The sequence below is a fragment of the Massilia sp. DJPM01 genome (assembly GCF_030348125.1).
In the GTDB taxonomy this organism is placed as follows: domain Bacteria; phylum Pseudomonadota; class Gammaproteobacteria; order Burkholderiales; family Burkholderiaceae_D; genus Telluria_A; species Telluria_A frigida.
In genome coordinates this window covers 1-57,485 of the sequence record NZ_JAQOZV010000043.1, presented here as the reverse complement: position 1 = coordinate 57,485, position 57,485 = coordinate 1, and the positions used below count along the sequence as shown (strand labels likewise).

The window sequence follows — 57,485 nt, the reverse complement described above, 5'->3', positions numbered from 1 at the left end:
ATCGCCGCGCAGGAATTGGGCGCGCGCGGCGAAGGCGCGACCTATGGCGGCGCCAATGCCGGCGCGCAGGCGCTGGCAGGAGCAATCCGCGCGCTGGCCGCCGGCGCCGTCGACGTGGCACTGGTGGTTGGCTACGACAGCCTGGTCGAGCCGGAAACACTGGTCGAGTTGGCCGCACGCGGTTCCGCTGTATCGAATGCGCTGGCGGCGCCGTACGACATGGCTGCACAGGGTTTTGTACCCGGCGAAGCTGCCGCCGCCCTGGTATTGCAGGGAAGTGGCACCGCGCGCGCATTCATCCAGGCGCTTGACGGCGCCGATGGCGAAAAGGGGGAGCCCCAGCCAGCGCTGTTCGGCCGTCTCGTGGGTGCAATTGCTCGTCCCGGCGATGCGGTCGATGGCTGCGGCCTGGCACTGCCAAGCTTCGATGCGGCAGAGCGCCGCGTGGTGGCCGATATCACCGGCGTCGATGCGCCCCTGTGTTGTATCATGAGCGCCATGGGACAAATCGGCGCCGCCACTTCAGTTGTTCAAGCCATCGCGCTGGCCGAGCTGCTGCAACGCCAGTGCATGCCGCCGCTGGCCGGCCTGCGCGAGGCCGCGCCCGGACCACTGCGCCCGATCTTGCGGGCCGAGGCTACGACCCATCGTTCCGCCATCGGCCTGTCCGCCAGCGCGCCTGGCCTGGCCGGCATCGTCCGCGTGGAGCTGCCATGAAAACCGCACTCGTTACCGGCGGCTCGCGCGGCATCGGCGCGGCCATTGTGCTCGAACTGGCGCGCAAGGGCTTTACCGTCATCCTCAATTACCGCAGCGACGATGCGGCGGCCGCTGGCGTCGCCGAACAGGTTGCCGCATTTGGCGGCGAATGCGTGCTCGCGCGCGCCGACGTTTCAAGCCCTGCACAGGTCGATGCCCTGTTTGCCGACATCGACAGCAAATTCGGCCAACTCGATGTCCTCGTCTGCAACGCCGGGGTGCTGCGCGATACGCTGCTTGGCGCCAGCGAGCCGGCCGACTTTGACGATATTTTTTCGGTGAATATTTCGGGCGTCGTCAATTGCTGCCGACAGGCCTCGCGGCGCATGGTGTCGCGCCGGTGCGGCGTGATCGTCAACATGTCGTCGGTGGCTGCCACGCGTCCCGGCCGGGGGCAGAGCAATTATGCCGCGTCCAAAGGCGCGGTCGAAGCGTTTACCAAGGCGCTCGCGGTCGAATTGGCGCCGCGCGGCATTCGCGTCAACGCGGTGGCGCCGGGCGTGATCGACACCGATATGACGCGCGACATCCGCGCATTGGCGCCAGAAGAACTGAACAAGCGCATCCTGCTCAAACGTGTCGGCAGTGCGCGCGAAGTGGCCGCCGTGGTGGCCTTCCTGTGCAGCGACGACGCCAGCTACGTCACCGCGCAGGTGTGGAACGTCGATGGAGGATTCAAGGCGGAATGAACGAACAGACTACCCTGGACTGGTTTCTCTCGCGGCGCAGTACGCGCGAATTCACCGACCGCCCGGTCGAGCGCGAAACGATCGAGCGCCTGCTGCTGGCCGCGACCAGTGCGCCATCGGCCAGCAACCGCCAGCCGTGGCAATTTGCGGTGGTGCGCTCGCGCAGCCTGCGCGCCAGCATCGCCGATGCGGTGTGCGAGCGCGCCGACGACATGAAGGCGGTGATCGCGCGCGGCCACCACGCCGAGGACTATGGCAGCTACGGCGATTTTTTCCACGAACCGTTGATGAGCGCCGCCGTGATCATCATTCCGCAGTACCGCGAATTCCCCGACCTGATCGCCAACCTGCTCGCCTCGGGCGGCGCCGACCCGTCCGCCTACCACACGGCTGGCGCCATGCAGGCCGAACTGTGCTCCACCAGCGCCGCCGTCATGAACCTGCTGCTGCAAGCGCACGCCAGCGGCCTTGGCGGATGCTGGATGGCGGGGCCGATGATCGCGCGCGACCGCATTTGTGCATTGCTCGGCATCGCCGCGCCCTGGCAGATGGTCGGCGCGATTGCGCTGGGCTACCCGGCCGGCCCCGTACCCGAACAAAAAACCCGCAAACCGCTGGGCCGCGTGGCCCGCTGGTTTGACGACGAACATACCGACGAGGACTCCCATTAAATGACCACCACAACTCCCCAGGAAATTGAAGACACCGTGCGCGCCATCGTGGCCGAGTCGCTGGCCATTCCCGCCAGCGACGTGCCGCCGACGGTCAGCCTGATTGGCGAACTCGGTGCCGAGTCGCTCGATTTTCTCGATATTGTGTTCAAGCTGGAACGCACCTACGGCATCCAGGTCACGCGCGGCGAATTGGAACGGGCTGCGCGCGGCGACATGTCCGACGACGAATTCGCACCCGGCGGCGTGATCTCGGATGCGGGCCTGGCGCGCCTGCGCGAGCTGATGCCCGAAGTGGCCGACCAGATCAAACCGGGCCTGCATCCGGGCCAGATTCTCAGCCTGTTCACCGTGCAGACCTTCGTCCACCTGGTCGTCGGCAAACTCGAACAGCGCAGCAGCAACGTCGCCTGACGCGATGACACGCTGGATCGGCGGCCCGCTGTTCGATGCCTGCTTCTTTTTCGGCAGTGGCGTCGTCGCGCTGTTGGCGGGCTTGCTGATGCTGGCCGCGCCCGTCACCGTGCTGCCCATGTGGTTCGCCTGGATCTGGCTGGTGGAAGGCCCGCATCTGCTGGCCACGTGGCAGCGCACTTATCTCGATGCCGGCTTCCGGCGCGAGCGTGGCCGCCTGCTGTGGACCAGCCTTGCCTGGCTGCTGCCCGGCCCCGTTTTGCTGGGCGTATCGTGGATCAGCGGCCGCCCCGAGCCTTTTTTGCTGTTCCTCGGCGCTGTGGCGCTGTGGTCCTTCCATCACGGGGTGCGCCAGCACCACGGCATCTTGTCGGTATACCAGCGCCTTGGCGACGCCGATGCCGCCGCCCGCAAGGCCGACAAGCTTCTGCTGCACAGTATCCTGTGGGTGGCCTTCGGCCTGCTCGCGCTGGTGCATCCGGCCAATGTCGACCTGGCGGCGCGTGTATCGTGGGGTGCGCACGCCATTACTGCGCTGGCCATGCTGCTGGCGATGGCCGTGGTGTGGTGGGCGGCGCTGCTGGTGCGGCGCTGGCGCAGCGGCAGCGCCGTCCTGCCAGGAATATTCGGCCTTGTGGTGGCTGTGGGAACAACCCTGTTCTCGCTGTTTGCGGTCGGCCTGCGCGAGCCGCTGCTGGCCAATCCGCTCACGACCGAACAGGTGTTCATGGCCGCGACCATCGTCGGTGGAACGCTGCATGGCTTGCAGTACATCGGCATTGTCATCGCCACCGAGCGCCGGCGCGCGCGCTCCGGCATGGCGGCGCGATGGGTGTACGCCATCATGCTGGCCGCCTCGCTGCTGTACGTCGCCTTGAACCTGGCGCGCGGCGGGGCGCCGGTGGGTGCGGCGCCCGGATCGGCATCCGCACAGGTGTTCCTGGCGCTGTACTGGGGCCTGTTCTGCCACCACTTCTGGCTGGATCAAAAAATCTGGCGGCCCTCGTCGGATGCGCGCCTGCGCGCCGAACTCGGACTGGAAACCGCATGAAGCAGAGCGAACACCCGGTCTCGCAAACGTACGCGAAGTACATCAATCCATCCTTCATCCAGTTGCTGGGCGTGCTCGGTTACGGGCGCGTGTTCACGCGCGCCAGCGATGTCTGGCTGTGGGACAGCGAGGGACGGCGCTACCTGGACTGCCTGGCCGGTTTCGGGTCGGTGAACCTGGGCCACAATCACCCGGCGCTGATCGCGCGCCTGCACCAGTTGCTGGACGAACAGGTGCTGCACTTCTGCCACACCGGGCCGGCCGCCGGTGCGGCCGCGCTGGCCGAGGCGCTCGCGAAGCGGCTCGCCGCACCGCTGGAAATGAGCCTGTTCGCCAGCAGCGGGGCCGAGGCGGTGGAAGCGGGGCTCAAGCTGGCGCGCGCCGCCACCGGGCGCAGCGACTTCGTTTCGTGCGACGGCGGCTTTCATGGCACCACGCTCGGCACCTTGTCGGTGATGGGCGCCGAGCGCCTGCGCCAGCCCTTCGAGCCGCTGCTGGCCGGCTGCCACCGTATCCCTTTCGGCGACCTGGAAGCGCTGGAGCGCATTCTCAAGACGCACAAACCGGCCGCGTTCCTGGTCGAGCCGCTACAGGCGGAAGGTGGCGTAATCCTGCCGCCGCCCGGCTATCTGCGCGCCGCGCAGGACCTGTGCCGCGCGCGCGGCACGCTGCTCGTCCTCGACGAAATCCAGACCGGCCTTGGCCGCACCGGCACCTTGTTCGCGCATCAGGCGGAAGATGTCGTGCCCGATGTGCTATGCCTCGCCAAGGCGTTGTCGGGCGGGCTGGCCGCCATTTCGGTGGCCGTGACATCGCGCGCGCTGTTCGACAAGGCGTATGGTGGCGCGGGGCGCTTCGATCTGCACAGTTCCACCTACCAGGGCAACGCGCTGGCCTGCGCCGCTGCCCTGAAGACGCTGGAGCTGATCGACGACGAGGATCTCGTCGCACGCAGTGCCCTGCGCGGCGCGCGCCTGCTGGACGGGCTGCGCGAGCGCCTGCGCGGGCACCCGCTGGTCAAGGAAATTCGCGGGCGTGGCCTGCTGGTCGGGATCGAGTTCGGCCCCACCGGCAGCTCCTGGCTCGACAAGCTGGCGCCGTCGCTGGTGGACAAGGTCTCCGAAGGCATGTTTGGCCAGTGGGTCGCGGTCAGGCTGCTGGAAGCGGGCATCCTGGCGCAGCCCGCGTCATCGCGCTGGAACGTGCTGCGGCTCGAACCACCGCTGACCATCGGCGACGAAGAAATCGATTCGGTGGTGGAGGCGGTCGGCACGATCCTCGACGACTATCGCGGCATCGCGCCCATCGTGGCGGACGTCACGCGCCGGGCTGGCGCGCAATGGAGGGGTGGATGGCAATTCTGAAAGGACCGGGCCTCGTCGCACGCACCAGCCGCGACCTGCGCTTCATGGGTGGCATCCTGCGCAAGCAGCCGTTCCAGGTTCTGGTGCAGGTCACCAATCGTTGCAATATGCGCTGCTCGTTCTGCGGCTTCTGGCCGAACGGTGTCGCCCCGCGCCTCGAATTGACGGTCGCCGACTACCAGCGCGTGGCGGCCGAACTGGCGCGGATCGGCACCTTCCTGGTGTCGGTCGAAGGCGGCGAGCCGCTGCTGCGGCCGGACATCATCGAGATCGTGCGCGCTTTTGGCGAGCGCCATGCGCCGGTCCTGTATACCAATGGCTGGTTTGTCGACGACGCCAAGGCGGCGGGACTGTTCGCGGCCGGCGTGGCGCAGGTCGGCGTATCGATCGACTTTGCAGACGCGGCGCGCCACGACCAGAAACGAAGGCTGGATGGCGCTTTCGACCAGGCCTGGCGCGCCGTGGACACCCTGCTGGCGCATGCACCCCATGGCGGCAAGCAGGTGCATGTGATGACGATCCTGATGAAGGAAAACCAGGATGACGTTGAAAAGCTGCTGCAAATGAGCGCGGCGCGCGGCGTCGGCCACTGCGTCACCTTGCTCTCGACCGACGGCTTCAGGCGCGGCAAGAGCGAGGAGGACCAGCTCCCGGACGCCTCGCTCAGCGCCAAAATGCTCGACCTGTGGCAGCGCTATCCGCATCTGCGCACCTTCCGCGACTACCTCGAACGCATGGATGCCTTCGTCGAACGCGGCCCCATGCCAGCCTGCCACGCCGGCGAGCAGTCTTTTAACATCGACCATCTCGGCAACGTATCGCCCTGCATCGAACGCATCGACTCGGTGGTCGGCAACGTGCGCGACGAACCGCTGGCGCAGATTGTCACCCGCATGCGGGGGCTCGATTCGGTAGCGCGCTGCCAGGATTGCTGGACCCTGTGCCGCGGCTTCACGCAGGCGTTGGGGCAAGGCTCGACTCTGCGCTCGCTGACGGACCTCTCCACGCGCATGCGCTCCCAATGAACCATGAAACGGACCATCCTGTGATTGACTCCGATACGTCCGCGCCGCCCTTGCGGCTGGCGGGAAAACGCTGCCTCGTGACCGGCGGCTCGCGCAACCTTGGCCGCGCCATCTGCCTGGCCTTCGCCGCCGCCGGCGCGCGCGTGGCGTTCACCTATGTCAAGGACGACGAACAGGTCGAAGTCACGCGCGCCATGTTGCGCGAACTGGGTGTCGAACCGTTGGTGTTCAAGGGATCGGTCACCGATGCGGCGCATGCCAGGAGCACCGTCAACGCCATCGTCGCCGAATGGGAAGGGCTGGACATCCTCGTCAACAACGCCGGCGTGATGCAGGTACTGCCAATCGCCTTGCTGGAAGAGGATGACTGGGACCTGGTGCTCGATACCTGCCTCAAAGGTGCGTACATCTTCTCGCGCGCCGCGCTGCGGCCGATGCTGAGGGCAAAGAAGGGGCACATCCTCAATATCGGGTCGATTGCCGGCGAGCGGATCGTCGAGTCGCCCGTGCATTACGCGGCGGCCAAGGCCGGGCTGCAAGGCTTTACCCGTGCGCTGGCCAAGGAAGTAGGGCGCTACGGGATCGCTGTCAATGACCTGTCGGCCGGCCTGCTTGAAGCGGGCATGGGCCAGCAGGCGCCCCAGTACCGGCTGGACGACTACACCACGCACTGCCCGCTGGGGCGTACCGCCACGCTCGACGAAACCGCCGCCTTTGTCACCTGGCTGGTGTCGGACGAGAACAGCTTCATGAGCGGCGCGCGCCTGACCTTCGATGGAGGATTGTGATGGACGCGCTGCTGCATCGGGGCTACGATGATTTCCGCGCCTTCGTCAATCCGCTCGTCTCGATGCGCGCGACATTGAGCAGCGAGCCTTACCTGCTCGAACGGGTGGAGCAGGGGCGCCTGATCGATGCCGACGGCAAGCACTACACCGACCTGCTGGCCGGTTGGGGTACGCAAGCCTTCGGGCATCGTCCGCCGGCCATCGAGGCGGCGTTGATGGCGTTCCTGAACGGCAGCGCGCCCTCGTTCTACCCGTCCGGCATCAGCCCGTATGCGGGATTGCTGGCCAGCCGCCTGCATCAGCAAACCGGATACGATGCGGCGTTTTTCGCCAGCGGCGGCACCGAGGCGGTGGAAGCGGCGCTCAAGCTGGTGCGCGGCGCCACTGGCAGGCCGCGCATCGCCTGCATCCAGGGCGCTTACCACGGCTGCACCTTCGGCAGCGTGGCGATGATGCAGGCGGGCCCGTACCGCGACATCTTCGGGCCGCACCTGCCGATGGTCGATGCGCTGCCGTTCGGCGACATCGACGCGCTGGAAAAAGCCCTGGCCGATCCGTCGCTGGCCGCCATCGTGCTCGAACCGATCCAGGTCGAAGCGGGCGTGCGCCTGCCCGATGCGGCTTGGCTGGCGCGCTTGTGCCATGGCACGGGCGAGCGGGGCGTGCTGCTGGTGGCCGACGAAATCCAGACCGGTCTTGGACGCCCCGGCCGCTTTTTGTCGAGCGAGGACTGGCCGCGCCGGCCCGACGTGGTCACGCTCGGCAAGGCGCTGGGCGGCGGCCTGATGCCGCTGTCGGTGATGCTCACGCGCCGTGCGATTTTTGATGGCGTGTACGGCAAGTTCGCGCTGGCCGAGGCGCACGCATCCACCTTCAGCGGCAATGCACTGGCCTGCGTGGCGGGGCTGGCGGTGCTCGACCTGCTGGATGACGCGATGCTGGCCGAGGTGCGGCGCAAGGGCCGCCTGCTGCGCGACGCGCTCGACGAATGGGTGGCGCCGTCGCCATTGGTCAAGGCGATCCGTGGCGAAGGCCTGATGCTGGGCATCGAACTCGACGCCCCGGATCATCCGTGCTACCAGTTCGACTACCTTGGCGTGCCCGAACTGGCCTCGCAGCCGGCCATCGGCATGCTGCTGGTGCACCGGCTGTACAAGGCCGGCTTCATTGCGCAGATCTGCGGCCACGCATGGCAGGTGCTGCGCGTGCAGCCATCTTTTACGATATCCGACGACGAACTGCTGGCATGCGTGCATGCGCTGCGCGACGCGCTCGACTTCCTGTGGGACCTTCAATGAAGCGCGTACTTGTACTGGGCGGCAGCGGCGCCCTGGGTTCGGCCCTGCTGCGCGAGTTCAAGCGCAGCGGCGCCGACGTGGTGTTCACGTACTGCGGCAACGCGCAGGCTGCCGCCGCCATCGGCGAGGAGCTCGGTTTCCCGGCCTACGCCGCCGATTTCGCGCAGGCCGACGCCATTGAAGCGCTGTTCGATGCGCTCGCGCGCGACGCCCGCCTGCCCGACGTGGTGGTCCACTGCGCCGGCGTGGCGCCGCTTGCGCTGGTCGGCGCCGTGACGGCGGCTGCCTGGGACGCGGTGCATGCCGTGCATGGGCGCGCCGCTCTGCTATGCGCCCAGCAGATGGAGCAGCGCGGCCTGCGTGGCGCACTGGTACTGGTGGCCGCCCTCGACGGCTTGCAGCCGGTGCCCGCGCCCGCGCATTACGCGGCCAGCCAGGCGGCCCTGTGGGGCCTGACCATGGCGCTGGCCAAGGAACTCGGCCCCAAGGGCATCCTGGTCAATCTCGCGGTGGTGGGCGTGCTCGATGGCGGCATCGCGGCGGCGCTCGACCCCAAGCTGCGCGAATCGTACCGGCGCTACTCGGCGCTGGGGCGCACCGGCACCTGCATCGAGGCCGCGCGCGGCCTGCGCTGGCTCGCCCTGGAAAACACCTACTTGAACGGCGCCCAGTTTCCGCTCACGGGCGGGCTGGGATGAACCGTGCCGGCGGCGTCTGCTTGCTGCTGTTGCTGGCGATCCTGGCGCTGCAGAAGACGCAGGAGGGGCTCGCGCCCGAACTGCTGTGGATGTGCCACGTCACCAGCGCGATGCTGGCGCTCGGCCTGGTCGCCAATCTCGCGCCGCTGATCGTCACCGGTTTCCTGTGCCAGGCGGCCATCGCCTTGCCGGCCTACGTGCTGCATGTGGCGACCAGCGGCCACACATCGGTCGCCTCGTTCATGCTGCATGTGTGCGCGCCGGCGCTCGGTGCGATGGCGTGGTGGGGCAAGCGCGTGCCGGCCGCGATTCCATGGGTCGCGCTGGCGGCTTACCAGTTGCTGATCGCGTTCAGCCAGGCATTCACGCCCGAGAGCCTGAATGTCAATCTCGCTTTCCGCCCGTGGGACCCGTTGGTAACGTTCATCCCGTGGGGCTGGCCGGTGCGGGCGCTGAACCTGGCGCTGATGCTCGCGCAGCTGGTCGCGGCGCGCTGGCTGTGGAATCGCTACCTGGCGAAAACGGCTAGCTGAACACCTTGGGCAGCTTCCATGCGCCGGCACGGTGGAATTCGCGCGCCAGCACCGCCGCGCCGGGCACGGCCACCAGATACCAGCACAGGACCCGCAAGGTCACGCTCACCGCCATGCCCTGGGGTGTCAAGGCCGGATCGAGCATGTAGCTGGTTGCCACTTCGGCCACGCCGATTGCGCCCGGTACCGGCGCCAGGTAGGCGACCATCAGGCTGGTCGAAAAGATCGTCAGCGCTTGCAGCCAGTTCAGACTGAAGCCGAAATGGGTGGCCAGCAGCCAGCCGATGGTCACGTAGGTGAGCAGGAAAACGACTGACGCAAGGTGGCACACCAGATGCTGCACGTCGGTCGACTTGCCGATGGCGGAAATCGCGTGCGCGCTCTGGCCGATACCGAGCAGGATTTTCTGCCACAGGCTGCCGTCCTTCATCGTGCTGGCGCGCCGTCCGGTCCAGCGCATCACCGGCCCGGGGAAGAACGCCATCAGCGCGAGCAGCAGGGCAATGCCCAGCAGCGGCGCGGTCAGCAGCGGCAAGCCCACCTGCAAGGCGGCCGGCAGCGGGATGGCGTGGCCGAAGGTCAGGGTGACGCACGACACCAGGCAAATCCACAAGGTCATGTAAATGCTTTTGCTGACTGACGCCGCCAGCGCCTGCGGCATCGGCACGCCCTGGCGGGTAAGCATGAACATCATGGCCGGCGTATGCAGTTCGGCGCTGGGCGTGAGGCTGGTGACGAAGTAGCTGACGCACGTCAGCTTCAGGCCCTGCGCGAAACGCAGCGGATGGCCGAGCACCGCGAGCATGCTGCGCAGGCGTATCCAGTCAAGCATGTAGAACAGGCAGGTCAGCGCCGCGAGGCCCAGCCAGAGGGGCAGGGGAATGGTGAAGATCAGGGCCAGCACGCCACCCAGGCTGGCGCCGCTGGCATGCGAAAAGAAGCGTGCGGTCAGGTAGACGGTCAGCGCGAACAGGAGGGCGAACAGGATTTTTTTCAAGAGGGACGTGTCGCTTCGAGAAACTGCAGGTAGACCGCCGCCAGGTGGCCGGCGGCAGTGGGGATGATCTGTTCCGCCTGGGCAGCGAACTCGGTGCGCGTCAGCGAGCGGCGCAGGCCCACGCGCTTGAGCAGGCGCCCCCAGTGATGGTTGGTGCGGTCCGGCGTGAAGCGGCGCGTGAATGCGGCCAGGCCGGCGGCGGCGCCGCGCACGCTGCCGTACTGGCGCGGCACGTCGAACGGCAGCGCCGCCAGGTGCGGGGCGTTGGCCTCGACGTACCACTCGTAGCCGTCGGTCAGGTGCGCCACACGGCTGGCGTGGACCGGGCAGGCCATGTCGATTACCAGGTGCGAGGCCATCCCCAATTGTACGAAGGCGCGCGCGTGCTGGCCGTTGCGCCACGCCGCCACGGCGCGGTCGAAACAGGCCTGTGCCTTTGCCGGCGCGCTGGCGGTCAAGAACGGGATAAAGCCGCCACCGAGATAGCGGCCGGAGAAGTGGCTCAGCGACCAGTGTTCCCATATTTTTTTGCGGCGCGGCAGGTAGACCACGTCTTCACGGATCGCGCCCAGCACCAGCGCATCGCGGAAGCGGTTAAACATCGGGTCGTCCAGCTTGCGCACGGCAAGGCCGATCACCAGTTGCAGACCGTTGTATCTCATCGCTCCTCTGTCGCCGCGGCCTGGTAGCGCGCCAGCAGGGCAAGCAGTTCGCCGTAGTGGCGCTGGCCGCCGTGGTCGATGCAGAACTGCGCGGCGTGCGCGAGGAAGCGGGGAATGGCTTCCTGCGGCAGGTCGAGCGCGCGCAGGATGTCCTGTTCGTCGCTCATGCCACGCTCAACCTGCCGCTGCCCAGCGTGGCGACCGGCGCGCCCGGAGCCACGGAAAAGCGGGTGTCGCGGTCGCGGTAAAGGATGTTGTAGGCGCACGAGGGGACGTTGCGCCCGTCCGGTTCGCGGATACCCACGCAACACTGGCGAATGCGGTCGGTGTCGAAGGTTTCTTCGTCCATGTGCGAATGGACGTAGATCGCCTTGGAGCTTTGCTCGCCGATGCGCATGCGCTGTTCGGTCGACAGGCCGGGGCCGAACATGCGCGCCAGCAGGCCCTTGAGCGTGGCCAGCACCAGGTCACTGTCGGGGCAATCGATCTCGCCGGCCCACAGGCGCGTGATCACGTCTTGCAGCCGCAGTTCCACCTGCGGCGTCGGTTCCAGGTACAGTGTGCCGGTCAGCAGCGCGCGCAGGTCGGCGCGCTCCATGAAGCGGGTGAAGGGCAGCCAGCGCCCGTCGTCCAGGCGCAGCATGTAGGTGATCAGGTAGCACATCGGATGGCTCGACGGCGAGGGCACGAAGTCGCTGATGCGCAGCGCGCCGTCGGTCTGCTGTTCGAGGTCGGCCAGCACGTCGTAGGTGGTGTAGCGCCCGCGCCGGTCGAAGCGCGATCCGCCCTGGCCGGTGAAGGTCATCGTGTGCAGTTCGACGCTGCGGATGAAGTCCTTTTCCAGCGCGAGCTTCACGAAGGCGCCCACTTCATGGTCGTTGCTGCCGCGCGCGAGCACCGGCAGCAGGGTGGTATCGACCTTGTATTTTTCGAGCAGGGCCAGTACCCGCATCTTCGCCTGGTAGAAATTCCCGCCCAACATGTCGATATTGGTCCCCGGCGTGAACGAGTCGAACGACAGCACGATGCGTGCGTCCAGCGCGGCCAGGCGTTCGAGCAGCCATTCGTCCTTGAGAAAGCGCAGGCCGTGGGTCGAGATGGTGATGCGGTTGATGCCTTCGGCGTGGCACAGTTCCACCAGCCGTTCAAAGTCCGGGTGCTGGGTCGGCTCGCCGCCGGTCAGGTTGATCATGCGGTTGCTCGGATCGGCGCGCCGCATGTGCCCGAGGATGGCGCGCAGCTGGTCCTGCGACATGTGGAACGCGCCTTCGTTGCGGTTATGCGTGTAGCAAATCGGGCAATCGAGGTTGCAGGCCGAGGTAATCGGCACGATCGGCAGCAGCACCTGCTGTTCGTGGCTGGTGCAGGGGCCGCAGTCGAACGGGCAGCCCTGGCTGGCTGGCGCCGCACCGGCGGGCGGGGTGAGGACCGGCGGTTCGTCCATCATGGCGTCGTACCAGGCCGCGTTGGACGAGACGATGACTTCTTCGGCGCCGTGCTGCGGGCAGCGCTTGCGCATGACGATGCGCCCCGCGCTGCGCCAGATGGTGGCGTCGATGCTGCGTTTGCAGGTCGAACACAGGCTTGTCGTTCCTCGTACCAGTTCGTCGCTCATTGAGATCCACTTGGCAAATGCCGGACCAGTCCGGGTGTGCCGTGATTGTAATGGCAACGCCGCAAATCGCAAAGCCGCGCATGGCGGCGCAGTTCATGCCTTGGGCGCCTTCTTGCGCGCCAGCGCGCGGCTCTCCTGCTTCAGCTCTTGCGAGACCGGGCAGACCGCCTGCATGAACGAGGCCAGGGTATTGGCCAGGTTGTCGCCCTGCAGGCGGTAGAACACGAATTGCCCGCGCTTGTCGCTGGCGATCAGGCCCGCCGTTTCGAGAATGCGCAGGTGCTTCGACAGGGACGGCTTGGTCATCTCGAAGCGCGACGCGATGTCGCCGGCCGTCAGCTCCGTTTCGGAGAGGTAGGCCAGGATTTTGCGGCGCGGCGTGGAGGCCAGGGCGGCGAAGATTTGATCCATGATGTGCTGCTCGCTTGCTGGAGGATGAGGCGCCATGATACACCACGATTTCCTAATTAGATAATTAGATATTTAGCCAGTTAGCTAAATATGGTGCATAATCGCCGCACCGACCAACTTTGCGATTGCGAGATCACCATGCAAGCTCCCGAGCCGCCGGCATCCGAGCCGGCTGTCGTCTACTACAACAGCGCCTGCCCGGTGTGCGATGCCGGCGTGCGCGGCCAGCGCGAACGCATGCGGGGCTGCGCCATCGAGTGGCGCGATGTGCACGCCGAACCCGAACTGGCGGCGCAGTTGGGCATCGATATCGAGCAGTTGCGCGAGCGCCTCCATGTGCGCGACGCCAGCGGGCGCATGCTCTCCGGCGACCGGGCCTTTGCCGCGCTGTGGGCCGCCACGCCCGGGCAGCGCTGGCTGGCGCCTCTGGTGCGGTCCATGCACTGGCTGGCAGGCCCGCTGTACAAGCTGCTCGCGCGCCTGCTGTACCGCTGGAACCGCCGGCGCGGGCACTGGTAATCCCTTTCTACTTACTTGACGGATCACGATCATGTACATACCAACTTCCGAGCTTCATCCGAACGCCGACCCGGCCGAACTGGCGCGCTTCAACAAGCTGGCCGCGCGCTGGTGGGACGAACAGTCCGAGTTCAAGCCGCTGCACCGCATCAATCCGCACCGGCTGGCATGGATCGATTCCCTGTGCCGCCTGGCGGGCAAGCAGGTGCTCGACGTCGGCTGCGGCGGCGGCATCCTGGCCGAATCGATGGCGCGCCATGGCGCCGAGGTCACCGGCATCGACCTGGCGGACAAGCCCTTGCAGATCGCGCGCTGGCACGCGCAGGGCCGGGAGGTCGATGTGCGCTATGCCTACAGCAGCGCCGAGGCCTGGGCGACCGGTCACGCAGGGCAGTACGACGTCGTCACCTGCATGGAGATGCTGGAACACGTGCCGCAGCCGTCGGCCGTGATCGACGCTTGCGCGGCACTGGTCAAGCCGGGCGGCTGGGTGTTTTTTTCGACGATCAACCGCAACCCGCTCAGTTATCTGCTGGCGATCGTGGGTGTGGAATACGTGCTGCGTATTCTGCCGGTTGGCACGCACCAGTACAGGCGCCTGATCAAGCCGGCGGAACTGGCCGGCATGGCGCGCGACGCTGGCCTCGTGCAGACGGACCAGCGCGGCCTGGGCTACAACCCGCTGACGCAGCGCTTTCGCCTGCATGGTTTTCTCGGCGTCGGCTATTTGCTGGCGATGCAAAAAGCGGCGTGAGGACAAGCTTCATTCGCCGGATGGCAGCAGCGGCGCCGCCATGACCGCCCAGCCGTCCTGCCAGCAGCATGCGTGGCCGAAACCGGGAACCACCGTCACGCGCGGCCTGGCGCCGGCCGGAAAGCGTGCCGCGTACGACGCCAGCACGGCGGGCGGTACGATGTCGTCATCGGCGCCTACCCAGTGCTGCTGCGGCACGCGCGCCAGTTGCGCGGCGTAGTCGGCCGGATTGAGCGAGGCGGCCAGCGGCGACAGGTGCTGGATGCGCGCCCAGGCGGCCGTGTCCAGGTTGGCGGCCACTGTCAGCAGCAGGGCCACGTCGGCACGCCGCGCGGCCAGCAGCGCGGCCACGGCGCCGCCACCGGAATACCCCACCAGGACCAGGCGCTGTGCGCCGGCCCGCTGCATCAGCTGGTCGAGCGCGGCGTTCATGCTGTCGATGACTTGTGGGCTGTAGCGCGCATCGGTCCACACCGCGCTGCGGCATGCGGCGGGCAGGGCGCCCGCCTGGAACTGGCATGGCCGCGCCAGATACGCCACCGCGCCGCCGGGATGGCGCAGCGCCAGGTGCAGGGCCACCGGCTGCACCGGCGTCGGATCGGGCGAGACGGTGCTCGCGCCCAGCCACGCCAGGCCGTCGCCCTCCACGTACACCGTCAGCGTCGCTGCGCGCTGCGGCGCCGGGCTCCAGCTGGCGAGGGCAAAAGCGCCTGCCGGGAGCGTGCTGCGTTCCCAGCCTGCCGCGCGCGCCAGTGCGTCGGCTTGCTGAAGGCGCAGCGAGGGATCGATGGCGCCACAGCCGGTCAGCAGACCGACCAGCAGCATGCCTGTCCGCCTGCGGTCAATGATATGATCGAATAGCATTGGGTCGCCATGTTTGAATACTTGATGGTCGATTATTGTCGGAACAGGACCGCATTGCCAAGTTTTAAATGTGCCGTTTCAGGGATTGATCGGGCCGGCCTGCCACCATGAATGAGCGAGTATGACGACTCCAGAGAATCCCTACACACCGCCAGCATCGATGCCGGCCCGCCGCGTTTCCTCGCGCATGCGCCAGTGTGGGTATGCGCTGGGACTGCTGGTTGCGGCGCACCTGCTGGCGGCGATCATGTACGGCAGCGACTACGTGGCGCTGGCGTCTACCGGTGCGGTATCGAGCATCAATCTGTTTGCGAGTACGGCGGCAGGCCTTTGCCTGTATATCGGTACCCTGCGGCTGCTGCGGCTGCTGCGGGAGGGTGGGGGTGGCCGGTTTTTTTTCATCGTTGCCGTGGGAGGATTCGTGATGTCGCTGCGCGGCTGGTGGGCGTTCGGCGACGCCTCCATGCTTGTCATCAGCGGCATCGGACTGGCGGCCGCCGGCGCCTGGCTTGCTCACCTTTCGCAGCAACAGCTGCGCGACGCGGAACTGCGCTGACCGGCATCGGTCAGGGCTGTTCGTGCACGAGTTTGCGCAGGTCTTCCAGCGCGTCGAAGCGGCACTCGGCGGCAATGTGCGGCGGCAGGCGGTGCCATTCCTGTAGTTTTTCGACTGCACGCCGGCGGCAAATGGCGCACGGGTTGGTGCGGTAGACCCATTCGGCAACGCCGGCCAGTGCGGGTGAATCGGCACTGTTGCAGACGTCAATGGCGCAGGTCCCGAGATAGTGCGCCTCGTCTCCATCGACCGTCTGCCGTTCCAGCGCGGCCAGGATCAGCGTTTCGTCACCGGGCTGATAATTGTTCTTGAATAGGTCGAGTTCTTCGGCGTAGTCGCTCGAAAAGCCCGGGGCGCCGACGCGTTCAAGCGCCAGTTCGCGTACGCGCGGGTCGCTTGTGTGGGACAGTGCCACGGCTGCCGCGTTGCGTACATCGGCCGCACTGTGGCAGGCCAGTGCCCAGACGCATTCGTCCAGGCGCGGCAGTTGCCTTCGTCTGAACGCGCATAACAATTTTTCACACGCTTCCGGCTCGCTCTCGATGCGCAGACGGTCGAGGATGCGGTTCAGGTCATCTTCGCTTGCCCAGCGGCCAAACTGCATGAATCGTCCTCGTCCGCCCGACTTGCTTGTAGCGGCGGCCAGGATCGTGTCGAGCGGATTGTCTTGCATGAACGCGTCGCCGCGCCGCCTTGCGCTTGCGGCCGGGTCTTCCTTCGACCAGTCAGGTCGATTGCTGCTGGCGATCCTTTCCGCTTCCTCCTTGGCAACATAGGCGGCAACCGCCTCATCGCCTGCCGCGATCCGCTTGAGTTCGGCAAAAACCTCGTCGAACGGGAATGGATCATCAACCAGGTAATCCAGGGGATCGACCCACGCCTCGGGATCTTGCTGGAGGACTTTGCCCAGGCGTCGCGCGATCTCGACGATGGCGGGAAGCCCGTCGAGGTTTCTGATGGGCCCGGCACCGAGCACGCGGTCGGCCGAGAACGTCTGTCCCCACACGTGCGCGCGCAGGGCGGTGGCGGCCTCAAGGTCGCCATCGCGTGCCATCAGGCTGGCCAGCGCGCGTTGTTGATCGCCATCGACGTCATCGGTACTGGATATCATGGCCGTCAGGATCGGCGCGGCGAAGCGGGGATATGCTGGCGTCCCCTTGTACAGGCTGTACAACCAGGCGGCGCGGCTGCCCTCGCACTGGCTGTCGTAGGTCTGGTTTTCGAGACAGGCGGCCAGCACCAGGTCTTCCACGCCGTCCAGGCCGTGCTCTTGTACATGCATGGCCGCGGTGCCACGGCCATGCCGCAGGGCGACGGCAAGCGCGTCGCGGCTGAGTTTTGTCGGTTGAATAGGGCGCTCCGGGAAGTTGGCAGGCGGGCTGCATGCATCGGCCATTGTAGGTGATGCGTCCCCGCGAGCGCCGATGTGAATGCGGCGTGGTGTGCCGGGGCGTCCGCCGCACGGTCGGGGAAGCGTGCTTCCCGTCGCCTGTAACGGACGCGTTGCTACCTCCTTGGCTTATTTGGGGGCCGGGCAGGAGCCATAGTTGACCGACTGCTTCGACGGATAGGCCGCAACAGGACCGATTCCATTGGTCACATCACTGATGGTGATGTTAGTCCAGCTCACGCTTTCCAGCACCAGTGACATCGAGTCCGGGCATGGGTTTTTGGCCGGTTTTGGCACTTTGAGCGTGATGCAGGCGGATACCTCGCCGTGCTTGCCGGGCGCGTACGTGGCCGACGTGGCAACGGTTTGCTTGACGACCGTATCCTTGCCCGGAGGGCAGTTGCCGCCGTGATTGCGGCAGGCGTAGGATGCCACCACCGATGCCTTGGCGGTGTAGGTGACGGCTTTGTTTTTCAGGTTAATTTCTTTGAAGCAGACTTTCACGTCGCCGTTTTTCGGATCGATCGACGAGGTGACCTTCCCCGAGAACTGAGGTTTGGGCTGAGGCTGGGGATAGGGATTGGCTTGCGCCGTTCCGAACGCGCAGACGAGCGTTCCGCATACGGCCAGCGTGCGTGCGTAATGATTGACGATGAAATCCATGGTGTTGTTCCCTTAAAAGTCCAGGTGTGAATGCCGCTTGACGGCTACCGCGCGCACACGTTTCCCTCGCTCAATCGAGCTGCCAGACCGCCAGTGCGCGCTTTCAGGGTAGGCCGCTGGAGCGGCAGAACGTTGTCCGGTCGCAGACCATGGGGTTGACGGCGGCGGCATGCCGCCATGCTGGAATTGCCGCGCCTGCTTGATGTACACCCCGCCGCACACGACCACGTCTTCGTACGGTTGGCAATACATGGCCTTGGGTTCGGTCTTCTTGCTCAGGGGATTGGTGAACTTGTACTCTTGCCAGAACGGCGCATTTTTCTTGGCCAACTCGATGCGTGCACGCACGAATTCCTTGCCATCGAGATCCTGGCTTTCCATGAGATTGCGGGTGAGCATGTTGAGATTGGCGCCGTGTGCGCGCACCACGCCGTTGCTGCCGTACACGGTGATGTAGAGGTCGCGGTCGGTGAAGGGACCATCCTTGCGGTTGATCCCGATGTGTTTTTTTTCCTGCCGATGGTCTTGATGTAGGCAACGGTCTTCTTCACCATCGCCTCCGCCTCCGCCTTGGTGACGAGCGGGTCGGCGGCAGCGGGCAGTGCAAAGGTCTTGCAGAAGATTAGCGGCAACAAGGTGCGCACGCACAAGGCTGGAAGGATGGACATGTCGACTTCCTGGAAAATGCGCCCCGGCGGCGTAAGGTTCACGCTGGCAGCCATGTGGCTGCGGCGGTACACTCGGCACTGCTAGTGGCCACACATCGCTCCCGCCGCGCCCGGGGACATCGACTCACGCCTTGTCGCTGAAAACGCACGACGCGGCGGAATCGGATCACCTTCCGGAATGTTTCCTTTCTTTCATGACATGAAAATGATACTCTTCGCTATTATGCGAAAAACATCATTTCGACTGCCGCCAGTCACCATCGACACACTATGAACAAGAAAAAGTTGGGAATCATCGCCGCCGGCCTGGCCGTGTGCGTGGCCGCCGTGGCCGGTTACGCCATGTTTGGCTGGAAACGCCTGCACCATGGCCAGGGCCTGCACCTGGACCTGTCGCAGCCCGATGCGCTGATCGTGACCAGGAGCCTGTCGTCGCTGCCGCGCGACCTGCTCGCCATCCCGCTGGCGCGCGACGTGCTGCGCGAAGACTTCGTGTTTTATTATGAGCAGAACGGCGACAAGCTGGGCCTGCAAGGCACCTTGCGCCGCATCGCCTACGAACATGAACTGGGCTGGGGCGACCAGATGATCCGCATGGTGCTCGACGAGCCGGCCGACGTGGCCCTGTGGCGCGAGGAAGACGGTTCGCTCAAATACTTCGCCATCGCCGTCTCGCGCAACAGCATGACGCGCATGCTCGAACAGGCCGGCAAGGTCGCGCTCAAGGACACGCAGATGAAGCTGGCCGGCGAGATCCGGGTCGATGGCGACAAGGTGCCGGTGTATGCGCTCAATTACGCCCACCAGCGCACCTTGCTGATCGCCGCGCGCGGCACGCGCATGGTGATCCTGTCCGATCCGGGCATGCTGTTCGGCGCCGACGGCAAGGCGGACGGCAAGGCCGAAACGACGCTGGCCGGCCTGCTCGCCGCCGATCCGAAGAAGCAGCAAGTGTTGCGCCAGCAGTTCCATCTCGACGCCCAGCCTGGCGATGGGCACAGCGTGGCGGTCAAGGCCGACGTGCTGGCGTTCGGCTATCAGCCTTTCTTCGGTGCGCTGGACGCGCTGCGCTTCGATTTCAGCAAAGGCCAGTGGCAGACGCGCGCGCTGGTCGATGCCGGCAAGCTGGCCGCCGGTGGCTACGACAACCGCGCCCTGTGGCCGGTCCTGCCGCACAATCCTGCCGCCTGCTTCGCCTTGCCAGCCAACTGGGCAGAAATGAAGCCGGTGCTGGGTGACGTCGACGCTTCCGCGCTGACCGAACAACTGAGCGGCCCGGCCGCGGTCTGCTGGTATGGCAGCTCGCGCCTGTACACGCCGCTGGTGGTAGCGACCCGCAAGCCTGGCGGCAGCGATGAACCCTACGGCGCGCTGTTCAAGGCTGCCATCGGCAACAAGAAAAGCGGCGCGGTGGAGAAGTCGGCCGGCCCGAATGGCGCCACCCTGTGGCAGCGCGAAGTCGCCACCGGCATTGGCGCGCAGCATCCGACGCTGGCGGTCAGCGGCCAGACCGTGCTGTTTTCGCCCGACCGCAAGCTGGTCGAGCAGGCGCTGGCGGTGAGCCGCAAGCAGGCGCCGGCGATTGGCGACCGCCTGAACGACCCATCGCGCACGGTAGGCCTGATCGCGCCCGCGTCGCTGGCGGAATTGATCCGCAAGGAAGCCTTCGATGCACTGCCGTCCGCGCGCGAGCCGGTACTGCGCGCCGCCGCCGACGCGCACCTGGTGCCGCGCCTGAACGCGCTCAAGAAATATCCGCCGTACCGGCTGGTGCTCAAGTCGCTGCCCGCCAGCGGCATGGGCTGGCAACCGGTCGAATGGCAGGCGCTGGAGAAGTGATGTCGCCGACTCGCCGCCACCTGCTTGCCCTTGCCGCCGGCAGCGCCGTACTGCCCTGGGCGCGCGCGCTCACCGGCGCGCCGGCGCCCGATATGCCGGCGCGACTGTCGAAGGCGCAGAGCCGCGCCTTCCAGGCCTGGATGCTGCGCATCGTGAACGCCCAGATGGAGCAGGGCCCGTCGCCGCGCTGGCAGCACCGCGACTGCGCGGGCCTGGTGCGCTTTGCCGTGAACGAAGCGCTGACCGTGCACGACGCCAAATGGATGCGCGCCAACGGCATCGGCAGCGATGGCCAGCTGCCGCCCGAACTCGAACTCACGCCGGCCCAGCAAGCCTTGCGCAACCGCTGGGTGCAGACCGGCGGCACGGTCGGGCACTACGTCTCGGCCATCGGCCTGGTTCAAAACAACAGTCGCTTCATCGGACGCGACCTGAATCAGGCGCAGCCGGGCGACCTGCTGTTCTTCGACCAGGGCGACGAGCACCACCTGATGGTGTGGATGGGAGCGCGCATCGCCTACCACACCGGCACTGTCACACCGAACGACAACGGACTGCGTACCGTTGATGTCCCACAACTCAAAACCTGGAAGGACACGCGGTGGCAACCAGCGGTCGACAATCCCAACTTTGCCGGCATGTTCCGGCTGGCGTTTTTAACATGAACAATCCAATCACACGCGCCCTGGCGCTGCTGGTGCTGGTGTGCGGCCTGCTGCCCGCGCTCGCGCCGGCCCAGGAAACCGACGCGGCCGATACCGCAGCCAAGCCGGCCGGCGACAGCGCCGCGCCAGGGGGGAGCAACTACAGCACCTTCAAGGGCGAGCCATTTTTCCTGCTGTCCGACGCGGCCTATGGCAGCGGCGACGTGGCCAAGGTGCGCCTGGAAGTGCCGGGGCGCGACTACGCGCGCTCGAACCTGGAGCAGTACGGCGGCGTCGACGTGCTGTTGTACCGCGTGCCCGAACCGCTCGAATTCCTGAAAAAGCAGCGCAACCTGCACCGCGTGCAGGTCAATGGCAATTACAAGGGCGAGGGCTTGCTCAATACCCTGAGCATGCTGTGGGACCGCTGGTGGAAGCAGTCGCGCATGGCTTGGCGCAAGCTGTTCTCGAACGACGCGCGCACCGCCGTCACCAGCGCCCAGCCCAAGCTGGCCACCAGCGACGCGATCACGCGCCCGGTGGCGTTCCGCCAGCAGCCGCAGTACGAGCCGCTCAAGGGCTACGACCTGGTCGACCGCTTCCGCTATCCGGTCTGGAAGGCGCAGATCATCACGCCGCCGGCCGGCTTGAAGATGGAAGGTTCGAGCAGCGAGTTCACCACCAGCAGCGCCGGCAATGTGATGATCCCGATCGGCCAGCGCAAGCCCGGCCTGTACCTGGTCGAGGCGATCATCGGCGAACATCGCGCCACCACGCTGGTGTTCGTGTCCGACACGATGGCGATCACCAAGGTGTCGGCCAGCCAGATGCTGGTGTGGGCCGCGCGCCGCGATAACGGCGCGGCGGTCGCCGACGTCGACGTCACCTGGACCGACGGCAGCGGCGTGCTGCAATCGGGCCGCACGGGCGCCAACGGCGTCGTCTCGCTCGATCGCGGCAGCCCCGAACACACGTATGTGATGGGCGAAGACCGCAGCGGCGGCGTGTTCGTGTCCGAGAATTTTTACTACGACAGCGAAATCTACAACACCAAGGTGTACGCCGTCACCGATCGCCCGCTGTACCGGCCGGGCGATGAAGTGAACGTCAAGTTCATCGGCCGCGAATTCACGGGAGCGCGCGCGTCGCAGGCAGCGGCCAGCGCGCCGCTGTCGCTCACGGTGTTCGATCCGAACGGCACGCCGCTGCTCACGCAGGCGCTGCAACTGAGTGGCGAGACCGGCAGCGACACCCGCTTCCGCCTGCCGGACAACGCCGGTGCCGGCGGCTACGAGCTGCGTTTCACTTACCGCGACACCCAGTACGGCGCGGCCTTCCGCGTGGCCGACTACGTCAAGCCGCACTTCGAGATCAACCTGGTTCCGGCCAAGGCCGACTTCAAGACCGGCGAGGACGTCAAGGGCCGCATCGAGCTGCGCTATCCGGACGGCACGCCGGTCGCCAAGGCCAGCCTGTCGCTGACCCTGCGCGCCCAGAAAAACGCCATGGTCGAAGGCGAATTGCGCTACAGCGGCGCGTTCCCGGTCGAACTGAAAACCCAGGAACTGGTCAGCGACGGCAAGGGCAATGTCGACTTCGTGCTGCCGCAGGCCAAGGACCCGTCGCGCTACATCCTCACCGTGCTGGCGTCGGACGGCGCTGCCTACCGCGTCAGGAGTACGACCGAACTGATGATCGAACGCTCTGCGAGCCAGTACACGCTCAAGGCGCAGCGCCGCTTTTCAAGCCCTGGCGAGACGGTGCGCTTCGACGTGGCGGCGGACGGCAGCGCCGGCGCCAAGCCGGTACGCTGGGAGATGATCCAGCTCGAAAGGCAGACCAGGACGGAAGGCAGCTTCGACGCCTCCAAGCCGACCTGGGACGTCAACTTCCCCGCATCCGGCTCGTATCAACTGAGCCTGCGCGACGCCCAGAACAAGCTGGTGGGCGGTACCAGCCACTGGGTCAGCGGCCAGGGCCTGGCCGCCACGCCGGGCAGCATCGAGATCGTGCTTGACCATGAACGCTACCGCGCCGGCGACACCGCCGAAGCGCTGATCACCTTTGCCGACCCGGTCGAGCAGGCCTTGCTGACGCTGGAGCGCGACAAGGTCGAACAGGTCGGTCTATTGAGCGCCGGCGCCGACTGGATCAAGCCGGTGCGCGTGGCGCCGAACCAGTGGCGCGTGCGCATTCCGGTCAAGGACGACTACGGCCCGAACATCACGTTCTCGGTGGCGTACACGCGCAAGGGCGACTTCGTGTTCCAGAACGCCGGCATCCAGATCGTCGAACCGCGCATCGCGCTGCAGTTCAAGACCGACAAGGAAGTCTATCAACCGGGCGAGAAGGTCACCATCGACGTTACCGCGCAGATGGACGGCAAGCCGGTATCGACGCTGGTCACGCTCGGCGTGGTCGATGAAATGATCTATGTGCTGCAACCGGAAATCGCACCCGACATCGGTGACTTCTTCTATCACCCGCGCCGCAACAACGTGCGCACCACGGCCAGCCTGTCGTTCATCAGCTACGACCTGGCGGCCGGCCGCAGCGCCGGCGCTCCCGCGCGCCACAACTATAACGAGCGTGGCGTCAAAGTGCTGGAACGCCCGCGCCGCGACAACGTCGATACGGCCCTGTGGGCGCCCGCGCTCAAGACCGATGCGGAAGGGCGCGCGCGCGTCACCTTCACCATGCCCGACGCGCTGACGCGCTGGCGCATCACCGGCCGCGCGATGGATGCGCAGGGCCGGGTTGGCCAGCGCACTGCCTACCTGCGCTCGGACAAGAGCTTCTTCGCCAAATGGACCGCGCCTGACTGGATGCGGACCGGCGACGCGCCGCAGGCGTCCGTGGCGGTGTTCAACCAGACCGCCAGCGAACAGGCCATCGAAGTGACGCTCACCGCCGGCACGGTGGTCAAGACCGAGAAAATCACCGCCCGGCGCGGCGTGAACTACGTCCAGTTCCCGCTGGCGGCGAGCACTGGCCCGATGCGCCTGGAAGTCAAACAGGGCGGCAAGGTGGTCGACGCACTCGACACCGACGTGCAGGCGCTGCCTGCCGCGTGGAGCAGCCCGCGTACCCTGAGCGTGCCGCTGACCGGCGCCACGGTGCCGCTCAGCCTGCCGGCGGACGCGCGCAATATCCGCGTGTCGTTCGCCAGCGGCGCGGCCAGCCACTTCGCGCGCATCGCCGATGACCTGATCGAGTACCCGTACGGCTGCGTCGAGCAGACGTCGAGCCGCCTGATTCCGCTGGCGCTGGGATTGCAGAACCTCGGCCCCGAAGCCGGCCAGGTCCAGCTGCGTCTTCTGAACACCCTGCAGGCGCAGCGCCTGCGGCTGGTGTCGATGGCCGGTCCCGAAGCCCAATTCGGCTGGTGGGGCAACGCCACGGCCGGCAATTCGCTGATGACGGCGTACGCCTACTACGCCGACTGGTACGCCGCGCGCGCGCTGCGCATCGAGATGCCGCCCGAGCACTGGCAAGGCTTGCTGGCCATGTACGGCAAGGAAGGCCTGAAAGAGCCGGTGCTGCACCGCGCGCTGACCCTGTGGCTGGCGCAGGAAATGGGCTTGCCGGTCAAGACCCTCGCTTCCGGCCTGGCCGACGAACTGGCCAAGACGAAGCTCGACGCCAAGGCGGCCGCGCTGGCCCCGACCAGCAGCATGCTGTTGACGGCGGAAAGCGGCAATTCGCAGGCGCTGACGCTGGCGCTGCTGTCGGTCGTCGCCACCAACGACGGGGTGGCCATGCCGCCCGAATTGCAGGAGCGGATCGGCGCCGCCTGGACCACGCTGCGCGCCAATCCGGCGCCGCTGGCGCAAGCCTTGCTGATGCTGGGCGGGCAACTGCCGGCCAGCCAGGCCGACGCGGTGCTGGGCGCGGTGAGCGCCGACATGGCGACCCTGGACCGTGCACTGACCTTGGTATGGGTGCAGAAGAAGCTGGGCGGCCCGCCGGCGGCGAAGGATGCCGGCGTGGCCTTGAGCGGCACCTGGCAAAAGAGCGCCAGCCCGCTCGGCCAGGCGCTGTTCCGCTGGCAGCCGGCCAAGGGCGCACCAAACCAGCTGCAATTGGCCGAGGCGCCGCCGGCCAACACCGTCGCCATCATCCAGTACGAAAGCCGCGCCGCCGAAGCGCATACGCTGCCGGTGAAGATCGAACGGCGTCTGATGCGCATGGAGCAGAAAGACAAGGACTTCACGCCGGTGCCGGTCAAGAACGGCGAAGCCCTGCGCACCGACGCGCTGTACATGGATGAAATCACGCTCACCCCCGCCGCCGGCGCCAAATACCGTTACGGTTTGCTGGAAGTGGCGCTGCCGCCCGGGGCCTCGGTCGAAGCGACCACCTGGGGCATGACGCTCGCCGGCGAAAAGAAGACAGCGCTGGAAGCTGCGCGCCACGAGTCGCGGCGCGAAGGCTATGTGGTGCCGGTCGAACCGCTGGCCGAACCGCTCAAGGTGCGCCACCTGCTGCGCTTCGCGCAAAAAGGCAGTTACGTGCTGCCGCCGGCGCGCTACTACCGCATGTACCAGCCCGAGAACAAGGCGCTGGAAGGCGAGGGCAAGACCATGCGCACGCTGCAGGTCGAGTAATGCTGTCACGCGGCCTGGCTCTGGTGCTCGCGATGTCGGTGCCGCTGGTGCAGGCGGCCACGCTCGACGTGGCGTGGTGGCGCGACGGCCAGCTCACCGCGCTTCAGCTGGACGAGCATGGCGCGAGCCGCCGTGCCGCCTTCGACGGCGCGCGCCAGGTTCCGCTGGGCAGCCTGTGGAAGCTGTTTGTGTATGTGTACGCGATCGACAAAAAGGTAGCGACGCCCGACTACACCTGCGGCGGTCAAAAGAACGAGGAAGTGTATTGCTGCGCCGCCGGCAAAAGCATCGGGCGCGACCTGGCGCTGGCGCAGTCGTGCGGCCTGTTCTTTTCGCCGGCGCGGCTGATGCTCACGCGCCGCCCGTGGCAGCAATACTGGAGCGAGGTGCTGGGACGCGCCCCTGCCGGAGAATACGCCTGGCTCGCCGATCCCGCGCAACTGGCACCGGAACGCCTGGTCAGCCTGCGCAGCCTGATGGTGGCGCTGGCAGCCATTCCGGCCGCCAGCCGGGCCGAGGCCGAGTCGGCGCTGCTGCACGTGGTGCTGGGTGCGCGCGGCGTCAACACGGCCAGCTGGTTCGGCAGCCGCCTGCGCGTGAAGACCTACTCGTGGCACCATCCGCAGCGCGCCAGCGAGCGGCTGGGCGGCGCGGGCGGCTGGCTGGCCGACGGCACGCCGCTCTGGTTCGGCGGCGCCGACACCAGTAGCCGCATCCTGGAAAAATGGGCGCCGCGCCTGGCCAATACCTTGCCGGCGGCGGCACCGCGCGCCGATGCGGGCTGCGTGGTAATCGACTATTTTGCGCGCTATCCGATCAAAAGCGTGGCGGCCGGGCGGACCGCCGCCGTGCCGGGACTGTTGAACGGACCTTACCAGGTGCGTTTCGAGAACGGCCGCAGCCTGGCGTTTTTCAGCCAGAACGACATGCTGCTGGCGCGCGACGCGCAGGGCCGCACGCGCCTGACGGGGCGCTTCGGCGTCAACGATTACGTGGCGCGCGTGATCGACCGCGAGGGCGGCACCGGCGCGCCGGAGGCGGCCAAGGCGCTGGCCGTGGCGGCGCGCACCTACCTGCAACAGAACGCGCAGTGGGCCGAGGGCTGCCAGCGCATTGCCGACAGTAGCGCGACGCAGCGCGTCAGTCCGCAGCCGGCCAGCGTGGAGGCGCGCGCCATCGCCAACTGGACCGACCAGCTGGTGCTGTCCGGGGTGAACGTGCGCTATCACGCCGATACGGCCTCGCAAGACACGATGGCGTGGAGCCAGGTCGTGGCGCAGGCGGGGCAGGGCCTGCGTTTCGACCAGATCCTGGCGTCGGCCTATCCGCGCGCCGACCTGACCACGCTCTCGGGCGGCGACTCGCAGCAGTGCGTGCGCCTGGCCGGTGCCGAAGCGTGGCTGGCGCGCGAACTACCGCAGTGGGAGCGCGTACTGCGCAAGGAAGCGGGCTACGAAAAGCCGTCTGCGCTGCCGGCGGTGTGCCAGCTGGCGCGCGGTACACCGTATTCGGAGCAGTCGCGCAACCGGATTTATGTGCGTGGCCTGGCCAGCCGCGAAGACCGCATCACCCTGGCGCACGAGTTCCTGCATCTGGGTCTGCGCAATCACCCGCGCGGGCAGGATGAAGCGCTGGTCGAACAGCTGGCGCGGCGCCTTGTCGATACTCGCCTCGAAATGAGTCAATGAATACTACGAAGCTGATCATGAAACTATTGCTGATACCCGCACTGCTGCTGTCCAGCGCCGCCCTGGCACAGGTAAACATCGACTCGCCCAACAGCGGCTGGCGTAATTCCAAGGGCGCCAAGGAAGCGTACACGCAGGACGTGAACTATCCGGCGGCGTCGGTCAGCGTGCAGGCGGGGCAAAGCCCGACGGCCGAAATCCGCGGCCGCATCGCCGGCAAGGCCAAGGACAAGCCGGCCACGCTGGTCGTCAACGGCGTGGCGATGCCGATGGCGGTCCAGGAAGACGGCAGCTTCGCGCGGCCGTATGCTTTCGGGCGCGGCTCGAACAGCGTAGAGGTGCGCTCGCCCGACGGCAAGGCGCGCAGCCGCAGCCAGTTCCTCGACTCGTACGCCGGCAAGACCCAGTCGCGCCTGCGTGTGGTGCTGTCGTGGGACAGTCCCGGCACCGACGTCGACCTGCACGTGGTCGCGCCGGACGGCGGACATTCCTGGTACGGCAACCGCGTGATGCCCAACGGCGGTGCGCTCGATGTCGACGTCACCACCGGCTACGGGCCGGAGATTTTTTCGAGCGCCGCGCCGCCGAAAGGGAACTACCACGTCTACGTGAACTACTACGGGGCCGGCCAGGACACCGGCATCCTGACGGTCGCGCAGGTGGCCATCATCACCAACGAAAATTCGCCGAACGAGCGCCAGGAAGTGGTCCGCGTGCCGTTGCGCGCGCCGGGGGAGCTGACATTGGTCAAGTCATTCGTGTTTCCGTGACCCGCCGCCAAGCTCTGAAAACAACGCCCCGCATCGACGCTTTGACAGTTTTTGAACGGCATGTAAAACTGTCGGCAGGAAATATGATCCTGGCTGCGCATGGACCGCGATGGCCATTCTGACGAAACGGGAGTGCAAGTGAGTACTGCAGCATGGATCTACGATGCCAGCATCGTTATCAGGAACGCCAGGCAGCCGGCGGCGTTCAACGCGATTCGCACATCGTTCGAAGGTTGCGACTCCTTTTTCGCCGAGCGCGCACGCGCCGAACGCGATTTCCCGGCATTCCTTGAATCGATCGGCTTCACCAGCCAGCGCCAGGAAGGCGCGCTGCTGATCGATGGCGGCGACATCGACATCATTACCAACTGGCTCATTCGCCTGTTCGACACGCTCGGGCCGTTCGTCGAAGCCGGCGGTGTGCTGGAAATCCGCGATGAAGAGGGCGAGCAGATGACATTTTGCTACGACGGCAAGCAGATGGACATCGAATTCAGCGAGTAAGGTGGCGCGGCGGCGCGCCGCTTCATGCTACATTGGCACTCCCAAAACCATGCAGGAGTGCCGCCCCATGCATCCCAATCCCAGCATCGCCTCGATCCGCGCCCGCCTGTTAGGCGAGATGGCTGCCTACATGCGGCGCTGCGCCGAAGACCCGGCTAGCGAAGCACCGTACACCCAGGCCGAGATCGACGAATGCGCCAGCATTCTCGACACCTACGCCGCCGCCGTGGAAAAGCTCCCCAAACCCGCCGCCCCGGCCGCGATCATGAAAGAAGTCGAACGCGTCGTCCTGGCCCTCAATGCGCTCGATGAACGCGCCAGCATGATCGAGACCGAAGAGCGCGAAAGCCTGTGCGACATCATCTTCCTGATCGCCAAGGACGCCGGCCTGGAAGCCGACGAGGACATCACCGAGCAATGGCGCGATTGGTAAGTCCCCGCCCGATACGCACAACCTTGCATTTTATATAGTCCAGACCTATACTTCGCCGGTAGTCAAGCTTCTGGTTCTGGCAAACGATCGTTTGCCGGATTAAATGGGAAGCCGGTGCGATCCTCCAAAGGAGGCAAAGCCGGCGCTGCCCCCGCAACGGTAAGCGAGTCAAGGATGTGCATGATGCCACTGTGCTTAGCATGGGAAGGCGCATATCCGGGAAGAGGGCGTTTGCCCCACCACTCGCCAGCCCGGAAACCAGCCGAAGCGGTAAGTCGTTTGTATCGCGGAGGGCGATCCAGGTGGATCGCTGCGTTCCGCATCCCATCTTATGTTCCTTCTCCCCGTACAAGCCCCCGGTTGCCGGCCATGGCAAGACGCGCGCGTCTGCATTGGCCAGGCTCTATGCGCAGTGCTTTAGGAAGGAATGCCATGTCGTCGATCCGCAGCGTCATCACCACCGCCGATGAACAAGTCCCGTTTGCCGCCATCAAGGAGCGCATCGTGCAAGCCATGTGCGCTGCCAGCCTTGGCGCCGTGCTGCTGTTCGGCGCCGGCTTCGCCTCGATGGAAGCGCTGCACAACGCCGCGCACGACAGCCGCCACTCGGCCGGCTTCCCATGCCACTGATTCGTACCGCGCCCGCAGCAGGCCTGGGAACCTTCAACCGCATTCTCGCCAGCGCAGCGGCGGCCGGCGTCCTGGCCGGCCTGCTGCTGACCGGCGTTCAGCAACTGCAAGTGGCGCCCATCATCCTGCAGGCGGAGGTGTTCGAGAGCGCCGCGCCGAAGCCATTGGAGGTGGCCGCACCGCACAGCCACGCCGACGCCACCCCGCACGAGCACGCGCAAGAGGGCGCCCATGAACATGGCGGCTGGCAGCCGGACGACGGCTTGGAGCGCACCTTCTACACGGCGGTAGCCAATATCAGCGCGGGCGTCGGCTTCGCGCTGCTGCTGGCGGCTGCCATCAGCCTGCATGGCGGCGCGAGCGGCTGGCGCGCGGGCCTGCTGTGGGGCGCGGCCGGCTACACGGCGTTCTTCGTGGCGCCTTCGGTCGGCTTGCCGCCCGAGCTGCCCGGCACCGTCGCGGCGCCCCTGCTGGCGCGCCAGATGTGGTGGACCGCTACCGTCATGGCCAGCGCCGGCGGGCTGGCGCTGCTGGTCTTCGCCAGGAACTGGCCGCTCAGGATCGCTGGCGCGCTGCTGCTGTTCGTGCCGCACCTGGTCGGATCGCCCCAGCCCGCAGTCCATTCGAGCAGTGCACCGCCCGACCTGGCGCGCAGCTTCCTGTACGCGACCTTGCTGGCCAACGCCGCCTTCTGGCTGGCCATGGGCGCGCTGGCTGGCTACTGCTACAAGAAATTCGGCTGACCGATGCGTACCCATGACCGGCACGTTTTCATGTGCGTGGGCCCGCGCTGCACCGAAAACGGCGTGCAGGCGCAGGCCGTTTTCGAGCACATGGGGCGCGAGATCGACGCGCATCCGGAGCTGTGCGTCAAGCGCACCCGCACGCATTGCATGGTCGCGTGCCGCAATGAAGGGCCGATCGTGGTGGTGTATCCGGAAGGTGTGTGGTACCGCCGCGTCGACGAAGCGGCGGCCGGGCGCATCGTGGCCGAGCACCTGATCGGCGGCGCCGAAGTGGCGGACCTGATTTTCCATCGCATCTGCGAAGGCGACACACTCGTGGCGGACAATGACATCATCTGATTTTCCTCAAGGCCCGGCGCACATCGCGCTGCTTACCCATGCATCGAACGACCTGGCTGTCCTGCACCACGCAACAGGCCAGCTGCCGCCGGAATTCGGCGCGGTGGCGGGCGTGAGCCTGCAGGGGCTCGATGCCGACGGCGGCGCCACGGCGCTGCTCGCGCGCGAGGTGCAGGGCGCGCGCATCATCATCCTGCGCGTGCTCGGGCGGCTTGGCAGCGTGCCCGGGTTTACCGACCTGGTCAGCCACGCGCGCCGCCACGGCCAGCACCTGATTGCAATCAGCGGCACCGGCGAGCCCGATCCCGAGCTGGCTGCGGTATCGACCGTCGCCCCCGACGTGCTGCAACAGACCCTGAATTACTTCCATTGCGGCGGCAGCGGCAACCTGGCGCAGTTGCTGCGCTACCTGTCCGACCATCTGCTGCTGACTGGCTTTGGCTTTGAAACCGCGCTGCCGCTGCCGGAACACGGCATCTATCACCCGGACCTGGCGCAAGGCGCCGGCATCGACGACTGGCTGGCGCTGCGCAAGTCCGGTGCGCCGAGTGCCGGCATCGTGTTCTACCGCGCGCACTGGATGAGCGGGAACACGCGCTTCATCGACGCGCTGCTGGACGCGCTGGAAAAGCGTGGCATGAACGTGCTGCCGGTGTTCACGTCCTCCTTGCGCAGCGGCGCCGGCGCTGGCGGGACACTGCCCGACGCGCTGCGCTACTTCAGCGACGCGCGCGGCGTGCATATCGATGTGCTGATCAACACCACCTCGTTTGCGATGGGCGAGATCACGCCCGGCGGCCCCACGCCTGCCGGATGGTCGGTCGGCGTGCTGGAAGCGCTGAACGTGCCGGTGCTGCAAGCCATCACCAGCGGCATGACCCTGCCGCAATGGGAGCAGTCCGCGCGCGGCCTCAATCCGCTCGATACTGCCATGAACGTGGTGCTGCCCGAATTCGACGGGCGCATCATCACCGCGCCAGTGTCGTTCAAGTCGCGCGCCGCCGGCTTGCAGGGCGACGCGGTCGAATACGAACCGGTGCCGGACCGGGTGGCGCGCGTGGCCGGCGTCGCCGCGCGCTTTGCACGCCTCAAGCAGGTACCGAACGCCGAGAAGCGCGTTGCCTTCATGTTCACCAATTCGAGCAGCAAGGCTTCGCAGATCGGCAATGCGGTCGGACTGGACGCGCCGGCCTCGCTGATGCGCATTCTCGACGCCATGCGCGCCGCCGGCTACGATGTCGGCCAGCCGCCTGCCGACGGCACCACCCTGATTCACGACCTGGTGGCACGCTGTTCGTACGACCAGATTTACGTGACGACGGAGCAGTTGCGCAACGCCGCCGGCCGCGTGCCCGCCGCGCAATACGCAACATGGTTCGCCGAACTGACGCCCGACATGCAGGAAAAAATGAGCACCCAGTGGGGCGCCGCGCCTGGCGAAGCGTATGTGTGCGACGGCCACCTGGCGCTGGCCGGCATCGAATTGGGCAATACCTTCGTCGCGCTGCAACCGCCGCGCGGCTACGGCATGGACCCGGATGCGATCTACCACCAGAGCGACCTGCCGCCGACCCACCATTACTATGCGTTGTACCGCTGGCTGCGCGATGTCTGGCGCGCCGACGCCATCGTCCACGTCGGCAAGCACGGCACCATGGAATGGCTGCCCGGTAAGGGCGTGGGCCTGTCGCAGAACTGCTTCCCGGACGCCTTGCTGGGCGACCTGCCGCTGTTCTACCCGTTCATCATCAACGATCCGGGCGAGGGTTCGCAGGCCAAGCGCCGCGCGCACGCCGTGGTGGTCGACCACCTGACGCCGCCGATGACCAGCGCCGATACCTACGGCGCGCTGGCGCAGCTGACGCAGCTGGTCGACGAGTATTATCAGGTCGAAGTGCTAGACCCGGCCAAGCTGCCGCTGCTGCAGCAGCAGATATGGGAACTGGTCAAGCAGACCAACCTGAATGCCGACCTCCAGGCGCGCCTGCTGCACCACGATCATGACCACGGCCACGACCATGGGCACGGCCATCACCACCATCACGACCATGACCATGACCACGACCACGATCATCACCACGAAGACGATGGCGAACTCCCGGCCGCACTGGCGTCGATGGGCGGCTCCGACGTGGCCCACCTGATCGAAGACCTGGACGGCTACCTGTGCGAACTGGGATCGGCCCAGATCCGCGACGGCCTGCACATTCTCGGCGGCGGCCCTGACGCGCAGCAGATGCCGGCCATGCTGGTATCGCTCACGCGCCTGCCCAACCTGGATATTCCGGGCCTTCAGGCCGAGGTGTCGAAGCTGTTCGGCCTGACGATGGACCTGCTGCTCGACCAGAAGGGCCGCCGCATCAACGTGGTTCCCGCACTCGCGCGCCTGGCGCAGTGTGCGGTGGTCACGCGGTCGGACGCGCTCGATGCCATCGATGCGCTGTGCCTGCGCCTGTTTACCGAACTTGCGGCGCGCGATTATCGCTCGGCCGGCATCGATGAAGTGCTCAACCTCGTCTTCGCCGATATCGACGGCGACGCGGTGGCAGCGCCGCTGCTGCAACCGGCCCTGCGCGCCAAATCGACTGTGCTGTCGCAAATGGGCAAGCCGCGCGTGGCGCCGGTGCGCGTCGCCGCAGCCCCGGCCGCGCCGGCATCGAACCGCTTCGACGCGCTGCGCAAGGTGCTCGGTTTCGCCTGCAGCCAGCTGGTGCCGAACCTGGCGCGCGCCACCGACGAAATCGATAACCTGATCAACGGCCTGTCCGGCCAGTACGTGCCGGCCGGCCCAAGCGGCTCGCCTACGCGCGGCATGGCGCACATCCTGCCGACCGGGCGCAATTTCTACTCGGTCGACCCGCGCAGCGTGCCGTCGCAATCGGCCTGGCGCGTTGGTCTGCAACTGGCGCACGAGGTATTGACGCGCCACGAGCGCGAAACCGGTGAGTATCCCGAAAGTGTCGCCATCAGCATCTGGGGTACCAGCGCGATGCGCACCCACGGCGACGACGTGGCCCAGATCCTGGCGCTGCTCGGCGTGCGCCCGGTGTGGCGCGCCGAAAGCCGCCAGGTGAGCGGCGTCGAAGTGATCCCGCTGGACGAACTGAAACGCCCGCGCATCGACGTCACGACCCGCATCAGCGGCTTTTTCCGCGATGCGTTCCCGCAGCTGATCGACCTGATCGACGACGCCGTGAACACGGTAATCCAGCTTGACGAACCGCTCACGCACAATTTCGTGCGCAAGCACTACCTGGCCGAACTCGGTGGCTGGATCGAACAGGGCTTGAGCCAGGAAGAGGGCGCACGGCGCGCATCGTACCGCGTGTTCGGCGCCAAGCCGGGCAGCTACGGCGCCGGCATCCTGCCGCTGATCCAGCACAAGAACTGGGAAGCCGACGCCGATTTCGCCGAAGCCTACGTCAACTGGGGCGGCTACGCCTATGCGCGCGGCGAACAGGGCGCCGACCAGCGCGACGCCTTCAAGGTGCGCCTGTCCGGCGTGCAGGTGGCCCTGCACAACCAGGACAACCGCGAACACGACATCTTCGACAGCGACGACTACCTGCAATTTCATGGCGGGATGATCGCCACCATCCGCGCACTGACCGGCCAGCAGCCGCGCCACTACTTCGGCGACAGCCACGACCCGGCGCGCGCCCAGGTGCGCGACCTGAAAGAAGAAACCCTGCGCGTGTTCCGCTCGCGCGTGGTCAATCCCAAATGGCTGGCCAGTATCCAGCGCCATGGCTACAAGGGCGGGCTGGAACTGACGGCCACCGTCGACTACCTGTTCGGCTACGACGCCACGGCGCAGGTGATGGACGACTGGATGTATGAAGACGTGGCCCAGGCCTACGGCTTCGACGAGGACATGCAGCGCTTCCTGGAAGAAGCCAACCCGTGGGCGCAGAACGCCATCGCCGAGCGCTTGCTGGAAGCGGCCAGCCGCGGCATGTGGGCCGAGCCGCGCCCGGAAACGCTGGCCAAGCTGCGCGAGCTGTATCTCGATAGCGAAACCCTGCTCGAAGCGCGCGGCGAAACGGCACGTAATGGATAAGATGAACATCATGAATTTCCCGTTTGCGGCCATCGTCGGCCAGCCGCAGTTGCAGCGCGCGCTGATGCTGTGCGCGGTCGATCCCGGCATGGGCGGTGTGCTGATCCGGGGCGACAAGGGGACCGCCAAGAGCACGGCGGCGCGCGCGCTGGCCGACGTGCTGCCGCACATCGGCACCGTGGCCGGCTGCGCCTACAATTGCAGCGCCGGCGCCCCATCCGAACATTGCGAGACTTGCGCCACCGGCACGCCGCGACTGGCCCCCGTGCCGTTCGTGACCTTGCCTCTGGGCGCCACCGAAGACCGCGTGATCGGCAGCGTCGACCTGGCGCGCGCATTGCAGGGCGGCCAGCGCGTGTTCCAGCCAGGCCTGCTGGCGGCGGCGCATCGCGGCGTGCTGTATATCGATGAAGTCAACCTGCTGGCCGACCATCTGGTCGACGTGCTGCTCGATGTGGCGGCCATGGGCGTCAATTCGGTGCAGCGCGAAGGGCTGTCGATCCGCCACCCCGCGCGTTTCACGCTGGTTGGCACCATGAACCTGGAAGAGGGCGACCTGCGTCCGCAACTGCTGGATCGCTTCGCGCTGATGGTCGAAGTGGCGGCGCCGCGCGACAAGAAGGTGCGTTCCGAAGTCGTGCGCCGGCGGATTGCCTTCGAGGCCGATCCGGCCGCTTTCGGCGCCGCGTGGGACGAACAGCAGCAGGCACTGCAGCGCCAGCTGCTTGAGGCCCAGCGCCTGCTTCCGCAGGTAACGCTGGACGACGCCATGTTAGAGCTGATCAGCCATTTGTGCTGCGAGTTCGAGGTGGCCAGCCTTCGTGCGGACATCGTCATGCATAAAGCATCGCGCGCGCTGGCAGCGCTCGACGGCCGGCTTCAGGTGACGCCGGCCGATTTGCGCAGCGCGGCCGAACTGGTGCTGCCGCACCGGCGCCGCCGCAAGCCCTTCGAACAACCCGGCCTCGATCATGACCGGCTCGACGAATTGATGCGCGATGCCGCGCCCCCGCCGCCTGCGCAGGATGACGCCGGTGAAGCGGACGACGGCGAACAAACGCCGTCCGGCGAGCAGGGCGAAGAGCAGGTGTTCGCCGCCGCAGCCAGCCCCGCCGCGCCGCGCATCGTGGTTGAATCGGCCGCAGGCCACAGCAGCGCGGGCCGCCGCAGCGAAGCGATGGGCGCCGCGCGCGGACGCGTGGTGCGGGCCGTGCCCGACGAGCAGCCGACCAGCATCGCCATCGGCGCCACCTTGCTCAGCGCCGCGATGCGCGAGCCGGGCCACGTGCAGGTCACGCGGGCCGACCTGCATCAGCAGATCCGGGTCGGCAAAAGCGCCAACCTGATCCTGTTCGTGGTCGACGCCTCTGGCTCGATGGCTGCGCAACGCCGCATGGAAGCGGTCAAGGGCGCAGTTCTTGCTTTGCTGACCGATGCCTACCAGCGGCGCGATACGGTGGCCGTGATCTCGTTCCGAGGCCAGTCGGCGCACCTGCTGCTGGCGCCGACGGGTAGCGTCGAGCGCGCCGAACAGGGCCTGTCCGAGTTGCCGACCGGCGGGCGCACGCCCTTGCCGCACGCGCTGCACCTGGCGCTGGAAACGCTCGAAAAATCTGCCCATCGCGCTCCGGCGCTGCTGGTGCTGCTCACCGACGGCAAGGCCAACGTGGCGCTGGCGGCCGATGGCGATGCCTGGCGCGAGTCGCTCGACCTGGCCGGAAAGCTGGCCGAACGCGGCGTGCCGGCGCTGGTGCTCGATACCGAGAGCGGCTACCTGCGCCTCGGACGCGCCGCGCAACTGGCGCAAACCCTGGGCGCCGAGTGCCTGACGCTGGAGCAGCTATCGGCCGACAACCTGGCGCTGACGATCCGCGCGCGCCTGGCACCAACCTGACAATACGCATATTTAGGAGCAGTTTCACATGATCATTTGCATAGGCGCGGGACCCGGCGACGTCGGCTACCTGACGCAGCGCGGCGCGCAGCTCATTCGCGAGGCCGATGTGGTGGCCGGTTTCGACGCGGTGCTGAACGTGGTCCAAAGCCTGATTCCGGCCGAGGCCCAGGTCATCGGCATGGCCTACCGCGACCAGGTCGCGCAGCTCGATGAGGTGGCGCGCCTGCATCATGCAGGCAAGCGCTGCGTGGTCGTGTTCATGGGCGATATCCATTTCAGCGGCTTCCAGTACCTGGAACGGGTCGAACGCGCCTGCGGTCACCCGGTCGAATCGCTGCCCGGCATTTCATCGGCCCAGATCCTGGCATCGCGCGCCAAGGTATGCTTCGACGAGACCACCTTCATCACCTTCCACCGGCGCGGCGACCTCGATCCCTTCAAGCGTCATCTGGTGCACGTGCTGCAGGACCAGCGCAACGCGATCGTGATCCCGTGTCCGTGGGATGCGGCGCGCTCGTTCATGCCGTGGCATATCGCGGCCTACCTGCTGGAAAACGGCATTTCGCCCGATCATCCGACCGAAGTGTGGGAAAACCTGACGCGCGGCGAAGCCGAATGGCATGGCAGCCTGCAGGAATGCGCCAGCCATACCTGTTCCGACATGAGCATCATGCTGATTCGCACGCTTGCGCCGATGGCCAGCCAGATCGAGGCGGCGCCCGCACCATGACCCAAACAGAAAAACCCGGCATTGTCGTCGCGGGCCACGGCAGCCGTGACCCGGACGCCGTGCGCGAATTCGAGGCGCTGGTCGAACTGGTACGCGCGCGCGCGCCGGACGACGTGGTGACCCACGGTTACCTGGAGTTTTCCAGCCCGACCATTGCCGAAGCGGTACAGGCCAACCTTGCCGCAGGCACGCGCCAGGTGGCAGTGGTGCCCGGCGTGCTGCTGGCCGCGCGCCACGCCAAGAACGACATGCCGGCAGAAGTGCAAGCCATGGCGCGCGACTATCCGGACATCGATTTCCATTTCGGCGCGCCGATGAACCTGCATCCGCAGTTGCTGCAACTGGCGCAGGAACGCATCGTCGAAGCCGAGGCCACGTCGCCGCTGACGGTGCGCCGCACCGACACCTGCCTGGTGCTGGTCGGGCGCGGCACCACCGACCCCGACGCCAATGGCGAAGTGTCCAAGCTGGCACGCATGCTGGAAGAGGGAATGGGCTTCGGCGGCGTCTACGTATGCTATTCGGGTACGGCCACGCCGCTGGTGGCCGATGGCCTGCGCGCGGCTGCCCGCATGGGCTACCAGCGCCTGGTGGTCTTGCCCTTCTTTTTGTTCGACGGTGTGCTGGTCAAGCGCATCTACGCGGCCGCCGACGACCTGCGCGAGCGCGAGCCGGGCCTGGAAGTGCTCAAGGCCGGCTACTTCGGCGTGCATTCGCATGTGGCCGACGTGATCATCGAACGCGCGCGCGAGGCGGTGGCCGGGCGCGCCGCCATGAACTGCTCGCTGTGCAAATACCGCGTGCAGATCGTCGGCTTCGAGCAGCAGGTGGGTGAGCCGCAACGCGCGCACCATCTCGCGGTGCGCGGCTTGCTGGCGCAGGTGCCGGCTACGGCGTCCGCTACGGCGTCCGCTACGGCGCCCGAGACGGCAGCCGCGCCAAGCTATGCCCCGTACGAGCCGCATCCGATCGAGGCGGAGAGCTTCCGCATCATCGCCGCTGGGCGCGACTGGTCGGGCTTCCCCGCCTCCCATTTGACGGTGCTGCAACGGCTGGTGCACACCAGCGGCGACTTCGGCGCCGTCGACGATATGTACTTTTCGCCGGGCGCGGTGGAAAGCGGCATCCTGGCGCTGCTGCGCTGCAAGCGCGTGCTGACCGACGTGACCATGGTGCAGACTGGCCTGAAGCGCCAACTGCTGGAACAACTCGGCATCGACACCTGGTGCGGCGTGCATGACCGCGAAACGCACCTGATGTCGGCGGCGGAAGGCATCACGCGCTCGGCGGCGGGCGTGCGGCGCGGCTGGCAGAAGTTCGGCAATGACGTGGTGCTGGCCATCGGCGACGCGCCAACGGCGATTGCCGAAGCGGCACGCCTGATCCGCGACCATGGCTGGCGCCCGCAACTGGTGATCGGCCTGCCGGTCGGCTTTGTCGGTACGCGCGAAACCAAGGACGAACTGCGGCGCTGCCTGCAAGTGCCGCGTATTACCAACAGCGGCACGCGCGGCGGTTCGCCATGGGCGGCGAGCGTTGTCAATGGCCTGATGATTGACGCGCTCAATCAGCTTGCAGGGTATGAAGCACGTTGAACGGGTCCAGTTCGATCTTGCCATCCCCGCGTTAAATGGATTGCGGCGCGGCCGCACGACAGGCAGTTGCGCCACTGCGGCGGTCAAGGCGGCACTCGACCTGCTGCTGCACGGCGCGCGCCGCGATACGATCAGGGTCAGCCTGCCCGACGGTGTGCATTATCTTGAAGTGCCGCTCCAGATGGTCGATTGGACCGATAGCGGCACGGTGCGGGCCGAGGTGCTGAAAGATGGCGGCGACGATCCGGACAACACGCACGGCGCCACCATCTTTGCCGAAGTACGGCGCAACGATGCGCGCGCGGTGCGCTTTTTTGCCGGGCGTGGCGTGGGCACGGCGACCCGTCCCGGCCTGCGTGTCGCCGTAGGCGAGCCGGCGATCAACCCGGTGCCGCGCCAGATGATGCGGCGCGCGGTGGAAGAAGTGCTGGACGACGCCATGGCGGAGCCGCCCGACAGCGGCTTCGACCTGACCATCGGCTGCGAAAACGGGGAAGTCATCGCGCGCAAGACTTTCAATCCGCGCCTGGGCATCGTGGGCGGTATTTCGATACTCGGCACCTCGGGGATCGTCGAACCGATGTCGCTGTCGACCTGGATTGCGTCGGTCGAGGTGTATGTGCGGGTGGCGCTGGCGGCGAGCACCGAGAGCGTAGCTTACCTGCCTGGGAAGATCGGGCGCGAATTCGCCAGCGGCGTTTTGGGGCTGCCGGACGAACGCTCGGTGCAGATCGCCAATTTTCTCGGCGACGCGCTGGACTTCACCGAAAAGGCGCTGCGGGAGGATCGGCGCAGCCTGGACGTGCTGTGGCTCGCCGGCCACCCCGGCAAGCTGGCCAAGGTGCTCGACGGGTTTTGGGATACGCATTCGAGCAAGAGCAACATGGCAATGGCCGGCGTCGCGCGCGTGGTCGCGCAGATGGGTGGCGACGCGCAACTGGTACACGACATAGAAAATGCAAACACAGTGGAAGCAGCAATGGAACGTTTAAAGAGTGAGCCCTTCGCGCAAACGGTGTGGATCGAGATCGAACGCCGCATCGGCCTGCTCGCGCACGCGCGCGTGCCGTCGGTGAAGCGCCTCGAAGTCCGCCTGTTCGACCTGGCCGGCAACGCGCTCGGGGTGGACGCATGAGTATCGGCACCCGCATCGGCACCCGCATCGGCACCCGCATCGGCACCCTGTGGGGCATCGGGGTCGGCCCCGGCCCGGCCGGCTACCTGCCGCTGGCGGCGCTGGACGCATTGCGCCGCGCCGACCTGATTTACGCGCCGCGCGCGCGCGGTGCCGAGCTGTCGGTTGCGCTCCAATGCCTGGCCGGGATCGATATCGACCCCGCCAAGCTGCGCGAGATCGAATTCAACATGGACCCGGACCGTTCGGTCCTGAGCGAGCATTATGCGCAACTGGCCGACGCCATCGCGCAGGAGCTGTGCGCCGGACGCGACGTGGCCTACCTGACCATCGGCGATTCGCTGACCTATTCGACCTACGGCTATGTGCTGGCGGCCCTGCGCGCGCGCATTCCGGAGCTGCCGCAACGCACCTTCCCGGGCATTACCAGCTACGCGGCCGCCGCGTCGGCGCTGGCATGGCCGCTGGGGGAGGGCAAGGAACGGGTGTTGATCTTGCCATGCCCCGAAACGGCGGAAGAACTGCGCAGCGACATTTTGACCCACGACATCGTGGTGCTGATGAAGGTCGGTGCGCGCCTCGGCTGGGTGCTCGACCTGCTGCGCGAGATGGGCATTGCCGATCACTGTGCTTTTGCGCGCCGCATCGGCCTGCCCGGCGAGCTGCTCGCTTCAAGCGTGGGCGACCTTGTGGCAAACGATGCGATGGGCTACCTGGCCACCTTGCTGGTGCGCCGTCAACCACGGCAGGAGAGATAAATGAAAGTGTACTTCGTTGGAGCGGGCCCCGGTGCCGCCGATTTGATCACCCTGCGCGGTGCGCGCCTGCTCGGCAGCGTCGACATGGTGCTGTACGCCGGTTCGCTGGTGCCGATCGAGATGCTGACGCACTGCCGCGCGGATGCCGAAATCATCGATACCGCCAAGCTCGATCTGGAGCAGCAGCAGGCTTGCTACGTGCGCGCCAGGGAGATGGACATCGACGTGGTGCGCCTGCACTCGGGCGATCCGGCCATCTACGGCGCCACCGCCGAACAGATGCGCCGTCTGGATGCGCTGGACATCGCGTATGAAGTGGTGCCGGGCGTATCGTCGTTTACGGCGGCAGCGGCGGCCATCAGCGCCGAACTGACCAAGCCGGAAGTGTCGCAGAGCGTGATCCTCACCCGCGTCTCGGGCCGCGCATCGGCCGTGCCGGAACTCGAATCGATTGCGCGCCTGGCCGAACACCGCGCCACCATGTGCATCTTCTTGTCCGGCCCGCACCTGAAAAAGATCGTCGGCGACCTGTCGCTGCATTACCCGCAAGGGACGCCGGTGCGCCTGGTGTACCGCGCCACCTGGCCGGAACAGAAAATCTACCAGGGCACGCTCGGCACGGTGCTGGAAGATACCACGCGTGGCGAGTGGAACCTGACCACCATGATGCTGGTCGGCGCGGCGCTCGACAAGGAGGTCGCAGTCGAATCGAGCCTGTACTCGAAGGACTTTACGCACCTGTTCAGGGTCGTCAAGAAGAACAAGGCGGAGGCGGCGTCGTGAACGCAGCGCCGGCCATCTGGCTGGTGCGCGCGCATGGCGAGGAACTGGCTGCGGTGCTGCAAGCGGCGCTGGGCGCCGAGGTGTATCGCCCGTGGCTGCGCGATGGTGTCAGCCACAAGGTGCAGTTTGGCGAATGCTACCGCCGCCACGCGCAGTGGATCGTGATCGGCGCGACTGGCATTGCGGTGCGTTTTCTGGACGGCCTGGCGCTTGACAAGCACACCGACCCGGCGGTCGTGGTGCTGGACGAAGCGGGACGCTTTGCCGTGTCGCTGCTGGCCGGGCATGAAGGCGGTGCCAATGCGCTGGCCTACAAGGTCGCGCGGACGGTCGGTGCGGCGCCGGTGGTGACCACCGCGACCGAGGCCCTGAAGCCGCTGGTGGTCGGCATCGGCTGCCGCAAGGGCGTGCCGGCCGAGCGGATCGAGGCGGCGCTGCGCCATGCGCTCGGCCAGAGAAGTATTGAGGAAGTGCGCGAAATGGCGACCGTGGACCTGAAAGCGAATGAGCCGGGCCTGCTGGAATTTTGCAGCCAGCATGGGTTGCCGCTGCGCGTATTCGCGCGCGCCACGCTGGCGGCGCGCCCGTGGGTCAGCGTGCCGTCGGATTGGGTGCGCAGCAATGTGGGCCTCGATGGCGTGTGCGAACCGTGCGCGCTGGTGGCCAGCCCGCGCGGCGCGCTCCTTGTGCCAAAAACGTGCCTGGACGGCGTGGCCGTCGCGGTAGTGGAAGATAAATGGATGGAGATCTGATGAGTGGTGTATTGAATCTGGTGTCGGTCGGTCCCGGTTACGAGGACCTGATCGCACCGCGCGCGATTGCGGCGCTGAAGGACAGCGACGTGATCGTGGCGTATGAACTGTATTTGCGCTGGATCATGCCGCATGTGGAGGGCAAGGAAATCCACACGCCGCCGCTGACGCAGGAGCGTGAACGCGCCTTGCTGGCGATTGAAAAAGCCCGTGGCGGCGCGCGCGTGTCGCTCATTTCGAGCGGCGACATCGGCATCTACGCGATGGCGGCGCTGGCCTACGAAGAAATGAGCGAGATTGATACCTACCAGGTCAACCTGATCCCGGGGATTACCTCGGCCAACGCCTGCGCCTCGCTGCTTGGCTCCCCGCTGTCGCACGACTTTGCCACGCTCAGTTTGTCGGACCTGCTGTGTCCCTGGGAGTGGATCGAGCACCGCGCGCGCCACATCGCCCAGGCCGACCTGGCCTGCGTGATGTACAACGTGCAGAGCGCCAGCCGCCAGCAGGGCGTGTACCGCGTGCTCCAGCTGATGCTCGAATCGAAGGCGCCGCATACCCTGTGCGGCGTGGTCAAGAATGCATATCGTCCCGGGCAGGAAGTCAGCATCCACCGGCTCGACGAGCTGCCGTCGCTGCAATTCGACATGCTCACCACCATCGTGGTCGGCAACCGCTTCACCCAGCGCAAGCGCGGGCAAATCTTTACGCCGCGCGGCTACAACGACTGGGACGCCAAGGCCGACAGCACGCTGCCGCAGCGCCAGGAACTGCCCGCTGGCGGCGTGTGGGTGTTTTCCGGCACCAGCGACGGCAATGCGCTGGCGGCGAAGCTGGCAACGAGCCAGTCGCGCCCGGTGGTGGTGTCGGCGGCGACCGACCATGGCGGCGACGTGGCGCTCAAGGCCTGTCCCGGCGCCACCGTCTGGGCCGGGCGCCAGGGCATCGAGGCGCGGCGCCAGGCGCTGGCTGCCAGTGGCGCCAAGGTGCTGGTCGACGCCACCCATCCTTACGCTACCAGCATGTCGGAACAGTTGATCGGCCTGTCGCGCGAACTGGGCATCCCCTATCTGCGTTACGAGCGGCCAAGCAGTTTCAGTGCGCTCGACGGCACCTTGTGCAGCTCGCCAAAAGACGCCGCCGAACGTGCCATTGCGCTGGGCAAGCGCATTTTCCTGTCCACCGGGTCGAAAGACCTTGCGACCTTCCTGCATGCCGATGGCACGGGCGACAAGCAGTGGTTTGTGCGCCTGACGGCCGAACCGGAATTTATCGAGCGCGCGGTCGCCCTGGGCGTCGCGCGCGAACGCATCTGCGCCATGCAGGGACCGTTTTCCGCCGATTTCAACATGGCCTTGTGGCGCGACTGGCACATCGACTGCGTGGTGACCAAGGATTCAGGCGATGCTGGCGGCTACGCGTCCAAGGTGCGTGCTGCAAAAGCCCTCGGCATCCCGCTGCTGGTGATTGCCCGGCCGCGGGTCGACTACCCCGCCATATGCCGCAGCCTGGACGATCTGAGCGCGCAGCTGGCGGCGCTGGACCTGGCATGAAGCAGCCGATTCCCGTCACCATCGTGACCGGCTTCCTGGGGTCGGGCAAAACGACCTTGTTGCGCAGCCTGATCGAAAAACGCCAGAGCCGCCGCCTGGCGCTGCTGATCAACGAGTTCGGCGAGATCTCGATCGATGGCGCGCTGGTGCGCGGCGAGGCGGGCCTCGATGACCAGGTGCGGGTGCATGACTTTCCGTACGGGCTGATCGCGTACGGCGACGATGAACTGTTTTTGCCGACCATGCAGGCCATCGCCGCGCGCCGTGCGAACGTCGATCACGTGCTGATCGAAACATCCGGCCTGGCGCTACCGACCGCCATCATGGAGATGCTGCAAAGTCCTGAACTGGCCGGTGACTTCATCCTCGACGCGACCCTGGCGGTGGTCGATACGCCGCTGCTGCTGTCGGACCAGTTCGAGGCCGGCACCGGCAGCGACGCGGCGGCCACGGTGTTCGGGCAGCAGCTCGAATTTGCCGATGTGGTGGTGCTTAACAAGATCGACGCGTTAGACGACGACGCGCTGCTGCTGGCCGAGACGCGGGTGCGCGAGCGCGCGCCCAAGGTGCGTTTCCTGGAACTGGCGCACAAGGCCCGACTCGATATCCGTCTCGCGCTCGGCCTGCGCCTGCACCAGCCGACCCGCACCGAGCACGCGCACAGCTATACGCCGCTGGCCACCATGCCCGGCCCCGGCGCCGGGGTGCTGGCCGAGCAGGGACGCCTGAACGGGCATGCGCATTCCGGCCTCGCCGCGCATTCGCACGGGCTGGCCACGCACAAGCATTTTCACGAGCAGGATCCGGGCTGGCTATCGTTCGTGCTGCGCAGCGACGCGCCGCAAAGCGCCGACAAGCTGCGCCACGCCTTGCAGGAAGCGGTACGCCTGGAGCCGGTCTTGCGCAGCAAGGGGTTTATCCGCACCAGCGAGAGCGATCAGGCGGTGCTGGTGCAGGGCGTGCGTTCGCGTGTGATGATCAGCGTCGACGCGGTGCGGCCGGCCGCACGCCGCTCGGAACTGGTCATCATCGGCTATCACGCCAGCCGCACGCGCGTGGCGGCGGTACTATCGGAACTGACCGGCACCAATTGGCGCTAAGCGCGCCAGGCCATTTATTCTTTCTTCTATCTGGGAGCTTCACATGCAATCGACATTCATCCGTACCCTGGCGCTGGCGCCCTTGTTTTACTGCGGCGCGGCGTTGGCCCATCCCGGCCATGACGGCGGCTTGCTGGCCGGCCTGGCGCACCCGTTCTCGGGCCTGGACCACATGCTGGCCGCCGTCGCCGTCGGCATCTGGGCCGCGCAGCTGGGCGGGCGCGCCAGGTGGCTGCTGCCAATGAGCTTCATCGCCTTGCTCGCCGCCGGCGGCATGATGGGCATGGCGGGCGTGGGCATCGCCGCACTGGAAAGCGCGATTATCGCTTCGGTGCTGGTGCTTGGCCTGTCGATCGCCTTCAAGGTCAAGCTGATGCCGGCGGCCGGCGCTTTGCTGGTCGGCGCGTTTGCGGTCGTTCACGGCCTGGCGCATGGCGCCGAAATGCCGGCGTCGGGCAGCGCCGGCTTGTATTTCATGGGTATCCTGGGCTCGAGCGCCGTGCTGCTGGCCGCTGGCATGCTGGGCGGCGCGGTACTGCGCCGGCAGCAGGCATGGCTGCGTGGCGCCGGCGCGCTGATCGCACTCGGTGGCGTCTGGATCGGCGCCGCTTTTTAAGCCGCCTGCGGTTCCGCTGTGCTCATGCCCAGGGCCAGCGGGCCGCGCGCGCACAGGGCAATGTCCCAGTGTTGCGTTTCCAGGTTTGGAAACAGGGCGGCGCCGGCCAGGAAGATGCGGCTGGTCGCTTTCCACAGCGGGACCGGAATGTCGGCATCCATGCCGGCCAGTGCCCACGCGGCGCGCAGGATGTGCGGACCGTGCACCGACATGGCCACGCTCACCCGCAGGCCGCCATGGCGGTGCGGCGCCGTCAGCTCCCGCAGCAGATAGCCGCGCGCGCAAGGCCGTTCAAGCAGTTGCACCAGATCGGCCAGCGCAATCAGCGCGCCGTTGCCGAGCACCGCCGCATCGCTGCTTCTCTCATAACTGATCGCTGAAAAGGCCTGCGCGCCAGCGTCGCCACACAGCGGCACGAACTGCAGGGGATAGACCGCCGTGTCGCTCAGGTAGCGGCGCGCGTCGGCGGCGCCGTGCAGGGATCGCACCCCGTCCAGCGCGCGGCCGGCGCAGTTGAACAGGGCGGCCACGCGCGGGCAGGGCAGGTTGTTCTCGTGCAGCGCGGTGTGGAACGCGATCCGGTCGGGCGCACAGGCGCGCTGCCGCACTGGCGTGCGCGCGGCTGGCATGGCGTGCAAGATCCGCTGCACCATGCCGTGCGCCTGCGTGAACACGCTTTTGTGCGCGTCGATGGTGTCGCTGAGATAGGACATGGCGTTCCCCTTGCTGTGCGCTTGCGATCTGTGGAAATTGTGGAGCTACAATATTTCTTTAGATCAAGGTAACGCGAACAATCTGCAAGGAGTATGAGCGAAGCCAAGGTTTGCGTTGCCAGTGCGAAAAACCCACAGCGCACCATCCATCAGCCACGAATGGGAAATGTCGACGTGACTTGATATTAACAAGCGCTATGGTGTTTTGGTATGTTCATCGACACTTGGTAACATTACCGGAGCACGCGCGAGATTATGTCGGTAATGGTGCGCTCATTACCGGCGCCACTGCCGGATTTTCATAACGCGACAGCGTGCGCGCCGCGCGTCCGCCTTTAAAACGGGCTGTTGTGGCGGCGGTTGTACAAAGCGCCGCAAATCAATCGTTAAGGCACCTTCCGATTTCTTTCATGCTATAGTTTATTTGCAATGTGTGTCCGAAAGCTGGCATGGCATGCCGCAAAGTGTCCTCCGGATTCCAGGCTGATTGGAACGAAAGCAATTTGTCATTTGAATTGATGAGTTGATATTGCGATGGCCTCACATGACGATCGTCGGCAGTGTGGCAGAGATGCATTTCTCAAAGGAGAAAGCCAGCCATGACGCACACGCCAGTTTCGCCACCGCAGGCAGATTCCTGCAAGGCGCGCTCCGGTATTACCGGGCTCGATGAGATGACCGGCGGCGGCTTGCCGCGCGGGCGCACGACCCTGCTGGCTGGCGGCCCCGGGTCCGGCAAGACCGTGGTGGCGCTGCAATTCCTGGTCAATGGCGCCCGCCGGTGCAAGGAGCCGGGAATCTTTGTCGCCTTCGAGGAATCGGCGCAACGCATCGCGGCCAATGCGCAAGGCTTTGGCTGGGGAATCGATGAACTACAGAAAAACAATCAGCTTTACTTCCTGGATGCCCAGCCCGCGCCCGACCTGGTCTTGTCCGGCAATTTCGACTTAAGCGGCATGCTGGCGGTGCTCGACGGGCAGGTCAAGGCATTGAAGGCCAAACGGGTCGTCGTCGATGCGCTCGATATCGTGCTGGCGCTGCTGCCCGATCCCCCGTCGAAGCGGCGCGAGATTTACCGGCTGCACGACTGGCTGCTGTCGAATGGCTTGACCGCCATTATCACGGCCAAGGCCGGCGGCGATGCGGCCGGCGCGATTGTCGAGCAGTCGCTCGGTTTCATGCAGTTCATGGTCGACTGTTCGATTCTCCTCAACCATGGCGTGGTGCTTGGCGTGTCGCAGCGCAATATCCGGATTCAGAAATACCGCGGCGCGGTGTTCGACGAGAATGAATCGCCCTTCTTGATCAGCAAGAATGGCTTCGACGTTGCCGTCGCCCGCACCCTGGGCCGGATCGATACGCTGGTCTCCAGCGAGCGCGTGTCGAGCGGCGTGGAGCGGCTCGACACCATGCTCGGTGGCGGCTATTACCGTGGCGCCAGCGTCCTGATCACCGGTTTCCCCGGCACCGCCAAGACCACCCTGAGCGGCGCCTTCGCCGAAGCGGCCTGCCAGCGCGGCGAACGCACGATGTTCGTCAGCTTCGATTCCGACGGTTCCGAAGTCGTGCGCAACCTCAGTTCGGTGGGCATCAAGCTTGCCCGCTTCGTCGAGAGCGGCGTGCTGCGCATGATTTCGGCGCGCACCATCACCGGCAGCGCCGAAACCTACCTGGGGCGCATCAAGGCGCTGGCCGACGAACACCAGGCGCGCTGCCTGGTCATCGATCCGGTCTCGACCCTGTCGAAGTCGGGTAACGAGCTGACCGCGCACAACGTCGCCGAACGCCTGATCGACTGGTCCAAGGGGGCCGGCACCACGCTCGTCTGCACCAGCCTGCTCGACGGAATGGCGACCCAGAGCGAGGGCGGCTCGCCGCTCCAGATATCGACCCTGGCCGATACCTGGATTCACCTGAACTACCTGGTCCAGGGCGGCGAGCGCAATCGCGGCATGTCGATCATCAAGTCGCGCGGCACCTCCCACTCGAACCAGGTACGCGAGCTGATCCTGAGCGACAAGGGCGTGACCCTGGCCGATACCTATACGGCCGGCGGCGAAGTCCTGATGGGCACGATGCGCTGGGAAAAGGAGAGCGCGGAGCGGGTGGCCGCCGAAGTGGCCGAGGCCGCCGCCAGGCTCAAGAAAGTCCGGCTCGACGCCGAGGAAGCCGAGCTGGAAGTGCGGGTCAAGTCCTTGCAGGCCGAACTGATCGCCAAGCAGGCCGAGAACGCCTTGCTCGCCAGAACGACCGAGAGCCGGGCGCGCGAGCTCACCCGCGGGCGCAGCGAGATGGCCGAACTGCGCGGGGCCGATGCCGCCGATCCGCGACCCGGTGCAGCATGAGCAAGCGCACGCCCACGTTCATCTTTCGCCTCTACGTGGCGGGCGAGGCCCAGAATTCGGTGCTGGCGCGGGCCAACCTGCGTGCCCTGTGCGAAACCTATCTGCCCGGGCAGCACGAAATCGAGGTGCTGGACGTGTTTCGCGAACCCAAGCGGGCGCTGGAGGATGGCATCTTCATGACCCCGACCCTGCTCAAGCTCGCTCCCGGCAGCGTGCGCCGCATCGTCGGCACGCTCAGCCAGACCGAGGCGGTCTTGCTGGCCCTCGGGCTGGAAGAGCGCATGCCATGAACAGCGGCCTGGAAAAGGAAACCGAGACGCGCTACGCCGAGGTGGGCCTCCTGATCGCCGCGCTGCATGCCAACGTGGCGCGCCTGGAGGAATTGACGGGCGGTGAAATCGATACCATCACCGACCACCAGGGCCAGCCCTTCCTGCTGCGCCGCGCCCAGGCGCAACTGCGCCTGAACGATGCCAGCCGGCTCGATGCGATCCTCAATTCGCTGCCGGCCTGCATTGCGATCCTGGACGCCGATGGCGCCGTGATGTCGGTCAACCAGGCGTGGGCCGCGTATGACACCTCGCTGGCCCTGGCCGCCGCCGGTCCGGGCCATGCGATCGGCACCAACGTCCTTGCGCAATGCGCGCTGGCCGGCGGCGACGGCGCCGCTCAGGCGCGCCAGGTGGCGCACGGCATCGGCCAGGTGCTGAGCGGCGCCAGCCGCCACTGGTCCTTCGAATTGGCGTGCAGGCCGGGAGGGGTGGCGTCATGGCTGCTGCTGACCGTTACGCCCCTGGCCGACAAGAATCTGCACGGCGTGGTCGTGATGTACATGGATATCAGCGAGCGCAAGCGGGGTGAGGACGAGTTGCGCCGTTTTCGTACGGCAATGGATTGCACCGATGATGCGATTTTCCTGGTCAATTGCCGCACCACGCGCTTTGTCGAACTGAACGCCGCGGCCAGTGCCATGCTCGGCTATTCGCGCGAAGAATTGCTGGGCATGGGGCCGTGCGACATCAGCGCCGAGTCGACCTGGCCCGAGATGGCGGCGCTGTACCAGCGGCTCATGGACAACAGCGGCAGCAGCCTGTCGGATGAGATGGCGCTGATCCGCAAGGATGGCTCGCAGGTGCAGGTCGAGTTTCACCGGCAAGCGTTGAAGTCGGGCCCGGACTGGATCATCGTGGCCGTGGTGCGCGATATCAGCGAGCGCAAGGAAGCGGCCTTGCGCCTGCAGTACCAGGCCCATCACGATGGACTGACCGGCTTGCCGAACCGCGCGCTGTTCTACGATAGCCTGACCCGCACGCTGCACCAGGCCACCCAGCATGACTGGATGGTGGCGGTGCTGTTTATCGATCTCGACAACTTCAAGACCGTCAACGATACCCTCGGCCATGGGGTGGGCGACGACCTGCTGGTCCAGTTCGCCAGTCGCCTGCTTGGATGCGTGCGCGCGCGCGACACGGTCGGGCGCCTGGGCGGCGACGAATTCGGCGTGATCCTGGTGATGCAGGATGAATTGAACGATGCCGCCAGCGTGGCCGGCAAGATCCGCGACGTGCTGCGCGCCCCCTTCGTGCTGGGCCAGCACGAACTGAACGTGACGGCCAGTATCGGCATTACCATGCACCCGCTGGACGCCTCCCTGCCCGACGAACTGATCAAGTACGCCGACACCGCGATGTACCGCGCCAAACAGGCCGGACGCGATACCTTCCGCTTTTTCACGGCCCAGATGAATGTCGAAGTGCTGGCCCGGCTCGAGCTGGAGAAAGCCTTGCGCAGGGCGTTCGAGAATGGCGAATTCGTCCTGCATTACCAGCCCAAGGTCGCGCTCGACAGCGGCTGCGTGGCCGGCCTGGAAGCCTTGCTGCGCTGGGAACGGCCCGGCTATGGCCTGGTCGCGCCGGATGTGTTCATCGGTTCGCTTGAAGAAACCGGGCTCATCTTGAAGGTAGGCAGCTGGGTCATCGACCAGGCTTGCCGCCAGATCGGTCAATGGCTGCGCTCGTCCGTGGGGGCGCTGCAAGTGTCGGTCAATGTGGCGGGCCGCCAGTTGGCCGAGGGCGACGTCGATGGCGATGTCATCGCCGCGCTCGAATGCCACGGGGTGCCGCCCGAGCTGCTCGAGCTGGAATTGACGGAAAGTTCCCTGATGCTCAACACGGAACGCACGATCAAGACGCTCAAGGATTTGAAACGGCGCGGGGTACAGGTGTCGATCGATGACTTCGGCACCGGATATTCGAGCCTGGCCTACCTGCGCCGCTTCCCCATCGACAAACTGAAAATCGACATCGCCTTTATCCGCGAAGTGACCAGCAATCCGGATGATGCCGCCATCGTGCAGGCGATCCTGGGCATGGCCCGCAGCCTCAAACTGCAGGTTATCGCCGAAGGCGTCGAGACGGCCGCCCAACTGGCCTTTTTGAAACGCAATCGCTGCGACCAGGTGCAGGGCTATTTCTTCAGCCGGCCGCTGGCGCTGCCGGAACTGGAGGCGCTGCTGCGCGAGGACCGCCAGATGCAGCTGCCCGCGCCGGTCACGCCGTCCTACCGCAAGACCTTGCTGCTGGTCGACGACGACACGCACGTGCTTTCCTCCTTGCGGCGCTTGCTGCGCGACGACGGCTACCATATCCTGTGCGCGGGTTCGGCCGCCGAAGGGTTCGACCTGCTGGCGCAGCACTGCGTGCAAGTGATTATCTGCGACCAGCGCATGCCGGACATGAGCGGCACGGAATTCTTCGACCGGGTCAAGGAAATGTACCAGGACAGTTTTCGGATTGTGCTGTCCGGCTACACCGACCTGGACTCCATCATGAAGGCCGTGAACAAGGGGGCGATTTACCGTTTTTATACCAAGCCATGGGACAACGCAGTGTTGCGCGCGGACTTGCGCGAGGCATTTCGCCACTACGGCCTGTTGCATAACCTTCAAGCGGGCGACGACAAGCGCGCTTGCCCGACAACTGGGCGGCTGTCGGAGGCTGCCGCCCAGCTGTCGGGAGCGGAGAGCCCTCCGGCGTGAGCGGCGGCCCGCGTGCGTGCGCCATACAAGAACCGACGGTCTTGCTCAATCAGCGCAGGCGATCCATGCCATGCCAGCCAGGATGGCGCCGCTTGGCCGCCATCGCGGCGCTCAAGGGCGTGCTTGCCGGTGCGCTGTGCGGGTGCAGCGCCGGCGCCCATGCCGCGGGCGCGCTCACGCTGTATGCCCTGGAGTGGGCTCCGTACCGGTTCAGGGATGCGGCGCCGGGCGCGCCGCTGCCGCAACGGCGCCGCCAGAGCCTGTAGCGGCCGGCGCTGCGGACGGGTGCCTCAGGCCACGCTGGCGCCTTGCGCCATGGACATCGCGCTCATGTCGGCCGCGCGCATGTCCGCCGCCGGCAGTTCGATGGTGAAGCGGCTGCCCTTGCCCACGCCCTCGCTGTAGGCCATCACGCTGCCGCCGTGCAGTTCCACCAGTTTGCGCACCAGCGCCAGGCCCAGTCCCAGGCCGCCGGTGGTCCGGTCCGGCGTGCGCCGGCCTTGCGAAAAGAGCTCGAAGACGCGCGGCAGCAGTTCCGGCTCGATGCCGTTGCCGTTGTCGCTCACCTCGATGCTGATGCGCTCGCCGTCGCGCGCCAGCGTCACCCTGATCGCCGATTGCGGCGGCGAGTACTTGGCGGCGTTGACCAGCAGGTTGGTCAGCACCTGGATCAGGCGCGTGGCGTCGCCGCGCACCCAGTATTCTTCCTCGCCGCAGACGGTGTCGAACTGGTGCCCGCCCTTGTGCATGCTGCCCATGGTTTGCTCGACGGCGGCGGCCAGGATGGCGCGCAGCGATACCGGTTTCTTTTCCAGCGTGATCAGGCCGCGCGTCACCCTTGAGACGTCCAGCAAATCGTTGACCAGGTGGTTCATATGGTCGACCTGGCGCGAAATGATGTCGCCCGCCTGGCGCATCTGCTCGGGCGAGATATTGGGCATCCTGAGCAGATGGGCGGCGGTGCTGATCGGCGCCATGGGATTGCGCAATTCGTGGCCGAGCATGGCGAGGAATTCATCCTTGGAGCGGTTCTGGCCCTCGGCGATTTCGCGCGCCTGCTGCGCTTCGGACAGCAGCCGTTCGCGCTCGGCCGAGGCGCTGGCCAGCAGGTGGGCGCCGAGGTACACGTTCTGGTCGAGCCGGTCGACTTCGGCAATGCCGGAATACTGGGGCAGCCGGGTCGGCCCGCCCACCATCGCCCGCGCCGCGTCGCCGGTGCGGGCAATCGCCTTGGTCACGCGCGCGCTGAACAGCAGGGCGGCGGCGCCGGCCAGCAGCAGGGCGATCAGCAAGCCCGACACCGAATACAGCACCGTGCGCCGCGCGGTGCCGTCGATGGTGGCGCGCGGCGAGGACATGGCCACCCACCAGCCCGACACGGTGGACGCGGTCAGCATCGCGTAGCGCCCGTCCGGCGCCTTGACCAGGCCGTTTTCGCGCAGGCGGATGGCGACCAGCACCGGCGGCGGCGCCAGGCTGCCCACGGCCGCGTGCTTGCCGTTGCTGGCCAGCAGGCGGCCGTTGCGGTCGTACACGGCGAAGTGGTTGCCCTCGGCATCGGGCGCGGGCAGGGCGCGCATCAGGTCGTCGGCGTCAAAGCCGTAGCCGAGCACGTAGCGCACGCCATTCTCGAGGAACACCGGGTAGTTGACTTCGACCACGTAGGTGTCGGGCAGTTTGCCTGGCAGCAGGTCGGAGATGGCATACGCCGAGCTGGAGAGCATGTGCTCGATGCGCGCGCGCTGACTGGCGCGGGTATCGGGCAGGTGGGTGTCGGGCGCGACGGCGGTATCGACCAGCAACTGCCCGGCATCGTCGTACAGTTCGATGTAGGCGCCTTCGTTGCCGGCCATGGTGCGCGCCTTCATGCCGAACTGGGCCAGTTGGCCCGATTCCAGCTTGTGCGAGCTGCTCAGCCCGCGGATGAGGCCGATGGCCTGGTGCCACTGGCTGTCGACCGCGATCGAGGTGGCGCGCGCCGCCAGTTTCATGGAGAGGACGGCGGCGTCGCGCTCGGCCTGGATCAGGCGGCTCAGCGGCACGGTCGAAAACAGGATCACCGGCGCCAGCGCCGCCACGATCATCATCGCAAGGAAGGACCGAATCTTCATGTTGACTCTTTCGGGAGAACATTTCAGCGAGCGAACCCGCTTAGGCGTTGCATCCCATCAAGCTTAGCATGTCTTGACCGTCAACATTCCTATTAGTATTTACCCGTTGTTGGATGGCGGGGTAACGCCACTTGACGCGGCGTTCCCCATGCGTTCTATGGATTCCAGCCGAGTCCGCTATTCCATGCGGAAAACACCTTGGCGCGGGTGTCAAACCCGGCAGCCACCTCCTCGTCGCTCAGCAGGTAGGCGCCGCTGCGCGCCGCCAGGTTCAAGGGCGCGCCTTGCAGGTCGGTGCTGCCATGCTCGCGCCAGCCCGACCCGGCACCCGGCAGGAGCGGGTTGGGTGCCGGCTGGCCGTTCACGCCCAGGCCCGCCCAGCCGGCCGGGGCGACGTGCGCATCCATCTTGCAGTTGATGAAGGCGAGATTGTCCCAGCTGGCCGTGCCGCCGGGGCTGCGCGCGAGCCAGGTGGCGCCATTGGGGATGTCGCCGTGCAAGGGGCCGGGTCCGGGACCGTGGGTCAGGCTGCTGTTGAGGAAAACGAAACCTTTGTCGGCGGCGTTCGGCACGCGCGCTTGCAGCACGTAGCCGCCACCGGTTGCGCTGGTGCTGTCGCCCACGCTGCGGATCTCGCTTTCCTCGAACAGGGCGGCGCGCGCGCTGCCCCAGATGAAGTCGACGTTGCCCGCCACCAGCGAACGGTAAAACCAGGCGTAGCCCTTGAGGTTCAGGGTGTCCTGCTCGCTGAAGAAGCTGGCGTTGGTGGCCACCAGGCGGCCATCGCTGTTGAAGTAGAGCGCTTCGGCCTGGGATGACATGGCGGGCGAGCGCAGGGTGGTGTTGTTCAGGGTCAGGGTGTCGAGCGTGACCATGTCGGCCGCTTCCACCAGCAGCACGGAGCGCCCGCCCAGCGGGGCGCCGCTGGCGCCCGGCGCTTCGCTCGCCCCGGTGCCGGGGTTGAGCGTATCGTAGTTGGTGTAGTGGATCACGACGCCGTCGCGGCTTTCGCCCTTGATCGTGAGCTTATCCTTGCCGTGCAGGTAGAGCAATTCTTCGTAGCTGCCGTTGCGCACGCTGATCGTCACCGGCTCGGCCTTGGCGAAGGCGGCGCTGGCGTGGTTGATCGCGCCCTGCACGGTGCGGAAATCGGCCGGGCCGTCGTCGTCCACGCTCAGGCTGGCGCTGGCGGGCGCGGCGGCCTTGGTCGCAAAGCTCCAGCCGCCCGCCTTGCCGATGCCGCGAAACGGCATGCCGCCCAGGGTGGCGCCATTGAATACGCCGTCGGCAATGGCCACGTAGTAGGCGGTGCCGTAAGCGAGGCGGTTGTTGTGCGGCTTGATGGTCACCGTGCTGCCGTTGACGTGCAGCGGCAGGTAGCGCACGCGGCGCAGCCGGTCTTGCCCGGCGTGGCCGATGGCGTCGACTTCGTCGGCCAGGCGGATCACGTCGACCAGCGCATCGTCGCTCTTGCGGAAGATGCGGATGGTGCCACCCGTGCCCAGGGTCGGCGGGTTGTCGAAGGTCAGGGTCAGCCCACTGTCGATGGCTTCATCGATGGAACCGGCCGCCGGCAAGCTGGCGCCGTCCAGCCGGTAGGTCTGGGTCGGCTGCACGAAGCCCGGCGCGATGGTGGCGCTGATGCTGCGCGTCAGGCTTGGATCGGCGCCGCTGGTGACCACGATCTTGGCGCTGCCGGCCGCCAGCGGGGTCAGCGTGACGCTGGCGCCATCGATGCTCATGCTCACGCTCACGCTCACCACGCCCGGCCGGCTCGACTCCACCGTGAAGGTGTCCAGGCTGCCGTCGCCTTTTTTCGCGCCCACGTTGACAATCAACGGCGCGTCGCCCGCTTCGGCCGTGTAGGCCAGCGGATGCGGGTTCAGGGTCAGCTGTACCGGTTTCATCCGCGGATCGCCCACCCGCACATCATCGATCTGGAACGATTTGTTGGTCGTGTACAGGCCGATCAGGCCGCGCGCGGCGAAGCTGGCATCGGTCACCGAACCGAGATTCTCGCCATCGAGATACAGGGTCATGGCGCTGCCGATCATCTCGAAACGTACGGTGTAAAACTGCGCATCCATGGCGATGGCGCGCTTGGCTTGTTTGATCTTGCTAAAGCTATTGCCTAGCATGCGGGCGATGTCGACCTGCGTGCTGCTGGTGGCATTCTGCACGTTCAAGCCCGCGCCGTACCAGTTGGCCGGATCGACGTAGCGCGTGATCAGGTACAGCTGCTTGTTGCCGGTGGTGCTGTTGGCCAGCGGGCGGATGCGCGCTTCCACAAAATAGTCGCCCGATGGCACGCCCTTGAACGCGTCCGGCTTGACCAGCGCCAAGATGCCGCCGGTGCTGGTGGCCGTGTACTGCAGCACCTTGTTGGTGGTGCCGGAGGCGTCCAGCTGCACGCTGAAGGCGCCGTTCGGGCCGGTCAGCGGCAGCAGGTTCCAGCGCGCGCTCGATCCATCCTGGAAGTCGTCGCAGAAATACAGGCCGCTGGCGGGGCAGGACAGGGTCGGCACGGTGTCGGTGCTGGTGTCGCCGCTGCCCGTGATGCTGGTGCTCAGCTTGCCGCCGCCGGCTTGCGCCAGGGCGTTGGCCTTGACCAGCGCTACCGGCCGTGGCGTGAAGGCGTAGGGCGCGCTCCAGGCGGACGGCGCCACCGCGCATGCCGGCAGCGCCGCGCCGTTCAGCAGCGAGCCCTTGTCGCTGAAGGCGCCGCCGCTGCCGCTGGGCGAGGACACGATATCGGCACAGCTGCTGGCGCCCGCGATAGCAAAGACGTTGTTATTCGACAGGATTTTGGCGCTCTGGCCAACGCCCACGCTATACATATGGGGATAAATCGGCGCCGACTTGCTGCCGGTGTAGTAGTTGTTGAACAGATGGACCATCCCGAAGCGCACCCGTGGCGAGCGCTGGGTGACGTCGGCGAACACATTGTTGCTGAAAGTGACGCGCAATTTGCCTTCGTCGGTGGTGGCGGTGTCGCTCGATCCGATCAGGTTGTTCTTGTTGTGCTGGCCAAAATGGTTGTACGACACCGTGACGAAATCGGACGCGTTGCTGATGTCGAGCGTGCCGTCATGGCATTGCTTGTGCTTGCCGTTTTCGATGGCTTGCAAATCGTCGGTCAGCGGGGCGTCGGTAAAGCTGTTGTGGTCGACCCAGATGTGGTGCGAATTGGACATGCCGATCGCGTCGTAGGCCGAGTTCCAGTTGCCGCTGGCGCCGTCGAGCGGGTCCCAGATGGGGCCGGCGTCGCAAGGGTTCATGATCTTCAGGTTGCGGATGATCACCTGCTCGACGTTCTGCAGCGCGATGTGGCCGTTGACGATGCCGGCATTGGCGCCGGCGCCGATCAGGGTGGTGTTGCTGCCGAGGCGGATGGCGCCGCGCGCGGCCTGGTCGCCGGTACTGACGTAGGGCACGCCGCCGCTCATGTCGATGACGCCGCTCAGCTTGATGATCTTGCTGATGTTGCCGCCGTTGCGCAGGGCGGCCAGCAACTGGGCGCGGTCGCCCACGGTGTAAATCTGTTCGGGGACGGCGTTGGCGCCGCCCACGGTGCCGCCGGACTGGCTGGCCCAGCCGTCGGCGGGAGCGCCCTGGCGCGCGGGGTCAAAGGCGGCGCCGGCCTGGCTACAGGCGGCCGCCATCAGCAGGGCGGCGCCGATGGCGGCGGCCCTGACAGGTGCTTCATTCATC

51 protein-coding genes and 1 riboswitch (1 of these 52 running past the window's edge) are annotated in these 57,485 nt (G+C 66.5%); of the genes, 39 read left to right on the top strand and 12 right to left on the bottom strand.

The window, feature by feature from the left end; all coding sequences use genetic code 11:
* The 11 genes in view from PO883_RS23940 to PO883_RS23890 are tightly spaced (at most 20 nt apart) and all read left to right on the top strand, a layout consistent with a single transcriptional unit that may run on beyond the window.
* Nucleotides 1–717, top strand: the 3' portion of a protein-coding gene (locus tag PO883_RS23940; protein ID WP_289311983.1) for a beta-ketoacyl synthase N-terminal-like domain-containing protein. Its footprint begins 429 nt before the window's first position; only the last 717 of its 1,146 coding nucleotides appear in the window; its start codon lies beyond the left edge, outside the window; its stop codon occupies nt 715–717.
* Entirely contained in the window at nt 714–1,448 is a 735-nt protein-coding gene (locus PO883_RS23935; RefSeq protein WP_289311982.1) for an SDR family NAD(P)-dependent oxidoreductase, read from the top strand. Before PO883_RS23940 ends, PO883_RS23935 begins: the two co-directional genes overlap by 4 nt.
* Nucleotides 1,445–2,119, top strand: a complete 675-nt coding sequence (locus PO883_RS23930; RefSeq protein ID WP_289311981.1) for a nitroreductase family protein — start codon at nt 1,445–1,447, stop codon at nt 2,117–2,119. The genes PO883_RS23935 and PO883_RS23930 overlap by 4 nt, the downstream gene beginning before the upstream one ends.
* On the top strand, nt 2,120–2,533 hold the full coding sequence (locus PO883_RS23925) for an acyl carrier protein (RefSeq protein WP_289311980.1): 414 nt from the start codon (nt 2,120–2,122) through the stop codon (nt 2,531–2,533). It abuts the gene before it with no gap.
* 4 nt (nt 2,534–2,537) lie between these two features.
* Entirely contained in the window at nt 2,538–3,584 is a 1,047-nt protein-coding gene (locus PO883_RS23920) for a hypothetical protein (RefSeq protein WP_289311979.1), read from the top strand.
* Nucleotides 3,581–4,948, top strand: coding sequence for an aspartate aminotransferase family protein (locus PO883_RS23915; RefSeq protein WP_289311978.1), 1,368 nt, complete (start codon nt 3,581–3,583; stop codon nt 4,946–4,948). Before PO883_RS23920 ends, PO883_RS23915 begins: the two co-directional genes overlap by 4 nt.
* Nucleotides 4,936–5,973 (top strand): radical SAM protein, encoded by a 1,038-nt coding sequence (locus PO883_RS23910; RefSeq protein WP_167086618.1) that lies wholly within the window; start codon nt 4,936–4,938, stop codon nt 5,971–5,973. The genes PO883_RS23915 and PO883_RS23910 overlap by 13 nt, the downstream gene beginning before the upstream one ends.
* A 20-nt stretch (nt 5,974–5,993) precedes the next feature.
* A complete protein-coding gene (locus PO883_RS23905) occupies nt 5,994–6,761 on the top strand; it encodes an SDR family oxidoreductase (protein WP_289311977.1) in 768 nt (255 codons plus the stop codon).
* A complete protein-coding gene (locus PO883_RS23900) occupies nt 6,761–8,059 on the top strand; it encodes an aspartate aminotransferase family protein (protein ID WP_289311976.1) in 1,299 nt (432 codons plus the stop codon). The genes PO883_RS23905 and PO883_RS23900 overlap by 1 nt, the downstream gene beginning before the upstream one ends.
* Nucleotides 8,056–8,757: an SDR family NAD(P)-dependent oxidoreductase gene (locus PO883_RS23895; protein WP_289311975.1), complete on the top strand. Its 702-nt coding sequence runs from the start codon at nt 8,056–8,058 to the stop codon at nt 8,755–8,757. Before PO883_RS23900 ends, PO883_RS23895 begins: the two co-directional genes overlap by 4 nt.
* Entirely contained in the window at nt 8,754–9,290 is a 537-nt protein-coding gene (locus tag PO883_RS23890; RefSeq protein ID WP_289311974.1) for a hypothetical protein, read from the top strand. The genes PO883_RS23895 and PO883_RS23890 overlap by 4 nt, the downstream gene beginning before the upstream one ends.
* Here PO883_RS23890 and PO883_RS23885 read toward each other — a convergent pair.
* The 5 genes from PO883_RS23885 to PO883_RS23865 form a co-directional block, all read right to left on the bottom strand.
* A complete protein-coding gene (locus PO883_RS23885) occupies nt 9,283–10,287 on the bottom strand; it encodes a lysylphosphatidylglycerol synthase transmembrane domain-containing protein (RefSeq protein ID WP_289311973.1) in 1,005 nt (334 codons plus the stop codon). The two genes, PO883_RS23890 and PO883_RS23885, sit on opposite strands and share 8 nt — an antisense overlap.
* Nucleotides 10,284–10,949, bottom strand: coding sequence for a zinc dependent phospholipase C family protein (locus PO883_RS23880; RefSeq protein WP_289311972.1), 666 nt, complete (start codon nt 10,947–10,949; stop codon nt 10,284–10,286). Before PO883_RS23880 ends, PO883_RS23885 begins: the two co-directional genes overlap by 4 nt.
* Complete coding sequence (locus PO883_RS23875; RefSeq protein WP_289311971.1) at nt 10,946–11,116, bottom strand: hypothetical protein; 171 nt, start codon at nt 11,114–11,116, stop codon at nt 10,946–10,948. Before PO883_RS23875 ends, PO883_RS23880 begins: the two co-directional genes overlap by 4 nt.
* Nucleotides 11,113–12,564 carry a radical SAM protein gene (locus PO883_RS23870; protein WP_289311970.1) on the bottom strand — a complete coding sequence of 484 codons (1,452 nt, stop codon included), beginning with the start codon at nt 12,562–12,564 and terminating at the stop codon, nt 11,113–11,115. The genes PO883_RS23875 and PO883_RS23870 overlap by 4 nt, the downstream gene beginning before the upstream one ends.
* Nucleotides 12,565–12,657: 93 nt before the next feature.
* The gene (locus PO883_RS23865) at nt 12,658–12,975 is read right to left on the bottom strand and encodes a metalloregulator ArsR/SmtB family transcription factor (RefSeq protein ID WP_289311969.1); all 318 of its coding nucleotides are present in this window, start codon (nt 12,973–12,975) and stop codon (nt 12,658–12,660) included.
* Nucleotides 12,976–13,113: 138 nt separating this feature from the next.
* Here PO883_RS23865 and PO883_RS23860 point away from each other — a divergent pair, with 138 nt between their 5' ends.
* Complete coding sequence (locus PO883_RS23860; RefSeq protein WP_289311968.1) at nt 13,114–13,494, top strand: DUF393 domain-containing protein; 381 nt, start codon at nt 13,114–13,116, stop codon at nt 13,492–13,494.
* 31 nt (nt 13,495–13,525) lie between these two features.
* Nucleotides 13,526–14,248, top strand: a complete 723-nt coding sequence (gene ubiG / locus PO883_RS23855) for a bifunctional 2-polyprenyl-6-hydroxyphenol methylase/3-demethylubiquinol 3-O-methyltransferase UbiG (protein WP_289311967.1) — start codon at nt 13,526–13,528, stop codon at nt 14,246–14,248.
* Nucleotides 14,249–14,257: 9 nt separating this feature from the next.
* Here ubiG and PO883_RS23850 read toward each other — a convergent pair whose 3' ends face one another.
* Nucleotides 14,258–15,073: an alpha/beta hydrolase gene (locus PO883_RS23850; protein WP_289311966.1), complete on the bottom strand. Its 816-nt coding sequence runs from the start codon at nt 15,071–15,073 to the stop codon at nt 14,258–14,260.
* A gap of 160 nt (nt 15,074–15,233) precedes the next feature.
* Between PO883_RS23850 and PO883_RS23845 the strand changes: the two genes are divergently transcribed.
* Nucleotides 15,234–15,668, top strand: a complete 435-nt coding sequence (locus PO883_RS23845) for a hypothetical protein (RefSeq protein WP_289311965.1) — start codon at nt 15,234–15,236, stop codon at nt 15,666–15,668.
* Between the two features lie 10 nt (nt 15,669–15,678).
* On the opposite strand, the gene PO883_RS23840 is transcribed toward PO883_RS23845, so the two are convergent.
* From PO883_RS23840 to PO883_RS23830, 3 genes are all read right to left on the bottom strand, one after another.
* Complete coding sequence (locus PO883_RS23840) at nt 15,679–16,950, bottom strand: hypothetical protein (RefSeq protein ID WP_289311964.1); 1,272 nt, start codon at nt 16,948–16,950, stop codon at nt 15,679–15,681.
* Nucleotides 16,951–17,187: 237 nt separating this feature from the next.
* Complete coding sequence (locus PO883_RS23835; protein ID WP_289311963.1) at nt 17,188–17,721, bottom strand: hypothetical protein; 534 nt, start codon at nt 17,719–17,721, stop codon at nt 17,188–17,190.
* A 12-nt stretch (nt 17,722–17,733) separates the two neighbouring features.
* The gene (locus PO883_RS23830) at nt 17,734–18,369 is read right to left on the bottom strand and encodes a cache domain-containing protein (protein ID WP_289311962.1); all 636 of its coding nucleotides are present in this window, start codon (nt 18,367–18,369) and stop codon (nt 17,734–17,736) included.
* Nucleotides 18,370–18,659: 290 nt separating this feature from the next.
* Here PO883_RS23830 and PO883_RS23825 point away from each other — a divergent pair, with 290 nt between their 5' ends.
* The 21 genes from PO883_RS23825 (at nt 18,660) to PO883_RS23725 (ending at nt 45,568) form a co-directional block, all read left to right on the top strand.
* Entirely contained in the window at nt 18,660–20,228 is a 1,569-nt protein-coding gene (locus PO883_RS23825) for a DUF2138 family protein (protein WP_289311961.1), read from the top strand.
* Nucleotides 20,228–20,893: a DUF1175 family protein gene (locus PO883_RS23820; RefSeq protein ID WP_289311960.1), complete on the top strand. Its 666-nt coding sequence runs from the start codon at nt 20,228–20,230 to the stop codon at nt 20,891–20,893. Before PO883_RS23825 ends, PO883_RS23820 begins: the two co-directional genes overlap by 1 nt.
* The gene (locus PO883_RS23815) at nt 20,890–25,479 is read left to right on the top strand and encodes an alpha-2-macroglobulin (RefSeq protein ID WP_289311959.1); all 4,590 of its coding nucleotides are present in this window, start codon (nt 20,890–20,892) and stop codon (nt 25,477–25,479) included. Before PO883_RS23820 ends, PO883_RS23815 begins: the two co-directional genes overlap by 4 nt.
* Nucleotides 25,479–27,167 (top strand): DUF2300 domain-containing protein, encoded by a 1,689-nt coding sequence (locus tag PO883_RS23810; RefSeq protein WP_289311958.1) that lies wholly within the window; start codon nt 25,479–25,481, stop codon nt 27,165–27,167. Before PO883_RS23815 ends, PO883_RS23810 begins: the two co-directional genes overlap by 1 nt.
* A gap of 17 nt (nt 27,168–27,184) precedes the next feature.
* Nucleotides 27,185–27,937 (top strand): YfaP family protein, encoded by a 753-nt coding sequence (locus PO883_RS23805; RefSeq protein WP_289311957.1) that lies wholly within the window; start codon nt 27,185–27,187, stop codon nt 27,935–27,937.
* 138 nt (nt 27,938–28,075) lie between these two features.
* Nucleotides 28,076–28,441, top strand: a complete 366-nt coding sequence (locus PO883_RS23800) for a hypothetical protein (RefSeq protein WP_167086640.1) — start codon at nt 28,076–28,078, stop codon at nt 28,439–28,441.
* 67 nt (nt 28,442–28,508) lie between these two features.
* Nucleotides 28,509–28,874: a hypothetical protein gene (locus tag PO883_RS23795; protein WP_289311956.1), complete on the top strand. Its 366-nt coding sequence runs from the start codon at nt 28,509–28,511 to the stop codon at nt 28,872–28,874.
* Between the two features lie 54 nt (nt 28,875–28,928).
* A riboswitch (cobalamin riboswitch) is annotated at nt 28,929–29,156 on the top strand.
* A 150-nt stretch (nt 29,157–29,306) separates the two neighbouring features.
* Nucleotides 29,307–29,504 carry a CbtB domain-containing protein gene (locus PO883_RS23790; RefSeq protein WP_167086641.1) on the top strand — a complete coding sequence of 66 codons (198 nt, stop codon included), beginning with the start codon at nt 29,307–29,309 and terminating at the stop codon, nt 29,502–29,504.
* On the top strand, nt 29,495–30,247 hold the full coding sequence (locus PO883_RS23785; RefSeq protein ID WP_167086642.1) for a CbtA family protein: 753 nt from the start codon (nt 29,495–29,497) through the stop codon (nt 30,245–30,247). The genes PO883_RS23790 and PO883_RS23785 overlap by 10 nt, the downstream gene beginning before the upstream one ends.
* Nucleotides 30,248–30,250: 3 nt before the next feature.
* Nucleotides 30,251–30,589, top strand: a complete 339-nt coding sequence (locus tag PO883_RS23780) for a ferredoxin (RefSeq protein ID WP_289311955.1) — start codon at nt 30,251–30,253, stop codon at nt 30,587–30,589.
* Nucleotides 30,576–34,649, top strand: coding sequence for a cobaltochelatase subunit CobN (locus PO883_RS23775; RefSeq protein WP_289311954.1), 4,074 nt, complete (start codon nt 30,576–30,578; stop codon nt 34,647–34,649). Before PO883_RS23780 ends, PO883_RS23775 begins: the two co-directional genes overlap by 14 nt.
* 10 nt (nt 34,650–34,659) lie before the next feature.
* Complete coding sequence (locus PO883_RS23770; protein ID WP_373890098.1) at nt 34,660–36,543, top strand: magnesium chelatase subunit D family protein; 1,884 nt, start codon at nt 34,660–34,662, stop codon at nt 36,541–36,543.
* 28 nt (nt 36,544–36,571) lie between these two features.
* Entirely contained in the window at nt 36,572–37,276 is a 705-nt protein-coding gene (locus PO883_RS23765; RefSeq protein WP_289311952.1) for a cobalt-precorrin-7 (C(5))-methyltransferase, read from the top strand.
* Entirely contained in the window at nt 37,273–38,871 is a 1,599-nt protein-coding gene (locus PO883_RS23760; protein WP_289311951.1) for a precorrin-8X methylmutase, read from the top strand. Before PO883_RS23765 ends, PO883_RS23760 begins: the two co-directional genes overlap by 4 nt.
* A complete protein-coding gene (cbiD, locus tag PO883_RS23755; protein ID WP_289311950.1) occupies nt 38,858–40,006 on the top strand; it encodes a cobalt-precorrin-5B (C(1))-methyltransferase CbiD in 1,149 nt (382 codons plus the stop codon). The genes PO883_RS23760 and cbiD overlap by 14 nt, the downstream gene beginning before the upstream one ends.
* On the top strand, nt 40,003–40,764 hold the full coding sequence (gene cobI / locus PO883_RS23750) for a precorrin-2 C(20)-methyltransferase (protein WP_289311949.1): 762 nt from the start codon (nt 40,003–40,005) through the stop codon (nt 40,762–40,764). The genes cbiD and cobI overlap by 4 nt, the downstream gene beginning before the upstream one ends.
* Nucleotides 40,765–41,547, top strand: coding sequence for a precorrin-4 C(11)-methyltransferase (gene cobM, locus PO883_RS23745; RefSeq protein WP_289311948.1), 783 nt, complete (start codon nt 40,765–40,767; stop codon nt 41,545–41,547).
* Complete coding sequence (locus PO883_RS23740) at nt 41,544–42,299, top strand: cobalamin biosynthesis protein (protein WP_289311947.1); 756 nt, start codon at nt 41,544–41,546, stop codon at nt 42,297–42,299. Before cobM ends, PO883_RS23740 begins: the two co-directional genes overlap by 4 nt.
* Complete coding sequence (gene cobJ / locus PO883_RS23735; protein ID WP_289311946.1) at nt 42,299–43,852, top strand: precorrin-3B C(17)-methyltransferase; 1,554 nt, start codon at nt 42,299–42,301, stop codon at nt 43,850–43,852. Before PO883_RS23740 ends, cobJ begins: the two co-directional genes overlap by 1 nt.
* Nucleotides 43,849–44,952 carry a GTP-binding protein gene (locus PO883_RS23730; RefSeq protein WP_289311945.1) on the top strand — a complete coding sequence of 368 codons (1,104 nt, stop codon included), beginning with the start codon at nt 43,849–43,851 and terminating at the stop codon, nt 44,950–44,952. Before cobJ ends, PO883_RS23730 begins: the two co-directional genes overlap by 4 nt.
* Nucleotides 44,953–44,995: 43 nt before the next feature.
* Nucleotides 44,996–45,568, top strand: coding sequence for a HupE/UreJ family protein (locus PO883_RS23725; RefSeq protein WP_289311944.1), 573 nt, complete (start codon nt 44,996–44,998; stop codon nt 45,566–45,568).
* On the opposite strand, the gene PO883_RS23720 is transcribed toward PO883_RS23725, so the two are convergent.
* Nucleotides 45,565–46,281, bottom strand: a complete 717-nt coding sequence (locus PO883_RS23720; RefSeq protein ID WP_289311943.1) for a hypothetical protein — start codon at nt 46,279–46,281, stop codon at nt 45,565–45,567. The two genes, PO883_RS23725 and PO883_RS23720, sit on opposite strands and share 4 nt — an antisense overlap.
* A 599-nt stretch (nt 46,282–46,880) precedes the next feature.
* Between PO883_RS23720 and kaiC the strand changes: the two genes are divergently transcribed.
* The 4 genes from kaiC to PO883_RS23700 all read left to right on the top strand — a co-directional run bounded on the left by kaiC (nt 46,881) and on the right by PO883_RS23700 (nt 51,929).
* Nucleotides 46,881–48,626, top strand: coding sequence for a circadian clock protein KaiC (gene kaiC / locus PO883_RS23715; RefSeq protein ID WP_289311942.1), 1,746 nt, complete (start codon nt 46,881–46,883; stop codon nt 48,624–48,626).
* Entirely contained in the window at nt 48,623–48,916 is a 294-nt protein-coding gene (locus PO883_RS23710; protein WP_289311941.1) for a circadian clock KaiB family protein, read from the top strand. The genes kaiC and PO883_RS23710 overlap by 4 nt, the downstream gene beginning before the upstream one ends.
* Nucleotides 48,913–51,663 (top strand): EAL domain-containing protein, encoded by a 2,751-nt coding sequence (locus PO883_RS23705; protein ID WP_289311940.1) that lies wholly within the window; start codon nt 48,913–48,915, stop codon nt 51,661–51,663. Before PO883_RS23710 ends, PO883_RS23705 begins: the two co-directional genes overlap by 4 nt.
* Nucleotides 51,664–51,728: 65 nt before the next feature.
* Nucleotides 51,729–51,929, top strand: a complete 201-nt coding sequence (locus PO883_RS23700) for a hypothetical protein (protein WP_289311939.1) — start codon at nt 51,729–51,731, stop codon at nt 51,927–51,929.
* A 24-nt stretch (nt 51,930–51,953) separates the two neighbouring features.
* Here the strand turns inward: PO883_RS23700 and PO883_RS23695 are convergent, their stop codons facing one another.
* Nucleotides 51,954–53,774: an ATP-binding protein gene (locus PO883_RS23695; RefSeq protein WP_289311938.1), complete on the bottom strand. Its 1,821-nt coding sequence runs from the start codon at nt 53,772–53,774 to the stop codon at nt 51,954–51,956.
* Nucleotides 53,775–53,929: 155 nt separating this feature from the next.
* Nucleotides 53,930–57,485, bottom strand: a 3,556-nt coding sequence (locus PO883_RS23690) for a pectinesterase family protein (protein ID WP_289311937.1), incomplete at its 5' end; no start/stop codon positions are given.

Coding starts and splice junctions, on each gene's coding strand:
- PO883_RS23935 (WP_289311982.1), top strand. CDS start 714: ATGAAAACCGCACTCGTTACCGGCGGCTCGCGCGGCATCGGCGCGGCC.
- PO883_RS23930 (WP_289311981.1), top strand. CDS start 1,445: ATGAACGAACAGACTACCCTGGACTGGTTTCTCTCGCGGCGCAGTACG.
- PO883_RS23925 (WP_289311980.1), top strand. CDS start 2,120: ATGACCACCACAACTCCCCAGGAAATTGAAGACACCGTGCGCGCCATC.
- PO883_RS23920 (WP_289311979.1), top strand. CDS start 2,538: ATGACACGCTGGATCGGCGGCCCGCTGTTCGATGCCTGCTTCTTTTTC.
- PO883_RS23915 (WP_289311978.1), top strand. CDS start 3,581: ATGAAGCAGAGCGAACACCCGGTCTCGCAAACGTACGCGAAGTACATC.
- PO883_RS23910 (WP_167086618.1), top strand. CDS start 4,936: ATGGCAATTCTGAAAGGACCGGGCCTCGTCGCACGCACCAGCCGCGAC.
- PO883_RS23900 (WP_289311976.1), top strand. CDS start 6,761: ATGGACGCGCTGCTGCATCGGGGCTACGATGATTTCCGCGCCTTCGTC.
- PO883_RS23895 (WP_289311975.1), top strand. CDS start 8,056: ATGAAGCGCGTACTTGTACTGGGCGGCAGCGGCGCCCTGGGTTCGGCC.
- PO883_RS23890 (WP_289311974.1), top strand. CDS start 8,754: ATGAACCGTGCCGGCGGCGTCTGCTTGCTGCTGTTGCTGGCGATCCTG.
- PO883_RS23880 (WP_289311972.1), bottom strand. CDS start 10,949: ATGAGATACAACGGTCTGCAACTGGTGATCGGCCTTGCCGTGCGCAAG.
- PO883_RS23875 (WP_289311971.1), bottom strand. CDS start 11,116: ATGAGCGACGAACAGGACATCCTGCGCGCGCTCGACCTGCCGCAGGAA.
- PO883_RS23870 (WP_289311970.1), bottom strand. CDS start 12,564: ATGAGCGACGAACTGGTACGAGGAACGACAAGCCTGTGTTCGACCTGC.
- PO883_RS23865 (WP_289311969.1), bottom strand. CDS start 12,975: ATGGATCAAATCTTCGCCGCCCTGGCCTCCACGCCGCGCCGCAAAATC.
- PO883_RS23860 (WP_289311968.1), top strand. CDS start 13,114: ATGCAAGCTCCCGAGCCGCCGGCATCCGAGCCGGCTGTCGTCTACTAC.
- ubiG (WP_289311967.1), top strand. CDS start 13,526: ATGTACATACCAACTTCCGAGCTTCATCCGAACGCCGACCCGGCCGAA.
- PO883_RS23850 (WP_289311966.1), bottom strand. CDS start 15,073: ATGCTGCTGGTCGGTCTGCTGACCGGCTGTGGCGCCATCGATCCCTCG.
- PO883_RS23845 (WP_289311965.1), top strand. CDS start 15,234: ATGACGACTCCAGAGAATCCCTACACACCGCCAGCATCGATGCCGGCC.
- PO883_RS23840 (WP_289311964.1), bottom strand. CDS start 16,950: ATGCATGTACAAGAGCACGGCCTGGACGGCGTGGAAGACCTGGTGCTG.
- PO883_RS23835 (WP_289311963.1), bottom strand. CDS start 17,721: ATGGATTTCATCGTCAATCATTACGCACGCACGCTGGCCGTATGCGGA.
- PO883_RS23825 (WP_289311961.1), top strand. CDS start 18,660: ATGAACAAGAAAAAGTTGGGAATCATCGCCGCCGGCCTGGCCGTGTGC.
- PO883_RS23820 (WP_289311960.1), top strand. CDS start 20,228: ATGTCGCCGACTCGCCGCCACCTGCTTGCCCTTGCCGCCGGCAGCGCC.
- PO883_RS23815 (WP_289311959.1), top strand. CDS start 20,890: ATGAACAATCCAATCACACGCGCCCTGGCGCTGCTGGTGCTGGTGTGC.
- PO883_RS23810 (WP_289311958.1), top strand. CDS start 25,479: ATGCTGTCACGCGGCCTGGCTCTGGTGCTCGCGATGTCGGTGCCGCTG.
- PO883_RS23805 (WP_289311957.1), top strand. CDS start 27,185: ATGAAACTATTGCTGATACCCGCACTGCTGCTGTCCAGCGCCGCCCTG.
- PO883_RS23795 (WP_289311956.1), top strand. CDS start 28,509: ATGCATCCCAATCCCAGCATCGCCTCGATCCGCGCCCGCCTGTTAGGC.
- PO883_RS23790 (WP_167086641.1), top strand. CDS start 29,307: ATGTCGTCGATCCGCAGCGTCATCACCACCGCCGATGAACAAGTCCCG.
- PO883_RS23785 (WP_167086642.1), top strand. CDS start 29,495: ATGCCACTGATTCGTACCGCGCCCGCAGCAGGCCTGGGAACCTTCAAC.
- PO883_RS23780 (WP_289311955.1), top strand. CDS start 30,251: ATGCGTACCCATGACCGGCACGTTTTCATGTGCGTGGGCCCGCGCTGC.
- PO883_RS23775 (WP_289311954.1), top strand. CDS start 30,576: ATGACATCATCTGATTTTCCTCAAGGCCCGGCGCACATCGCGCTGCTT.
- PO883_RS23770 (WP_373890098.1), top strand. CDS start 34,660: ATGAATTTCCCGTTTGCGGCCATCGTCGGCCAGCCGCAGTTGCAGCGC.
- PO883_RS23765 (WP_289311952.1), top strand. CDS start 36,572: ATGATCATTTGCATAGGCGCGGGACCCGGCGACGTCGGCTACCTGACG.
- PO883_RS23760 (WP_289311951.1), top strand. CDS start 37,273: ATGACCCAAACAGAAAAACCCGGCATTGTCGTCGCGGGCCACGGCAGC.
- cbiD (WP_289311950.1), top strand. CDS start 38,858: ATGAAGCACGTTGAACGGGTCCAGTTCGATCTTGCCATCCCCGCGTTA.
- cobI (WP_289311949.1), top strand. CDS start 40,003: ATGAGTATCGGCACCCGCATCGGCACCCGCATCGGCACCCGCATCGGC.
- cobM (WP_289311948.1), top strand. CDS start 40,765: ATGAAAGTGTACTTCGTTGGAGCGGGCCCCGGTGCCGCCGATTTGATC.
- cobJ (WP_289311946.1), top strand. CDS start 42,299: ATGAGTGGTGTATTGAATCTGGTGTCGGTCGGTCCCGGTTACGAGGAC.
- PO883_RS23730 (WP_289311945.1), top strand. CDS start 43,849: ATGAAGCAGCCGATTCCCGTCACCATCGTGACCGGCTTCCTGGGGTCG.
- PO883_RS23725 (WP_289311944.1), top strand. CDS start 44,996: ATGCAATCGACATTCATCCGTACCCTGGCGCTGGCGCCCTTGTTTTAC.
- PO883_RS23720 (WP_289311943.1), bottom strand. CDS start 46,281: ATGTCCTATCTCAGCGACACCATCGACGCGCACAAAAGCGTGTTCACG.
- kaiC (WP_289311942.1), top strand. CDS start 46,881: ATGACGCACACGCCAGTTTCGCCACCGCAGGCAGATTCCTGCAAGGCG.
- PO883_RS23710 (WP_289311941.1), top strand. CDS start 48,623: ATGAGCAAGCGCACGCCCACGTTCATCTTTCGCCTCTACGTGGCGGGC.
- PO883_RS23705 (WP_289311940.1), top strand. CDS start 48,913: ATGAACAGCGGCCTGGAAAAGGAAACCGAGACGCGCTACGCCGAGGTG.
- PO883_RS23700 (WP_289311939.1), top strand. CDS start 51,729: ATGCCATGCCAGCCAGGATGGCGCCGCTTGGCCGCCATCGCGGCGCTC.
- PO883_RS23695 (WP_289311938.1), bottom strand. CDS start 53,774: ATGAAGATTCGGTCCTTCCTTGCGATGATGATCGTGGCGGCGCTGGCG.